The following is a 55,996-nucleotide window of genomic DNA, read 5'->3' on the forward strand; positions in this document are numbered from 1 at the left end:
ACTTGGCCTATATCGAACCAACTCCAACAAGGTGGGGTTCCGCTATGGCCAGGTTTCTAACTTACGACCTCAACCCAACGCACTACCCTGACATAATCGCGTTGCTGTTAACATGACATATTGACGTTGCCACGACATCCTATACCCTACACTGAGTCAATTATTTCCGCGGGTGCCGATGTGGGTTGAATCCACTTTGCCGCTACGGTAAGGGATGGTGATCCATCGAACAAAACTGGAGGCGCGGCCAATGGCGGAAATTATTTTAAAAGACGAACACGACATGTTACGTCCGGGACTCGGACGGCTCAAAGGCAAAGTAGCTATCGTGACCGGCGCCAACAGCGGCATCGGCCGGGCGACTTCACGTTTGTTCGCGCGCGAGGGCGCGAAAGTCGTGTGCTGCGATATTCAGGAAACCATCTCGCCGCGCATCGACCAATTGATCAAGGTAAAAGAAAACGGCGAAGCGATATTCGCCCATTGCGACGTCACCAAGCAGGAAGACTTGGACCGCGCGGTGAAGACCGCCGTCGATAGCTTCGGCAAGGTCGATATTCTTTACAACAACGCCGGCGCCGGCATCCGCAAGAAAATCCATGAACACACCGACGAGGAATGGAACTTCGTGTTGAACACCAACTTGAACGCCATGTATCGCGGCGCCAAGGCGGTGATACCGCAGTTCCTAAAACAAGGCTACGGCAACATGGTCACTACCGCGTCGACCTTCGGCCTGCTCGCTTCGGCGCAGTATCCCGGCTACTGCGCCACCAAAGCGGCGATCGTAAATTTAACCCGCGAGATGGCGATCGATTACGGTCCGCTGGGAATTCGTATCAACTGTGTATGTCCCGGCGCCATCGAGACACCGCGCTTCCGGGGCTTTCCGCCGCAGCCAACGCTCGGCGAGGGCATGACCGACGAGCAAAGAAAAAAAATGGGCGCGAGCAACAAAGCACTGCTAAGAATGGGCCGGCCGGAAGAGATCGCCTATGGTGTGCTCTTCTTAGTTTCCGACGAAGCAACCTTTGTCACCGGCCATGCACTGGTGGTCGACGGCGGACAAACCATCGCGGTGTGAAGAAGATTGGGGTGATGGAGTATTGGAGTGATGGAGTGTTACAAGAATCCGAACCCAATACTCCACTACTCCATCACTCCATTCCCCACTACTCCATCACTCCGTTTTCTTCTTGATGCACTCGCAGCCCAGTAAGGAACAACTTTCGCGATACTGCTGAAACGCCAGATAGGCATCCATCACGCCTTCGCTATGAATCACTTTCTCGGCCTCGACATCGTAGATCAAATCCGTCGCCGCGATCCGGCCCCACCAAGGGCGCATGAATAGCAGCTTCTCGTTGATCCATTTCACCTCGGCCAAGCCAAACAACTCGGAAAATTCGATGCGCATCAGATGATCCTTCTCGGCAAAGATCGTCACCGCGCCCTTGGGCCGGCCATCCTCGGCGACGAAGTAGTAGGCTTTATTGCTGGAATAGACGCCGAGCTTGAGTTTTTCGCCCGGCAATTTCTTGAACGTGGTGTTGGCCTGCCACAATTCGTTGAAATCGGCGCTGTGGACGATGCGTTCTTCCTGCCAGCAGTCGGGCTGTGCACCGGGCCAATCGCGCTGCGCCGCCATGGCCGGCATCGAAGTTGATGAGATCAACAAGCAGAAGAGCAACACTTGTCCGACCATGTTTCCTCCTGTGTCGACACAATCACTTTAAGGCGTGGTGTTTACGCTTGGCTTTGGGTTGGGCAGATACTCTTTGGCAAACACGACAATCGAATCGGCCAAATCCCGCGCCGTCCGTTCGAGATTGGCGCGCGACCGTAACGTGCTGCCGAATTCCAATTGCATCGCATCGATACCCGCCGCTTGATGGCTGCCGTAACGTTGCACGATGTAACCGCCGGTATAGCGTGTCTCTTTGGCGCGCTCGTCAGTGGACGGCAATACTTTATAGCCTTTGCTGGCCATTTGCCCGAGTAAACTATTCTTGCCGCTGAGCACCGGCGCGCCGAACTGCTCGATCAACGCTTTTACGGTCTTGCCGTTTTGCGTGCCGCGATAAATCGCCGTCGCGTCGCTTCCTTCGCCGTGGATATCCAACAGCAATCCGCCGCCCCATTGGCTCTTTACCAGGCCGGAGAATTGCCGCAGCGCGCCGTGATACGCATCGTAGTGTTCCTTCACAGTGCCATTTTCGAAAGCCGCATCGCTCGCGCGGTTAACGTCCAAGTATTTTCGTTCGAAACGGGCGATCACACTGAAAGGCTTTGCGCTCAACCGCCGCTCTAATTCCACGGCGACCAGCTGCGCCAATAGGTCAGTGCGGGTATCGCTGCCGGTTACGAATCCGGCCACGCCCGATCCCTGCCGTTGGCTGACGCCGGGAATCGCTTGCTGGCCGCCATGGGGCGCGGAGAGAATGATCGGCAACTGTCCGCTGGTGATCACGACGAAGTTGGAATTTTCCGCAGACGCCGCCGTGTTAGCGCTAAAAAACATGGCAAGCACCACCAGAGAGATAATCGTCAAACCCATGCTTCGATGCCTCACCTAAAATCATCGAGCTATTTGGGCTCGGCCATCTTGGCGGAAAGTTTTTTCAAGAACTCCGGCGGCAACGGTTCGCCGCGCAATTCCCGCGCGCGCTTGACTCGAATCCACGCTTCCGAATAGCGCTCCTGTTCATAGAGCGACATCGCCCATTCACGCCAGCCATTGGCGAAGTTGGGGTCGTTCTCCAACGCTTCGGTGAAACGGTTGTTGGCGCTGACAAAGCGTTGGGCCCGTTCCAGCTGGCGCTCGGCCGGCAACTTCGCGGCGTACTCTGAATGCAAGGTCGCCAAATCGGTGAGCAATGCCGGACGCTGAGCCGGTTCGTCGATCAGCTCCCGGGCGGTTTCGAGCTGTTCGATCGCTTCGAGCAAATTGCCGCGCGCGCTCAGCGCCGCGCCAAAACCCCAAAAGGCAGAATAATTCTTGGTGTTGAGCAGCCAAGCTTGGTTGAAACGCTGCATCGCCGCGTCCAATTGCTGCGCCTTTAACGCGCTCCATCCTTGGGCGGAAAATACCGCGCTGGCGGCTTGGCGCGTCTTGTAGCGCAGCGTGCTGTCGCGGATGAACGTTTCATCGGCGCTTTTCAAGTGATCCGGACGGACGATCTTCGGTTGGCCGAACATGGGCAGCGTGTCGGGATTGGTCGAAGACGCCGCGAAGCTCAATGACGGACTTAGCAAGCCGGCGACGGCGGCGAGCAACAAGAATATTCCCATCGATAAACGAGTAAATATCATATTTTAAAAATCACCTTGGGCCGCGTCATAATCGGTGTTTTTTTTATTAGACGCAAATGGTCTCCTTGACAGTCAAAAACTTATAAGGCTAATTTGGCGCAAATCCAAATCACGGGGGCACTACATGATCCAAGGACTCAAAGATAAAGTCGTCATCGTTACCGGCGGCGGCCATGGCATCGGCCGCGCCTACTGCCACGGTTTCGCCGAAGCGGGCGCTAAAGTTATCGTCGCCGACATCGACGCGCCGGCGGCGGAGAAAGTCGCCGGTGAAGTGGTCAAACAGTTCGACGGTAAAGCGTTGGCGGCCAAAGTCGATGTCGCCAACGAACAGTCGACCAAGGACATGGCCAAACTAACGTTGGATAAGTTCAGCCGCATCGACGTGCTGGTCAACAACGCGGCGATCTTCTCGACCGTCCCGATGAACCGCGGCGGTATCGACACCATCGATCCGGCGGAATGGGACCGCATGATGACGGTCAATCTCAAAGGTTTGTTCTTTTGCACCCGCGCCGTGCTGCCGACCATGCGCCAGCAAAAAGCCGGCAAGATCATCAATATCTCATCGGGCACGGCCCTCAACGGCAGCGCCGGCCGGATTCATTACGTCACGTCGAAAGCCGGCGTCATCGGCTTCACCCGCACTCTGGCGCGAGAGGTCGGTGCGGACAATATCAATGTCAACGCCATCGCTCCAGGCTCAACGCTCTCTGAAGAAAACCCGACTGAAGAAGTGCTTAAAATGCGCGGCGCGCGTTTGTCCGACCGTGCCTTAAAGCGCGTGCAGTTGCCGAAAGATTTGGTCGGCATCATGCTGTTTCTCGCCTCACCGCTGAGCGACTTCATGACCGGGCAGACCGTCGCCGTCGACGGCGGCGTCTGTTTCTTATAGAGACCGCCGATGGCTGGTTACCACCATCGCACGATTGTCGTCGGCGACATCAAGACGCACTTTCTCGAAGCCGGCAACGGACCCGATCTTGTGTTGCTGCACGGCGGTGAATTTGGCGCCTCGGCGGAAATCACCTGGCGCTACAACATCGAAGCGTTGTCAAAGTCGTTTCACGTAGTCGCTCCCGACAGCCTGGGCTGGGGACAGACCGACAAGCTCTACAGCTTCACCGATCCGGCCGGCCTGCGCATCAAACATCTGCAGCGCTTCCTCGAAGCCTTGGGCATCGGCGAAGCCTTCTTCGTCGGTAACTCCGCTGGCGGCGGCTTGGTCTTGCGCGCCTCGGTACGCCGGCCGGCGCCGCTGCAGATTCGCAAGATAGTGACGATTTGCGGCAACGCCAGCGTGTTCAAGACCAACTCGCAAGCCGACTTGGAAAACTACACGCCGTCACTGGAGAACATGCGCAAGATCGTCGCCCTGCTCTATCATGACCGGAAATGGCAGAGCGAAGATAATATTCGCGAGCGCTTTGAGAGTTCGATCATTCCCGGCGCATGGGAAACGCTGTCCGCCGCTCGGTTGAGAAGTCCCATGCATCAAGTGCGCTCGACCGCGGAAGAGTTCGTCAAGCAACTCGCGCAGCTAAAGATTCCCCTGATGTTGATGTCCTGCGCCCATGACCCGCTTAACCAGAGCGACTGGGATGTCAACTTTCAGAAGATCGTGCCCGGTTCCAAGACTTATCGTTTCAAAAACTCCTCCCACGAACCGCAGATCGAAGAGACTGAAGAGTTTAACCGAGTGCTGACTGAGTTTTTGCAGGGTGAGGGGGGAGCGTCATGAAAATCGGACGGATCCGTCGGATTGGACCGATCGGTCTGATCTTTACAGTGAGCATGCTGGTGACAATCAGCGCTCACGCGCAACTCACGCGCCTGCGGACTTCCTACAGCGCGTTGACCGCGAACATGGGCGCTTATTGGTTGGCCAAAGACACCAAGCTATTTGAGAAACATGGCCTGGAGGTCGATGTCGTGCTGATCGAAAATGGCACGATTACGATTCAGGCGCTGATCGCCGGCGAAACCGACCTCGCCATGGGCGGCGGCACCGTGGCGGTGAGCAGCGCGCTCAGCGGCAGCGATCTAGTTTCGATCTCGAGCATGGAAAGCCGCTTGCCCTACGGCCTGCTCGCCCAGAGAGAAATAAAATCGATAGACCAACTCAAAGGCAAGAAACATGCGATCTCACGATTCGGCAGCGTCGCCGATTTGGGTTCCCGGCTGATCCTGCAAAAGTTCGGCTTGGTGCCCGACAAAGATGTCACGTTGCTACAGATCGGCGGCACCAGCACGCGCTTGGCGGCCTTGAGCAAACGCACCGTCGACTCGACGATTCTCACGCCCGAGTTTTTTCTAGTGGCGAAGAAAGCCGGCTTCACGATTCTCGTCGATCCGACCCAATACAAGATCGATTTTCCCCAGCTCGAAGTGATCACCACGCGAACGTTTCTCAAAACCCGACCCGATGTCGCCACGCGCTACATGCGCGCCATCGTCGAAGGCATTCACAATTATAAAAACGACCGCGAAGGCAGCATCCGGGCCTTGAGCAAATATTTGCGCATCAACGACCGCGAAGCCTTGGAAGAAGTCTATCGCATCTATTTCGAAATCTATCAGCCCATCCCCCACCCTTCGCCGGCGGCGATCCAAACCCAACTCACATGGATGGCCGAAAAAGATCCCCGCGCTAAAGCCGCCAAGGCGGAACAGTTCATCGACGGCACGATCTTACGGGAAATCGAGAAGAGCGGCTTCGCCGCAAAACTTTACCAGCAGAAATAGCGCGCTTAAGCGATCGCCGGTCGGCGCAGACCAAAGTGCGTCACTACTTCAAAGGCGTGAGCGAGTTGCAGCACACCGAGATCGTCGCGATAGCGACCGACGATTTGAATGCCAACCGGTAACCCGTCTTCGGTAAATCCAGCCGGCACGGAAATCGCCGGACAAAAAATCGAAGTGATCAGGTAAGCGGACTTCATCCAGTCAAGATAATTTTCCATCTTCACGCCTTCAATTTCGCGGGGCCAATCGATGGCCGCATCGAAGGGCGGTACTTGATTGACCGCGCAAATCACAAATTCATATTTTTCTTGAAAGCGTCGCATGCGCTGCATCAACTCGCCGTGCAACTGCATCGCGCGGGCAATGTCGGCGCCGCTAAGATCGCGCCCCTGTTCTATCTGCCATACCGCTTCGGGTTTCATCGCGCGGCGATGTTCTTTCAACAACGGCCCCAGCGTGTGCCAATAATTCCAGGCCCGCAGCGTTAGAAAAACTTCTTCCGCGCCGCTGAGATCGGGAACGGCATCTTCAACGATGCAACCGAGATCAGCGAAGCTTTTACGTTGTCTATCCAAAACTGCGCGAACCCGGCGGTCGAGCGGCAAACCACCCAAGTCGGGACACCACGCGACTCGTGCATTTTTGAAATTGCGATCCAAAGGCCGTGCGAACAGCGAAGGATCGGAAGGATAAACCGCGGGATCGCGCGCATCGGCGCCAGCCATGGCGCTCAGCAGAAACGCCGCGTCGCCAACTGAACGAGCCATCGGCCCTTTGACGGTGAAGCCAAGAAACGGCAGGGCCACGGGAGCCGACGGTACAAGCCCAACGGATGGACGCAAAGCAACGACGTTGTTGAAGTTAGCCGGATTGCGCAGCGAGCCGCCGAGATCGCTGCCGCTCGCCAGCGGCAATAAACCGGCGGCAAGCGCAGCGCCGGCGCCACCGCTCGAACCGCCGGTACTTTTTTTCAGATCGTAGGGATTGAGCGTCGTGCCGTAGACTTCGTTGTAGGTGTGCGAGCCCATGCCGAACTCGGAGACATTAGTCTTCCCGATCGGGATCACTCCCGCGCGGCGCAAGCGTTCCACCAGCACGGAATCTTCGCTCGGCATGAAATCTTTGAAGATCGCCGAACCGCGAGTCATCGGAAAACCGACAGCCGGGTCGATATCTTTGAAAGCGAACGGCAGACCGTGCAGCGGGCCGACATCGTCGCCGCGCGACAAACGCCGGTCAGCTTCATCCGCGAGCGCAAGACACTTCTCATCGTCGAGCTTGGCGACGATGGCGTTAATCTTCGGATTGACCCGCGCAATCTGATCGAGAAACGCGGCCATGACTTCGCGCGCTGAAACCGCGCGAGCGCGGATTGAAGCCGCTAGCTCGCGAGCGCTAGTGAAGCAGAGGCCGATGCCAACCAAGTTGAACACCTCCGGTTGTTAATCGAAAGAACCCCAGCCGGTTAACTTGAATGTTTTTTCTGGCAACATGATCATTCGGTATTATCATCACCCCGGTGAAGACCGGGGTCCATCCCCGCCCCACACCCTGGATACCGTTTTCCAACGGTATGACGGATCGTAGGCTCAACGAGTTGCTCAACCAATCTAACTTTGAGCCTAATGGGTCATCTGACACCTAAATTCCTGGCTCTTTCGGCGGTAACGGCGGCGCGACGATATGCTTGGCGATCTGCTCGGTATCCCAAAGCTTGGAGAACTTCAGCGCGCGCGGGCAATGGCTGTAGGATTCATCGACGTCGATGAGCAAACCTTGCAAAACCTCGGCACGTTCATCGGCATTGAAGACTTCGAGCTGCACGTCCTTCAATTCGGCGCGGTCGACGACTTTCACCCGGCCGTTGATACGCACCGTGTTGTCATGGCCGGGAAGCAGAAATATCAAGCCGACCTTCGGATTGGCTTTCAGATTGCCGTAACCATGGAAGAGTTTGTTACCCGCAACATCGGGGAGAAATAGTTGGCGGTCGTTCAACACTTTGACAAAGCCCGGCCGGCCGCCCTTCGGCGAGGCATCGCAATCTCCCGCACTACTGCTCGTGGCCATGACACAAAACGGCGAATGGCGAATGAAGTCCTGAATCCACGGCATCATCGCCGGCCGCACTTTGCCCTTGGTGCGCTCCGCCGGAAAGCCGAACTTTTCTTGATATGTATTATCCATGTCGCGCTCCTCGATTTCGAATTGGCTACTTCTTCGGGTCAAGAAACGTCAGCCGCTCCGCCATCGGAGTTTCGGGAAAAACATAGCCGCAAGATTTACAGGTGCGAAGTTTCACATCGCCATTGAACTCGTTGTAGACCGCCGAGACCTGCGACGGAATATCGCCCTGGTTCACTAATCGCGAAAGCACCAAGTCGTCGCACTGCTCACAGAACCAGGCGAACTCTTCTTTTTCTTCCTGGCGGCGCTTGCGCTCGATCACCAAGCCCCAAGTGTTTTCAAAGCGCCGCGGCGAATGCGGCGTGCCGCCGGGCAAAACGAAGATCTCGCCTTCCTGGATGCGAAAGGATTGCCGCCGCTCGCCTTCCGGCTTGACCACCAACTCCATCTCGCCTTCGACCTGATAAAAAAACTCGTCACCCGGCTGAATATGAAAATCGAGCCGAGTATTCGGCCCGCGCAGTATCATCACGAGAAAGTCTTTGTAATGCACCAGCAGGTGATTGGTTCGGATCGGTGGATTGAACAACTGCGCGTTGTCTTTAACCCACTTCTTTAAATGGTATGTCGAAAGTAATTCCATAAGCTAGCTCGTTGGAGTATTGGAGTACTGGAGTGATGGGTATCGGATGGCGCCACGACTACGTGTCAGTCTTCATTAACTTCCCGTAGTTTTCATTGCTTTCCTTTACGATAAGTGTGTCAACCCAATCTCCATTAAGTTTTTTCCTCTCGAGTGTTTCAACAAGCTTCAGTAACCCGTTCTCGATCTTGAAGGCGAGTTTATTCAAAGTAACGAACTCCTCCTCGGTAATCTGTTCGGCCTCTCGATACGCGTGAAATCCAGATACGTTCTCTCCAAGAGAGGCCAAAGCAATGGTTAGAAAGTTGAGGTATTCCCGAATCGACTTTCGACAATACCCCTCTGCAATGTTGCGATGGACGGAATCGCTCGCCGCTATCGATTGTGAGCCGACTCGTTTCAATTCGTAAGGCAATTTACGAAACACTTGGCTAGTGAGCCGATACAATTCGATTGAGTCTTGCCACACTCGCAGCTGTTGATAGCCGCGGTTTTTGTTCTTAAACACCCATCACTCCAGTATTCCAGAACTCCATCACTCCATTTTTTTCAGCTTCTCGCACTCGCGGGCGACGCCGTCGGTGAGCGCCCACCAGATCGCCAGCCCTTTGCGCAGCGCTTTTATCACTCGCACTTGCAGCTCGTTGGTGGTGGCGAACTGTTCGATTAATTCATAGCCGATATTGCTGTGTTCGGTGTCGGCCTCGCCGTGCTCGGCGAAGAATTCAATATCATTCGGTTTCAAACCGTAATGATCTCGAAAGCTTTTAAAAAAGCGCCCGCCGGTCAATTGGTTCGAATATTCGTTGCAGCAATTGGTCGAGGCCACCTGTTCGAGAATGTGATTACTGCGCAGCGCGATATCCAACCAACCGACCCGCGCCAGCACCGTGGTCGGGAGAAAGTCCTCTTCTATCTCGCAGCGTTCCAATTCCTTGGCCGGTATGCCGATCGCCTCGCCGTAGCGCAAGAACAAGGCGCGATGGCCGAGCACCGCGCGCGGCGAACCTTCGAAATAACTGTAGCCCACCTCGGAATGAATAACATCGACAAATTTTTTGTGAATCTCGGGATCGTGAATACCCGACAGTTGGCAACGCACGAGCTTGGCCGTGTTAATGGCGACGTTGTAAGCGAAAATACCCCAGGCCTCTTTGGCCCACACCCGCACCGCTTCGATGGCCAGCTTGCCTTCATAGAGGTCGAGATAAAACGGATGATAGAGCCGCGCGTGGCGCTGCTTGACCTCGTTCATGAGGGCCTGACAAAACTCTTTCGTGGGCAGCGTCTTTCCACTTAGGACTGCTTCAACTGACATGTTTCACCTCTACATGAATCTTGGAAGGGCGGGTTTTAAACCCGCCCCTACGAATCTCATTTCTTTTTTGCGTACTTTGCGTTCTTTGCGGTTAATTGTCCGAATTCCGCTTACGCCATCCGCTGCTTTCGATTGTCGAATTTAAATTTGTTGGCGTTGCAAGCGACCTCGACGCGGTTGCCGTCGGGATCGAGAAAACTCACCGAACGATTGCCCGCCACCACCAAAGTTTCCGGCCCGCTGACGACGGGAACCTTGCGCCGCTTTAGAAGCGGACACAGCTCATCGATAATTTCGTTGCGGTCGACGTAGATGCAGAAGTGATGCAGCTTCGCCATCCCCTTGCCGCCGACGTGCTTGGCGCCTTTGGGTAATGCTTGCAGCGCGATATCGTGATGCTCACGGCCGTAACTCAAAAACGTCATCTTGGTTTGCAAGTTGCGCGCCGAGACTTTCAAGCCGAGCACCGCGGTATAAAATCGCACCGACTTCTTGAGATCCGCGACATTGAGCACGATATGACCGAGGGCGCCATTTTTCACCAACATGCTAGCAGCATTAATGACCGGAGGCAGAACTGTCAAGCGCCGCTCGGCGACGACAACAACGATTTTCCATGTTACAACATCAGCAGTAATCACCAAGGAATGATTAAATGATCAAGACTCTGTTGTATCTTCTCGCCAGCGGCAAGTTGGGGACAGTGCTGCTCACGGGCGGTACAATGCTGTTGTCGGTGTTCGTCTACGCATGGATATTCGGCCTGCCCTACGCCGTCGGCTTTGTCCTGTTGATCTTCCTCCACGAGATGGGTCATTACGCCGCCGCTCGCCAGTGCGGCCTCAAGGTCGGCGCGCCGACGTTCATCCCATTCGTCGGCGCCTGGATCGCGCTCAAAGACTTGCCACACAATGCCGAAACCGAAGCCTACATCGGCATCGCCGGTCCCGTGGCCGGCAGCGTCGCCGCTGTCGCTTGTTATTTTCTCGCCTTGAGCTACGACAGCCGCTTGCTGCTGGCATTGTCCTACTCCGGTTTTTTTATCAATCTGTTTAACCTGATTCCGCTGTCACCCTTCGACGGCGGCCGCATCACCGCGATCATCAGCCCGCGCCTCTGGCTCCTCGGCGTGCCGATATTGATGGCGGTATTTTTCTACACGCCCAGCCCGCTGCTAATCTACATGGCGTTACTCGCCTGGCCGCAGATCAAGCGCGCCTGGCACTACGACCCGGCGGCGCCGGAGAACGCCTTCTACTATTCGGTCAGCCCAAGAAAACGAATTCAGTACTCCGTCTGTTACCTTGGCTTGGCGGCATTTCTCGCCGTCATGAGTCACGACGTTCACGAGATGTTGGAATTGTCCCGCAGCGCTCGATGAAAATGTCGCATCGAACTGTGTCCTGTACGGGCGGGGCGCGACCCGCCCTTCCCATCCACCCCTGGATACCGGCCTACGCCGGTATGACGGATATAAAAAGTGCGTAAACCTGTCGAACCGAAACCAAGATCGCCATTGACAGCAGTTTAATCCATGGGCCATATATCGATTGCCATTCTTGTAACGAGGTAGAAGATGAAAATCATGGTCGTCATGGGCGAGTATCCGTCCGAGGAAACCGAGCGGCGCCGCCAAGCGGTGCTGAAGTGCGCCACGCCGGGCACCGAGATCGGCTTCGGCGTCATCGGCGCGACCTTCTTTCGCCATTCCAATTCACAGGTCAATTCGCTTTCCGCCGGACCGCTGGTCGCCCAAGTAGCAATCAAAGCCGAAGCGGATGGCTATGACGCCGTCGTCCCCTTCGGCACGCTCGACGCCGGTGTCGAGCTGGCGCGCAATCTAGTGAAAATCCCCGTCGTCGGCGCCGGCCAATCCGTGCTTCACCTCGGCGCGCAACTGAGTAATCGTTTGGGCGTGATCGCCTACGAAGACAAAAGCATTCCGTTCATGCGCAAACAGATGCACGCCTGGCGCGTCGCCGATTCGGTGGTCGGCATCCGCGGCATCGGCATTCCGCTGCCGGAGAGCACCAAGAATCGCGAAGCGATGCGTGGAAAGTTCCTCGAAGTCGCCCGCAGTCTGATCGCCGACTGCGACGCCGAAGTTATCGTGCCCATGGGCGTCACCATGGTGCCGGTGCAATACTCGCCCGAGGAAATGGCCAAAGAGCTCGGCGTGCCGGTCATGGACGCCCTCAAGACCAGCATCCAAACCGCCGAGATGATGGTACGCATGGGGCTGACGCATAGCGTTAGAACTTATCCGCGGCCGCTGGAGAAATAGCGTTGAGCCTCGAGGTTTGAGGGCCGAGCAGCTGGGAATCGTAATGAGAAACTTTGAATTAGTCGAACCGCGATCGCTAAACGAAGCCTGCGCGCTCCTCGCCAACGAGAGCGATGCCAAAGCAGTCGCCGGCGGCACGGCGCTCTTGACGATCATCAAGCAAGGCCTGCTTCTGCCGAAGTCATTGGTCAACTTGAAGAAGATCGGCGATGGATCGGCGATCGCGTTCGATCCAATCCACGGCATGCGCATCGGCGCTTTGGCGACGATCAACGAGATCGAAACCTGCGAAATTGTAAAGCAGCACTATCCTATTCTCGCCCAAGCCTGTCACGTCGTCGCCAACATTCGCATTCGTAACATGGCGACCATCGGCGGCAACCTCGCCCATGGCGATTATCAATCCGATCCGCCGACCGTGCTCGCTGCTTTGAATGCGCGCGTTGAAATCATGAGCGCGACAGGGATTCGTGAATTACCGCTCGGCGAATTCCAACGCGGCAGCTACGAAACGGCCCTCGAAGCCGGCGAGTTGATCTCCGCGGTGATCATGCCACCGCTGCCAAGCGGAATGCTGGGCCACTATGTAAAATTCACGACCGGCTCTTCGGAAGAGCGCCCCTGCGCCGGTGTCGCGGCGTTGGCGCGGTTTGAAAACGGGTTGTGCAAGGAACTGCGCCTCGCTGTCGGTGCCGTGTCGGCGAAGCCGTCGCGCATTGGCGCGGAAGCCCTCGCCAACGGCAAAGCGCTGACACCTGATTTGATCGCCACCATCGCCGCCGAGGCGGCGCGCGCCGTCGACCCGATCGACGATGTGCGCGGACCGGCCGATTACAAGCGCCATCTGGTCGGCGTGTTAACCCGCCGCGCGATTCAAGCGCTCGCCAATGGCAAGACGGAGGCGACAACATGACCCTAGTCGGGACCAATGTCGAAATGGTCGGCGGCCGCGCCAAGGTTAGCGGCGCGGTGAGCTATGTCGCCGATATGGAATTCCCAGGCCAGCTTTACGCCAAGGCGCTGCGCAGCCCCTATCCGCACGCGAAATTGCTGCGCGTCACCGCCAGTAAAGCGGCGGCGCTGCCAGGAGTCCGCGCAGTGGTGACACGCGACGATTTAGCGGGGCTTAATCCTTACTTCGGCACCGGCGTCGAAGATCAGCCGGTGGTCGTCATCGACAAAGTTCGCTGCGTCGGCGACATCGTCGCCGCGGTGGCCGCGGACTCAAAAGAAATCGCCGAAGAAGCGATCACGCTGATCGAAGCCGACTATGAAGAGCTGCCCGCCGCCACCGACATTCTCGCAGCCGCCAAGCCGGGCGCGCCGCTGGTGCAGGAGCAGCATGTCGACAAAAACGCCGGCGGCAACATTCACGGCGTCTATCGCGCCGCCAGCGGTGACATCGAGCAGGGTTTCAAAGAATCCGATGAGATCATCGAAAACATTTATCACATTCCGCCCGTGCAGCATGGCCATATCGAACCTCACGTCGTGACGGCGCTGTGGGAGCCCAGCGGCAAGCTGATCGTGCATACGCCGAGCCAGACGCCGTCGCCGCTGCAAGAGCAGATCGCCAAGGTTTTTAAAATGCCCTTGAACCGCGTGCGCGTCATCGTGCCCTTCATCGGCGGTGGCTACGGCGGCAAGAACCACGCGCGCATCGAGCCGGTGGTGGCGTTGCTGGCGCGCAAAGCGCGCCGCCCGGTGCAGTGGATTCTCAGTCGCGAGGAAGTTTTTCTCACCGGCCGGCGCTTCGGCGCGGTGGTGAAAATAAAAACCGGCTTCAAGCGCGACGGCCGGCTATGGGCGCGCAAGGTCGAAGCCTGGTACGACATGGGCGCCTACGCGCTGTCGGGTCCGGCGAACACGAAGAACGCGGCCATCATCGCGGGCGGCCCCTACAACATTCCCCATCGCGACTACACCACTTACGCGGTTTACACCAACCTGCCGCCCGCCGGTCCCTACCGCGGCGTCGGCGCGTCCCATGTTTGCTGGGCCTATGAATCGGACCTCGACGACATCGCCCGGCGCTGCAACCTCGATCCGTTGGCAGTACGGCTGAAAAATCTAATTCAAGAGAACGACCGCTTCATCACCGGTGAAGCGATGATTTCCGTCGGGGTTTCGCAATGCGTCAAGCAGGTCGCGGAATCCATCGGCTGGCAAACGGGAGCGGAGCAGTCCTCGCGAAGCGATACGATTGTCCGAGGCAAAGGCCTCGCCGTCGCGATCAAGAGCACTTCGACACCGAGCACCTCTGCCGCCAGCGTGCGGCTTAACGCCGACGGCTCGGCGGTCTTGCTCACCAGCACCTCCGACATGGGCCAGGGCGCGCAGACCGCGTTGGCACAGATCGTCGCCGATGAATTGGCGCTACCCTTCGAGCGCGTCACCGTGACTTTCCCCGATAGCGATATTACGCCCTACGACAAATCCACCAGCTCCAGCCGAGCGACCTTTCACATGGGCAAAGCGGCGCAGCTCGCCGTCGGCCAGATTCGCGATCAATTGTTTCAAGCGGGAGCCAAAGCCCTCGAAGCCCGGGTCGAAGACTTGGAGTTGCGCGATAGCCGATTGCAAGTAAAAGGCGTACCGGAAAGAAGTCTCACCTACCCGCAGCTCTTCAAAGCGATCTACGGAGAGGCCAGCGGCAGCCTATTTGGCAGCCATACATTGCGCACCGAAGGCGGCATCGATGCCCAGGGGCATGGCAAAGGTTCGTCGTTTTGGTTTTACTCCGCCGCCAGCGCCGAAGTCGAAGTAGACACCGAGACCGGCAAAGTCCGCGTCCTCCAAGTCGCCAGCGCCGTCGATGTCGGCAAAGCGGTGCATCCGATTCAATGCGGCCTGCAAAACGAAGGCTCGGCGCTGGCCGGATTGGGCTCGGCGTTATTTGAAGAGATGCGCTACGACAACGGCCAGCCGATCAACAGCAGTTTTCTCGATTATCTCTTGCCGTCGATGCTCGATCATCCCGGTGAATTTAACTCGCTGCTCGTGGAAACGCCCCATCCCGACGGTCCCTACGGCGCCAAGGGCATGGGCGAAGCGGCGCTACCACCGATGGCGCCGGCAATCGGTAACGCCATCGCGAACGCATTGAACGGCGTACGCGTGCGCGATCTGCCGGTGAAGCCAGACAAGATCGTCGCCGCTTTGAGCGCGAGTAAAAAGAGAAGCTGAAATGAAACTCTCTATCGCCACGACTATCAATGGCCACAGCCAAGAGTTTCAGGTCAACGCAAACCAAACGCTCTTGGAGCTGCTGCGCGACAAACTGAAACTCAAAGGCGCCGTCGAAGGTTGCAGCGTCGGCGTCTGCGGTTCATGCACGGTGTTGATCGACGGCAAACCGGTCAGCTCGTGTCTTACCCTGGCGAGCAATATCGAAGACAAACAGGTCATTACTATCGAAGGCCTGTCGCAAAACGGTGAACTCGATCCCGTGCAGCAAGCGTTCCTGAAACACCAAGCCTTTCAATGCGGCTTCTGCACCACCGGCATGATCATGGCGGTGAAAGGTTTACTGAACTCCAATGCCCATCCGAATGAAGAACAAGCGCGAGATTATCTGTCGGGCAACCTTTGCCGCTGCGGCACTTACAAAGAAGTGTTGGCGGCGGTCAAAGAGTTGGCAAATAGTTGATAGAAACGGTCACTGGCAGGTTTGCATCTCGCTTGCCAACTTAACTCACCGAGTTTAAACTGCCAAAAGTTCGAGGAAGCTATTATGAAAGCGCGCATCATTCAAATCGGCAAAGCAAAAGGCGTTCGACTTCCAAATAAATTGGTCAAAGTGGCCCATCTCAGGGAAGAGGTCGAACTCGCAGCGGCACCTGGGCATATCACTATTCACAGCGCCGCTCGGCCGCGCGCCGGATGGTCGGCCTCAGCCAAGCGCATGCGCGAGCGCGGCGAGGATCGGCTAGTCGCGCCGGTACCAGCGACAAAATTCGACGAGGAAGAATGGCGGTGGCGCTAGCTCAAACACCCGCACGCGGCGAAGTCTATTTAGTTCAGCTCGATCCAACGCGTGGAGTAGAGATCCGGAAAACCAGACCCTGCATCGTCATCTCACCCAATGAACTAAATCAACACCTGCGCACAGTAATTGTCGCGCCTTTGACCACGCAGAGTCACGCCTATCCGTGGCGCCCACGCTGCCGATTTCAGGGCAAAGCCGGTTATGTTGTCATCGATCAGCTTCGTACCGTCGACGTCCAACGCTTGACCAAACGACTGGGACAAATTCCGCAAAACACGCTTACTACGATACTGAACGTACTCCACGAGATGTTTGCATTTTAAGTCAGGCCCAAACCTGTCGTAACTTGGCCGTCGCAAAATTTTCTACAATTCAGTGAATCGCGAATAACTCCATGCCCACCGACACCTGCTACTGGAAACACGAAATCCCCGCCGACCAAGCTTTTCCCTGCTACGACGGCAAAAGCACAGTCTGTAGCCATTGCTGCGTCGAGCAGTGTCCCAAGGAAACGCCGCAATGGTTCGCCGCCTGCGCCCGCGCCGGCCATCCGACCTGGCCTAGCGTCGATCAAGGCCAGCGCGTGTCGCGCAAACTGGTCGTGCTCGAATCTTACTGGGACAACCGTCTGTTTCAGACCATGTCGGTCAAAGGCTTCTTCGAATCCATGGGGCCGTTGCACGATCCGCCGTTGCAACTAGCGCACCGCTTCGTCGAATCCCAACGCGGCCTAGCACACTACACGCGATCGCCCGAAGGCCTTCTCTGGCGCGATCCCGCCGCCGCCGATGCGCCGATTTTCTACTTGGCATTTCACGGCGCGCCGAGCGAAGTCAAATCGGTCCTCGAATCCATCGGCGCCCAAGAGCTGTGCGATGCCTTCCAAAACTTCGGCGTCAAACCCAACCTGGTTTACTTCGCCGCGTGCAGCGTGCTCAAAGGCCGCGCCGGCCGACAGTTCGCCAAGAAATTTCTCGAAGCCTCCCGCTGCCGCGCGCTGCTCGGCTACACCACCAACGTCAACTGGATGCTCAGCCTGCTGACCGATATGCTTTTCCTACACCGCTTCTATCGCGACGACGATCCATGGAAAAACTTGCGCAAGATTTACCGCTCGGTGCTGAACGACTTCAAACCCGCCGAAGAAATTGGTTGGACATTAATCGAGAATCCGCGCAGCTTTAAGAAGCGCCGATAACTTGCTAAAACTGACGACAGCTAGAAGCACACGAGGTCACGATATAATTTTCTGTAGGGGCAGACCTGCGTGTCTGCCCTTCTCCATTCGAAGGACTGAATCATCATGCTGAGAGCTGGAATCGTCGGTCTGCCCAACGTCGGCAAGTCGACACTGTTTAACGCCATCACGCGCACGCGCAAAGCCGAGGCGGCCAATTATCCCTTTTGCACCATCGATCCCAACGTCGGCATGGTCACCGTGCCGGACGCGCGGCTCTATGTCTTGCAGCAGATGGTCAAAACCAACGTGGTCATCCCGGCGGTGATCGAGTTCGTTGACATCGCTGGCCTGGTCAAAGGCGCCAGCCAAGGCGAAGGGCTCGGCAATAAATTTCTCACCCATATCCGCGAAGTCGACGCCATCGTCCAAGTTGTGCGCTGCTTCGAAGACGCCGACGTGCACCATGTCTCCGGCAACATCGATCCGGTGCGCGACATCGAAGTCATCAACACCGAACTCATGCTCGCCGATCTCGAAACCGTGAAGAAGCGGCGCGAGCGCATCGCCAAGGAGATCAAGCGCGGCGACAAAGCCGCCGCCGCCGAGGACGCCCTGCTGGTGAAAATCGAAACCGCCCTCGACGCTGGCAAGCCAGCTCTCACTGTCGAACTGACGCCGGAAGAACACGCCATGTCCGCGCAGTTTTTCCTGCTCTCCGACAAGCGCACGATCTTCGCCTGCAACGTCAAAGAGTCCGACTTGGCCACCGCCGATCAGAACAGCTACGTGCAAAAAGTGCGCGACTACGTGAAAACCCATCTCGCTTGCGAAGCGGTGGTGATCAGCGCGCAGATCGAGAGCGACCTCGTCGATCTCGAACCCGCCGACGCTGAAGCCTTTCTCAAAGAACTCGGCGTACAAGAAAGCGGCATCGGCGCGCTCATCCGCGCAACTTATCATCTGCTCGGGTTGCGGACTTATCTCACCGCCGGCGAAAAAGAAGTGCGTGCCTGGACCATTCACGCCGGCGACACCGCCCCCAAAGCCGCCGGCGTCATCCACTCCGACTTCGAACGCGGCTTCATCAAAGCCGAAACCGTTTCTTACGAGGACTTAGTTCAATGCGGCTCCGTCGCCGCGGCCCGTACGAAGGGCTTATATCGCATGGAAGGGAAAGAATACGTCGTGCAGGATGGGGATGTGATGTTGTTTAAGTTCAATGTTTAGTGAACAAGCTGAAAATGCGCAGCCGAAAGTAAATCCTGTTACGTTAACCAGGGAGACCCATTAAGAATAGTCGCGTAAAGAAAGCAACAGAGCCAAATTCAATCCATGAAGATTGCGCCTCAGAGTTTCTATGCAGCTATCGCTGCTGGCTGCGCCACGGTTTTGCCCTTGGTCGGGGTGCAATTAGTCGTTGATTATTTCGATTCACCCGCTAAAGGTCCGGATCGGGCAACAATGGCAGTGATCTTCCTAACGCCCATTATCATCTTGGGATTTGCAGCCTACTTTGTTGGAGTCAGGATATTACTTTCATTGCTTCGGCTCGATTCGCTTCGTACGGCATTGATCGTAAGCGCGCTCACTGTCGGCGTTCTAATAAGCTGGATGATTTTCAACGACCCGTCATCAAGCCCGAATACGTTCTGGGGATTTGTCGGACCTTCTTGCATAGTTCTTACATCCCTCGTCGCGGGAACTTTTGTGTACGAGTGGGCGCGTCAACGTATTCATCCGAACTGGTGAAATAGACCACAATACACATGACCGCTCACGTAGCGATGAATGCGACTCCGTCACCGCCGCGCGCACCAAGGGCTTGTGCCGCATGGAAGGGAAAGAATATGTCGTGCAGGATGGGGATGTGATGTTGTTTAAGTTCAATGGGTAGTGCGCGCCTCGGTCGCGAACGGAAACGAAGATGAAACAACGAAAACTCAAACTATTGGAAACCATCGCACTGCTTCAAGACATACCATCCCGCAAGCTGAAACGCGGCGAAGTTGGCACGGTAGAAGAAATCCTTGCGCCCAATTTTTACGAAGTTGAATTCTGTGATGACGAAGGGCAAACCTACGCCGAACTGGCGTTACGCGGCATACAGATCATCCCGTTACATAACCAGAGCCCATTAAGAATTGTCGCGTGAGCAAAGAGGCCCACGACAGCTCCAATCTATAGAATTGGTATTATGCCCCCGGACCTTTGTCTCTTTCATTTTCCAAAACTGTGGCTACAATAGGTCCGTGGCTCGAGCACTCTCCCCGGATGATGTTCTCTTTGAAGTTTTGAGTCCGCTTGGATTTCGTGTACGCGTCACACGCGGCTACTGGGAAGTCATCGTTTCGATCAAGCATCCGGTCATGGCGGGACATGAACAGGATGTCAAAGAAACGCTTGAAACTCCCAGCGAGATTCGATTGAGCAAGAACGATTCGACAGTTCACCTGTTTTACCGGCAGAAAGAGATCGGACGATGGGTATGTGCTGTGGCCAAGCGTCTCGATGGTGAAGGCTTTCTGATTACAGCTTACCCAACCGACGCGATCAAAGAAGGAGAACAGATATGGCCCAAGTGAAAGTTTTTTACGATGAAACCGGCAATACGCTCACCGTCTGGTTTGGCGATCCTGAGAGCGAGTACATCAGCGAGGAAACCGGTGAGGAAGTCATCCTCATGAAGGACAAGGCTGGTCATGTCATCGGTTTTGAAAAGCTCAATTTCACGGTCGCCAAACCCAAGCATCTACAAGTGGCGTTCGAAACGGTAGGCGGCTAACGGAATTTTCACCCCGATGTGGTTCGCTACTGTCTCGTCTGTCAAGCCTGACACGGAATCAGTGGATGGCCGTATATCACTGCATGATCTTGCTTTAAGAATCACTAGAAACTTGTAGGTGCAAAAAATATAGACACGTCCGAACAGATACTCCGACAACTTCGTTGGATCAAGTGGTTAAACGCATTCATCGCGATCAGTTTCGCAGTAACTGCCGGCTCGTTTGTGTGGGTAAGCCTTGAGATGCCTCGCACCACATCCAACGCTGCTTATTCTGCCTCCTTTACGAACCAGGGCACAAACCTCTTAAACAAAGGCAAGGCAAAAGAAGTCATCCTGTTGGCAGAAGAACGCGAAAAGAAGTCTCCTATGGATCCGTACGTGTATTGGTTTCGGGGCAAAGCCTACTACCAATTAGGAGAGTATGATGCTGCGTTAAAAGATATACTTGTTGCGGACGAGATCTGCCCAGTGTGGCACGAAGAATATACCGGGCCTTTCATCAAGAGAATCAAAGAAAAACTTACTGAGAAGGGCTAGGAACGACGTCGTTGCACGTAACATTTGCGTGGGGCGGATGCCACGCAAACTCGGGCTGTTTTTCGATACATCTGTAACGACTCCGCTCACGCTAACGTTAGTTTTGCTAACCTTTCAATTCAAACTTCCCATCCTTATCCTGACCGATTTTCTCTTCTTCATACAACCGCGCCAGCGCACTCGCGACGGTCTTGTAATCCGCCTTGGGAAACTTATCCAAGAGATCGGCGAAGAAACAGTGCGACTTGCCGAGAGCCGCGACGATCTTCTCAACCAGTAATTCCACTGTTTCTGCTGACGTTGCATTGGCTTTTGCCTTTACCGTGACATCGGAAACGCCGACGTAATCGCTCAACTTAACCTTGCCCTGATTGAAATAAATGATCCGCTGGTACCGCTCGGCCGGAATATTTTCCGGGATCGTCGCGTCGATGCCCATCTTCGCTGTCGTCGGAACTTTGCCGTACAATGGCAGCGGCAAAGATGGATCGAGCGGCTTAGAGCGCGCGTTGGAGACGATGACGACATCGCGGTCGGCTTGCACGCGGGTCGCGACGGCCCACTCCACGTCGATGGGATCAAACACGTCGATATCGTCGTCGACGATGGTCACGTGTTTGATATCGGCGATGGACAAGAGCGCCATGATCGCGTTCTTGCCGTCGCCGGGAACTTTTTTGATCGACGCAATGATATGCCAGTGGCAACAGCCGCCGGGCGTGACGTTGATCCCAACCGTCTGCACGCCCGCTTCAGCCAATACGCGGCGCGCCGCGGCTTCGTAGATCGGCGCCGACATCCAGATATTTTCCCAAGGCATCTGCAGCGCGTAGTACATAGCGTCCTTGCGGTGCATGATCGACTTGATGCGCACTCTTGGATTCATGTGCATGCCGCCCATCAGGCGATTGAATTCGCTGAACGGCCCTTCGCTGTGCACCCAGCCTTCGGGGAGAATTTCTCCCTCTAAAACAATTTCGGCGTCGGCGATGCACGGCACCGGCACGGTTTCGCCGTCGGCGAGACGCAGCGGTTCGTTACGCAAGCCACCGGCGAAGGTCAGTTCGTTGACGCCGAGGTTGGCTTTGAATGTCGACGCGACCAATTCATACGGATGAGTGCCGATGGAGATGGAGATCGGCAGCGGTTTCTTTTTTGCCAAGGCGCGTTCGGCGAACTTGCGCATGTTGTTGGGCGTGACGATGTCGATGCCGGTGATGTTGCGCTCCTTGAGCATCAAGCGGTAGATGCCGGCGTTGATGCCGAAATCCGGGTCCTCGGCGATCACCACGCCGGCGGTGATCATCGGCCCGCCATCCATGATCGAAAACACCGGCACCGGCAGGTCGTAGAGATTTACTTTCTTGCCGGTATGAATGACTTCCTTCACCGGCGCGTTGGCGACGCGCTTCGGTTGGATCGGTTTGTCCATCGCTTTGCCGAGCTTGGCGCCGATGTTTTCATAGTCGACGCCCATGCCGAGCGCGATGCGCTTGCGCGATTGCAGCAGACCGGAAACCACCGGCATCGAATAGCCGGGCAAATTCCTAAACAGCAGCGCCTTCTCCGACTGCGCCACCAATGCCGCCACGTCGCGCAGATCAACAGGTTTGGAAATCTCCAACAGCTCGTCGTTTTTTCTTAGCGTGTCGATGTAATCGCGAAAGCTCGCTTTCATTATTTTTCTCCAGCGATAATTTCGACGAAACTTAACATGGCGACTAGGCTAATGCCATCGGTGACAGTGGGTCGGCAGGGGCGAAAACTCTTTCGCCCCTGCCCATGAATATGCGCCGAGATGTTTCGCCGTAATTCCCCTTATGTTATAATCGCTACGATCTGGTCATTGTGAAAGGCTTTATCCATGGCTTCATTCGGCCTCACACTAGCGAATCGCGGCGTCATCATCGGCGCCGTGACGATTCAGCAATTATTCGATATGGCCAAGCGTGGCGAAGACTCGGGCGCGTTCAACGCGGTTTGGGTCGGCGACAGTTTGCTGGCGAAACCGCGCTTGGAATCCATCGCGCTCTTGTCCGCATTGGCGGTGGTCACTAAGAAAGTAAAACTCGCCGTCGGCTGCATGGCGACCTTTCCCCATCGCCATCCGGCGCTGCTCGCGCAGCAATGGGCGAGCTTGGATGTGATCTCCGGCGGCCGCTCGTGGTTGGCGGTCTGTCTCGGCGGACCCAACGAACAAAGCCCGGCGCAAGCGTTGGAACATAAAGTCATGGGCATCAAGGACACCGAACGGGTCGGCCGGCTTGAAGAGGGCATCACCATCCTGCGCAAATTTTTCCACGAGGAAAAGGCGTCATTCAAAGGACGCTTCTACGAATTCGAAGGCGTGACCATCCAACCTCGCCCGATACAAAATCCCCTGCCAATTTGGATCGCCAGCAATCCCACCGGCCTCACTTGGAAAGACGGCGCCAGCGCGCCTTCGCCCGCAGTCGAAAAAGGCTTACGCCGTGTCGCTAAATACGCCGACGGCTGGATGACCAACAAAGTCACGCCGGAGGAATTCAAATCCCAATGGAAGCACATCCTCGAGATGGCCAAGGAAGAAGGCCGCGATCCAACGAAGATCGGCAGCTCGCTTTACCACAACATCAACATCAACGAGAACCGCCAAGCGGCGTTGGACGAGAGCAAAGCGTTTCTCGACAAGTATTACACGTCCAACTTCAGCATGAAGTTCGTCGAAGGCTTCACCACCGCGGGCAGTCCGGCGCAGTGCATCGAAGAACTGAAAGCCTACTTCGCCGCCGGTATCGAACATATCACGCTGCGCATGACTTCCTGGGATCAAACCGGCCAGCTCAAACGATTTCTCGATGAAGTTGCGCCGGCGTTTAATTAAAATTGATGAACACGTGTAGGGGCGACCGGCGGTCGCCCTTGCCCTTACCCTCACCCCTGCCCTCTCCCATCGGAATGGGCGAGGGTGAAGAAAAGAAGAACAGGCCGAGTAACTCCGTTGAGACCAACAAGAAGCGAAATTTATTTTTCTACCTTGTCGCCGCCACTTCGTTACTTTTCGGCACCGCGTCGCCGCAAGCGCAAACCGAGCGCGTCACGCTCGGTTACCCGGCGACCGCGATGAGCCACTTTCCCGCTTTCGTCGGCCGCGAGTTTGGGCAATTCAAAGATGAAGGACTCGACGTCCAGCTCGTGCGGGTGTCGGGCAACGTCGTCGTCGCGGCGCTGCTCTCTGGCGAGCTCGGTTACACCACCTCCGGCGACGGCACCATTCGCTCGGCGGTCTTGGGATTGCCGATCAAAATGCTCGCCGCCATCGGCGTCAAACCGTCCTTGTCATTGATCGTGCGACCGGAAATCAAAACCGTCGCCGACTTGAAAGGCAAAGCCATCGCGATTTCCACGCCGGGAACGACGACGGACTTCACCGCCCGCGAGATCGTCAAACATTACGGCTTGAATCCCGATCGCGACATCACGACCATTGGCATGGGCGATCAACCCCAACGCATGGCCGCCATGCAGAGCTGCACCGCCGCCGGCGCCATCGTCACGCCGCCCAACGATCTCAAGGCCGAAGCTCAAGGATTTCGATTATTAGTATTTTCCGGCGATATCATGGAGGACAGCATTCTCGGCGTGCTCGGCACCAGCGAGCGGCGCATCAAAGAACGGCCCGACCAAGTCAAAAAAATGGTCCGCGCCATCGTCAGATCGCTGATCTTCATCCGCCAACAGCCCGAGAAGGTGATCAACTTCGCCCAACGCTTTTGGAAACTCGACCGCAAGCAGGCGGAAAAAAGCTACGAGCTGATCGTCAAAACCATGAGCCGCGACGGCAGCGCCACCGACGCGGCGATGCAGGCGGCGATCTATCAAGCCAAGGTAACGAGCAAGATTCAGAAAGATATTTCGCCGGCCCAAGCGGTCGATTTCAGCTTCCTTCAGCAAGTTCAACAAGAACTCAAGCTTCGCTAATCAGAAATTTACTTAACTACTATAAAGTCAGAAAGTTATTCCAAATGATTCAAGGTATCGATCACCTGGTCATCGTGGTCAAAGATCTCGACCAAGCTGCGAGGGACTACCAGCAACTCGGCTTCACCGTGGTGCCCGGCGGGCAGCACCCGGTGGGCAGCCATAACGTCTTGATCTCCTTCGCCGATGGTTCCTATCTGGAAATCATCGCCTTCTATCGCGAGGCGATCGATCATCGTTGGTGGGATCCGCTGGCGAAGGGCGAACGGCTGGTCGACTTTTGTTTTCAAACCGACGACCTCGGCGGCGACACCAAGAAACTCCAAGACGCCGGCGCAGCGATCAACAACCCCGTGCCCTGGTCGCGCAAGCGGCCGGATGGTTTTGAATTGAAATGGCTCTTGTCGCTGGCCACTGGCAGCCATCGCGGTGTCGCGCCATTTTTGATCGAAGATGTCACCGCGCGCAGCGAACGGGTGCCCCAAGAGTTCCAACATCAAAATGGCATCACCGGCATCGAAAAACTGATCGTCTCGGTGGGCGAACTCGGCCCGATCGAAAAGTGGTACGGCGCGCTGCTCGGCGCCAAGGGCCAAGCCGTGCGCAACGATGAGCTAAAAGCCGATGGCCTCGGCTTTCAAACCGGCGCGCAACGCATCGACTTTCTAACCCCAAATGACGTCTCCAGCCCGCTGGTAAATTGGCTGCGCGAGTTCGGTCCCTCGCCCTACGCTGCGCAATTGAAAACCAGCAACCCATCGGAGCAATCCTTCGACCTAGGTTTGACCCACGGCGCCAACTTGGTGGTTACCTAAAGCCAGCCGATCGATTACAATCGTAGTTAAGATTCTTTACCGAACGGCGTCTAACTGGCAAGGAGGCAGGCAAATGGCTAACAGAAATTACCGACAGTTCACCGGCAGTGCGCTGCTGATCGTTTCGCTCATGGTCGCGCTCGTCGGTTCCGTCGGTCCGGCATGGAGCAGTCACGAGCATATCCGCAATGAAATAAATCTATTTCACGACTTCTTGCTCAACCACCCAAAGGTTTCGGCCGAATTGCGCCACAACCCCAATCTCGCCAATAACAAGAAATATTTGGCCAAGCACGAAGATTTGGCGAAGTTCTTGAAACGTCACCCCGATGTCAAACGTGAGTTAATCAATCATCCGAGCCGGGTCTTCAGCCGCCATCATAACGAAGAGTACGCCCGTTTGCGCCACCGTTAGAAAGCGACAAGCTTAACTCGACTGCACGAATCGTCGCGGCGTTTTTTCTCGTTCATCTCGCCGCGATTTGACAGCCTGTCAGCCTACCGTTACTGTGCCCCAATGCTTCGCCTCGTTGCGGACTGAGACAATCACTGGAGGACACCTATGACGCTACCGGAAAAACTCGCGCTCGCCTGCCGCATACTCGCCATGCAGGGGCACAACGATATGATCTACGGCCACGTCTCAGCACTCACCGACAAGCCCAACGAATATTGGATCAAGGGCTCGGGCATCGGCTTGGAAGAAGCCGTCGGCGACGACATGGTGCTGATCGATTTCGACGGCAACACGCTGGCCGGCAAGCGCAAACGCCACAATGAGTTTCCCATCCACAGCGAAGTCTATCGGACCAACCCGGCGATCAAATGCGTCATCCACACCCATCCGACCTATTCGACGATCATCGCGTCGTCGGAACATCGGCTGTTGCCGATCACCAATTTGAGCTGCGCCTTTTATCCGCCGGCGATCAATAAATTCGAAGAGTCTTCCGACTTGATTGTCACCGCCGAGCAAGGCGCTTCGGTGGCGAAACTCTTGGGCGAACATAAAATTGTTCTCCTACGTAACCACGGCATCGTCGTCGCCGGCACATCCATCGAAGAAGCCTGCATCCGCGGCGTCCTGCTCGAATACAGCGCCAAAACCCAAGTCACCGCCGCCTCCATGGGCGCCTTCTCCTGGGCCACCGACACCGACGCATTATTGAAGAGAAAAAGAATCTATCGGCCCGATGCGATGTTGAATCTGTGGGATTATTACGTGCGCATGCTCGAGAAACATGAAAGCAAGTAAGCCTTCAACGGTGAATCGCCAAGAACGCAAAAACCTTGGCCGCGTCGAGCACGCTATTCAGCGGAACCAGATCATGATCGGTGTGCTGAAACTTAATATGCCGTGAGCCGTAGTTGATCGCCTGAATGCCGCGGTGATTGAACAAACCGGTGTCGTTGGCGGCGGTGGAATATGAAAACTTCGGCTCATGGTTGAGCATCGTGCGAATCCCCTGCTCCAAGACCTGCACCACTTCGGCATCGCGCTTCACTTCACTGGGATACATAAAATCGCGCGGCGACACTTCGATCTCGTAGGGTTCGATGGTGCCGATGGCGTCGCGCATCTGCTGCACCGCTTTGGCCGGATCGTCGCCGGGCAGTAAGCGGCGGTCGAACATGATGCGGCATTCGCTCTGAATCGTGTGCGTCGCCTTGGGAAAACTCTCGATCGCATTGGTGGTCAAACTGACGTCGCCGAGATCGGCGTGGGATCGTTCTTCGGGAAACGGCATCAAGGGTTTCAACCGCTCCAACACAAGCATGGCGCCCTCGATGGCGTTGACGCCCTCCCACGGCCGGCTGCTGTGCGCCTGCTTGCCTTTGACGGTCACCAGCACGTCGACTCTACCTTTGTTGCCCAGTTGAATTTCCGGCGGCCCGTCGATGATGCACCAGTCGGCCTCGACGCTGCCATGATCGAGCACGTAAGCGAGAGAATCATGCTTGCCGGTCTCGCCCGCGGTGCTGACGACGAAATAAAGATCGCTCGGCAGCTCGACTTTGTTGACGCCGAGAAAACGCACCGCCGCCATCATCGCCGCCAAACTACCCTTCTGCTCGCAGGCGCCGCGGCCCCAGACGCATTGGCCGGAAAGTTTGTAGGGCGTGCCGTCGATGACTTCACCCGAATAGGGATTCTCCATCGTACTCGGCGCCGCGCACATGGCATAGCCCACCAGCATCAAGCGGTCCTGGGAAGAGCGGCCGCGCAGCCGTAGTATCAGATTGCCCATCTTGTCGATGGCGGGATGAAGACCGGCCTGCTCAAGCTCCGGTTTGACCACATCGGTGATCAGCGCCAACACCTGCGGCTCGGCTTCGAGCAGCCGGGTCTGCGGACTGGCATGCTGGACGAGTTTAACCGTGAGCCGTTTGACCTCATCGTAACTCAGATGCTTTTCGATTAATTTTTTCGCCGTGCCGTCATCCATCCTACTCGTGCCTCACGCCTCAAGCCTAATTTTAATGCCCCTCGAAGGTGCCGGCGGCCTTGCCAACTTTTCGCGCGATCACCACCAGCACGATGCACACTACACTGACAATCAGCGCCAAGGAACACATGGGGCCGAGATTGCCATCGACGTAGAAATGGTAGAGCAGCGGTCCCAACGGTTCGGCGCCCGGCGAATAGAGAAAGACCGAGGTGCTGAACTCGCGCAAAAAAATCGTCGCCAGGATAATCCATCCGGCGATGAACCCCGGCCGTAGCAGCGGCAAGAGAATACGCCGAAAGGTCGTCAAAAAGCTCGCGCCGCAAGCCATCGACGCCTGCTGCAAGTCGTCGTGCAATTGCACGATCGTACTGGTCATGGTGCGCAAACCGTAGGGCAAGAACCGGGTAATGTAACCGATCAGCAAGATCCACAAAGTGCCGTAAATCGGTAGCGGTATGTAAACGTAAGTCCAAAGCAGACCGATGCCCAATGCCGTGCCGGGAAACGCCCATGGAATAAACGTCATCGCTTCGATCAAACCGCGGCCTCTAGCTTTGCTCTTAGTCGTGACCCACGCCGTCAGAGCGGCGAGCAGCATGCACAAGGTCGCGCCACCGACCGAAAGCATCAAGCTATTTTGCAAGGCCCGATAGGTGCGCGAGTCGGTGAAGTTGGCGCGATAGTTGTCGAGCGTCAAAAGCTCCCAGGTCTTGGCGCTCGGCACGTGGATGTAAGAGATAAACGAAACATAGATCATCACCATGAACGGCAGCGCGACGATCAGCAGCAGGATCAAGCTCGCCACCAGCGATGCCGCCCAGCGCCACTTACCCAGATCGATGATCATCGGCCGATAGCCGCGGCCGGTCACCGTGACGTAGCGCTCAGAGCGCGCGGTCAAGCGGCGATAGAAATACACGAACAGCATGGTGATGAACAGCAGCGACACGCCATAAGCGGCGGCGAGATTTTGATTGGGCGGAAAGGCGCCCACCGCTTCGCGATAAATTTTTGTCGTAAACACTTCGATCCGCGCCGGTAACGCAATAATCGCCGGCGTGTCGAAGCTTTCGATAGCGCGGACGAAGTTGAGCATCGCCGAAGCCAACAACGCCGGCCGGACGATGGGAATCGTAATGCGCCAAGCGATCTGCAAATTGCTCGATCCAGCCACCCGCGCGGACTCTTCTAGCGAAGGGTCCATGGAGTATAGCGCCGCCGAAATCATCAAAAACGCCAGCGGCACGGTGATCAAAGCTTCGACATACATCATGCCCCAAAGGGAATAGAGATTGAGCGGCGCTTGCGCGAGATCGAAGAGCTGCATTAGCAAACGGTTGATCAAGCCGGTGCGCGGGCTCAGCAACACGGTCCAGGAGACGGCCAACATCACCGGTGGAAAAATATTCGGTACGATGGCGGTCAACTCGAACAGTTTGCGAAACGGCGCATTGGTGCGGATCGAGATCCACGCCAGGATCGCCGCCAACGCTGTCGCCAATAGCGCCGAGCCGCCGGCGAAGATGAAGGAATTGAACAGCAACTGATAGGTTAACGGATCGGAATAAGCGCTAACGTAATGGGCCAGGGTAAAGCCGCCGGGCACACCCAACGGTTTATCGCGGAAGCTGCCATAGAATAGCATCAAGGTTGGCGACAGACTTAGATAAGCGATCACCAGACCGATGCCCCAAACCACGCCGAGCTGGGGATCGCGGCGAAACGCGCCAAGGAACCGGGAAATCATCGCCTGCCCTCGAGTTGCGCATGAATGTAGAGTTGCATAACCAAAACTAAGAAGGGCCAGCGCTATGGCCGGCCCTTCTTTATTCACTAATCAATGGCGCTTTTCAACGATTACTTTGCTGCGGCGAAGATGTCGCGAAAGGTGCCGCTCATGAGCTTCTTGAACTCGTCCTCTGAGGGATTGTCCATGAACACCATGCGCGGCGCGACCTTTTCGGCGTCTTTAATCGGCGGATAAACGCCCGGCGCCAAGACAAATTCGCCATCCTCGGCGATTTCCTTTTGCCCTTCGACGGAGCAGGCAAAATCGATGTAGAGCTTAGCGGCATTAGCTCGTGTCGACTTGGCGCTAAGACTCAAGTAATTGGGATCGGTCAGATACCTATCCATCGGGATGAAGTCCACCGGCCCTTTGTATTGCTTGATGTACTTGATGTAAGTGATGCCCAACGCGGCTTCGCCTTTGATCACGGTGGTGGTCACTGGAGCCAGAGATTCGACTAGGATGGGATTCTGCTTGGCCAGCGCTTTCACATAATCCAACCACTTGTCGCCCTTGAATTCTTTGCGCCGCAGGTTCCAGAGAAATTGCGCCGTGGTGGTGTGGCGCGTCGGATCGGGAATGGAAATTTTGCCGCTCCATTTAGGATTTAACAAATCGTCGAACGTCTTGGGCAAGTCCGCCGCTTTAACCAACTCGGTGTTGAAGAGAATGCTGATCGGCAGCACCCGCCAGGGCGTGATCAAACCGTCTTTCTCTTTGTACTGAGCGGGAAATTTCTCCGACGACGGCGGCACGAACTTCTGAAAGAGACCCTCGCCTTTCATGATCAACTGCACGCCGCGGTTGCCCTCGGCGATATCGAAACCGGGCCGGCCGGCGCGCCACTCGGTCAGCGCGCGCTCGGACACTTGAGTCGATGAACCGCGCCAGTATTCAACGTCGATGCCGTATTTCTTTTTGAACGCTTGATGCAGCCCCTCCATCGCTTGTGGCACGACGGAGCCATAGACCACCACCTTGCCTTCCTTCTTGGCGGCGTCGAGGTTGGCGGGCTGCGCCGAAGCAGTTGCGATGCGCAACAGCAGGAAAACCGAAAGTAATAATAGTTTAGTAAATTTCATCGCATCCTCCGACTCAATCAACTCGGCATTTCGCGATCGGGGTATGAACCCCGCTCGCGACCAAAGGGGATGCTCGCCCCCTTTGGAAACCCCATTTAGTTGTGCCCGCCGCAAGCAGCGGGCAATATTAGATTTAAACAAAAAACTACCGACGCGCTCTGGCTAAGTCAAGCCGTCGGCTGAAAAGCTACTTGGCGATGAACAACTGGCGAAACTCGGCCTGGAGCTTTTGCAATTGTTCGGCGCTCGGATCTTCTAACAGTTGCAGATTAGCCATGATCCGCTCGGCGCCTTTGATCGCCGGAAAGACTCCCGGCGCTAAAACGAATTCGTAGGTCTCGGAAACTTTTTTCTGCCCCTCGGGCGAGCAGAGATAATCGATCAAGAAGCGCGCGGCATTAGGATTGACCGCCTTCGCGCTAATCGCCGCATCGCTCGGATCGGCGAACACTTGCTCGATGGGCGCGAAACCGATGGGCCCTTTGGTCTGCGGCACATATTGAATGTAAGAAATGCCGAGAGCGGCTTCGCCGCGGACGATGGCGTTGGGCACGGACGAATAGGACTCAACCAGCAACGGCTTTTGTTTGGCGAGTGCGCGCACGAAGTCGAGCCACTTGTCGCCTTTGATTTTCTGCAGGTTCCATAAGAATGTCGCCGTGCTGGCGTGGCGCGAAGGATCGGGCAGAGAAATTTTTCCCAGCCACTTGGGATCTAGCAGGTCGTCCAAACTTTTCGGCACGTCGTTACCTTTCACTAAATCGGTGTTGGTAAGAATGCCCACGGGTGTAACCCGCCAAGCGGTCAACTGACCGTCTTTATCCTTGAACTTGGCGGGAAAATTTGCCGCGCTCGCCGGCGTGAACTTCGCGTAAACGCCATCGGCCTTACCCAACGCCAACGGACCGCGGGCACCGATCACCATGTCGAAACCAGGTTTACCGGCGCGCCATTCGGTCAGCACGCGGTCGATGAGTTTGGTCGCGTCGCCGCGCCAGTACTCGATATTGACGCCGTACTTGGCTTCAAAGCCCTTCTCGATGAGCGACATCACCTGGGGAATGATGGTGCCGTAAACGTTGACCTTGCCTTCCTTCTTAGCCGCTTCATGGCTCACACCCTGAGCTGAAACCTGTGCCGTCGGACCAAGAAGAATGCAAAGCAAAAATAAAAATGCATAACGCCCAACTGGTTGTCGGAGCCAAGTTACCTTCCCCCTTTGAAAAAGGGGGATTGAGGAGAATTTTCCTTGCACGATAACGAAATTTTTCATAAACACCTCTTGGACTATCCAGTTAAAATTGACAATCTAATTCTCAGCCGACAATCTCACGCACCATGCGAACAACTTTCTTGCGCGCCTCTTGCGTCCCCGTCGGCAACACGATCGGCAGGTCGAGCCCGCCCTTGGTGAACGCTTCGAGCTGTTTGGCGCATTCATTCGGCGTCCCAGCCACCGAGTGGGCGAAGACCACTTCATCGCTGATAAATTTCTTCGCCGTGTCCCAATCGCGCTTGCCCACCGCGGCGGCCAAACCTTCTTGATCGACCTTGCCGCCGCCCAAGCGGATATTCTCGGCGTGGTGCACGTTGCGAAAAATATATGCAAGAAAATGTTTATTCGCTTCGATGGCTTCCTTGGCGCTGTCCGAAACTGCAGCAGTGACGAAGCCGGCGACATCGACATTAGTCGCCGCCTTACCGCCCTTGCCTGCGCCAACAGCGATATCATCGGCGCATTTACGAATATAGCCCGGCGCGCAGCCCGCCGACAACAACACGCCGTCGCCGATCTCGCCGCCCAGTCGCAACATCAGCGAACGCACTGCGGTGATATACATCTTGATCGGCGCCGAGGGCACGAAGCCCATCTTTGCGCCGTTGACCTGAAACATCTTGCCTTGAAAATTCACCGTCTCGCCTTTGAGATAGCGGCGCAGGATGTCGACATACTCGCGCATGGTCTGCAACGGATGGGGCGACTCCATGCCGGCTTCTTTCAAAGCTGCGGCGTTGCCAGTACCCGGACTCGCGATCACCCGGCCGGGAGCAAACTCGTCCATGGTGGCGATCGACATGGCGGTGATGATCGGATTGCGCGAATACGGACTCATCGGCGCCGCCGCGACTTTGATTTTACTGGTTCGCGCCAACAGCGCCATCGAAGTGGTGAAGGAATCGCGAAAACAGAGATGATCCGACATCCAGATCGAGTCCATGCCGATTTCATCCGCCAGCTGAGCGAGTTCGATCATCTCTTGAATCGAATAAAAACCATCAAAGCACAGACCCACGCGCATAATCTTGCTCCTAAAATCCTTCCGCTAAAATCTTACCGAGATTTTCCGGTGCAACGTTGGCCAAGCCCATCTTTCCCAACGTCAAACCTTCCGTGCGAAAATCGATGCCCAGCGCCGTCGACGCCAGCGTGATCAGCGCATCCATCACCGGAGTCGCAACGCCGAGCAGTGTGCCGATCGCCGCCATCGGCACCAGACCATAACCTACATCCTCACGAATGTAGCGGTGATCGAGTGCCGGCGGTGACTTGATCGTGAAATTCGCTTCGCTGTTGTGAATCGCCTCATAAGCCGATCCCGAATCCCGCGCCGCGCTCGTGGTCAAGCCAGCCTGATGAAAAATATCGACGAAGCGTAACGGCGGAAGGCCGAGCAACTTGGCAATCGTCAAACGCTCCCGGTCCACAGCGTCGATCCACGCACCGATCGCCGGCGTGAGACCTTCGCGGTAATAGAGAAAATCTCCGCCAGTCTTTTCGATCCAGCCAGCGTTACCGAGAGTCCCCGCCGGATGCATGAGCGCATTGATATTCGACAACCCGGTTTCCAGCACGTTGGCGGCGGCAACGACATTAGGAAACACTTGCTGGATCTCGCTGACAAGCTCAGCCGAATGCTTCCCAGGAAACGCCGCGCAGCGCAAATTCGTCGTGCGCCGATAAACTTCCACGCGGCCGAATTGCGGCATGCGGCAGATATAAGTGAGCGTCACGGTCTCGCACAGCCGCACCGACGCTTTGCAGCCAAGCATACGCAAGAGATTGGCAAAATGCAGCGCGCCGCCGGTGTGGCCGGGGTTGAGCAGAATCCGCTGGCCGTCGGTGAGGTAATTGGCCAGGCCTTTCGCCAAATACTCATGCCCCACTGCCGGCGTCGCGATGACGATCAGATCGACACCCTGCACCACCGGCGGCAAATGCGGACTCATGAAAAACGGCGCGGCCTTTTTGCTGACGCCGTTTTCAATCAGCTCGATTTCGCCAAGCTTGGCGAGTTTCGCGATCGTACTTTCCGAGCGCGCGAACAGCCGCACTTCGAAACCACGCAGCGTCAGGTCGGCAGCCGCGGCACAACCGCCGTTGCCTGCGCCCAGAATCGCGATTTTCTTGATGGTCATGGCGATGTCTAAACCGGCGACAACTTGGAATTGTCCGCTGCGCTGGTTTTTCTTCGCGTCATAGCGGCGCAGGTCGGTATCCATCTTCCTTCGTTGCCAACGCACCACCACCCCTGGATGCCGGCCTGCGCCGGCATGACCAATACGCGGATAACCACGCGACGTGTGCAATCCTTCATAATTTGAGACCGCGACAAGAACTACGAAATCCGATAATGCTTGATCTTGTCTTCGTCCAACTCGATGCCGAGCCCCGGCTTTGACGAAACGATCACCTCGCCGTCGGCGTATTCGAACGCTTCGGTGATGACATCGTCCGAATAATAAATCCCCGCGATGCCGCCATGGCCTTTGCCCTTGGGCGTCGACACCGGCACGACGCAGCCGTACGTTACGACGCCGGTCGACGCCGCGAGGTGAATATTCGCCGCGTTGCCGACGCCGGTTTCCACAGAACCGTTGACATTGCACTTGAGCCCCGCCGCTTCCGCCACCGCGGCAACTTTTTTGCCTTTGAACATGCCGCCGGGTTTAGTCGTGTAGAGGGAAATCACATCGGCGGCTTTTTTCTGGATGATCTCGATCACGTCCTGCGCCGTCCAAGCGCTTTCATCCGCCATGATCGGCGTGTCGACTCGGCGCACTACTTCAGCCATCTGATCGATGCCCTCCACCGGCTGTTCCATGTAAAGCAGATTATATCTTTCCATCTCGCGAATGATTTTCACCGCGGCCTTCGCCGTCGGATAGCCTTGATTGGCGTCGACGCAAATACTTAGGTCGGGACCGATCGCCGTGCGAATCTGTCTGACTAACTCGACATCGCGTTTTTGCTCGACGCCGCCCTTGAGCTTGATCGTCTTCACGCCCTCAGCTTTAGCTTGCAACGCTTCCTCGACCGCCTTGTCAATTTCCATCAAGCCAAGACTATGAGCGATGGGAATCCGCTCGCGAAACAATCCGCCGAGCAATTGATACGCGGGGACGTTCAAGGCTTTGCCGACGACATCGTAAAGCGCCGCGTCGATGGCCGCTTTGCAATAGGGATAGCCTTTCACCGCCTTATCCATCAGGCCGTGAATCGATTCGAATCGGCTCGGATCCTGGCCGCTCAGTGCCGGTGCGAGAATGTCGTTGATGATATGCGCCGTGGTCTGCGGCGTCTCGCCGAAATATTTCCCATGATCGCCGCCCCAGTCTTTCAGCACCGGCGCTTCGCCGAGACCGATCAAGCCTTGGTCGGTGTAAAGTTTGATGATGACATAGACACCGATGGGCGTCGTCAAACTCGCCCACTGATGCACGCGTCGCGTCGGCAGGCGAATCGGAATAGTTTCAATCTTGGTGATTTTCATTTAAAGCGACAACCTCGGTAACGCATAGACATCTACTTCTGGATATCAGCACCAACAACCCACAGCGCTCTCCGAATCTTACCTCCTCTCCCTTGACGGGAGAGGACAGAGGTGAGGGTGCCAGAATCTTTCAATACCCCTCACTCTAACTCTCTCCCGCAAGGGGAGAGAGAACCGGAATCGATGCGCGAGCCACGGCCCGAAAACTAACCCACTCTCAACAAACTATCCGTCGGCGTCACATCGGACAACAACTCGCAGCCCTTATCCGTCACGCAAAACATATCCTTGTTCTGCATACCGAAGCGGCCGGGAATATAAACCAACGGCTCGAAGGCGCCGACCATGCCCGCTTCGACGATTTCATCGCCATATCGTCCCATGTACGGCTCTTCATGCAAATGCAAGCCGATGCCGTGGGCGACGAAGCTGATCGGCTCAAATCCGAGCTCGCTGAACTTTGCCAAAAATTTACGGTAAACCTCCGGACAACAGGCGCCCGGCTTGATCAAATCCATGACTAAATATTTACACTCGATCAGGTTCGACCAAATCTTATACTGCTCCTCTGTCGCGTCGCCGACTACCGCCGTACGGCACACGCCGGTCAAATAGCCGCTCTTCTGGCCGAAGATTTCCATGCGAATGATGTCGCCGTGCTTTAGCTTACGATCCGTCGGCCCGACGTTGGGAAACTGGCTGCGCTCACCCGAGGCGATGATCATGAGTTTATAGCTCTCCGCGCCACCGCCAAACAAAGAAGTCAGCAAGGTCCCGGCCAGCTCCATCTCGCTCATGCCGACTTTCGCCGAGCGTAGCGCCGTACCCAACGCGTGATCGGTAAGTTTGCTCAGCGAGCGAAGCAGAGCCAGCTCCCCCGCCGTCTTGATCTGCCGCGCCTTATTGAAAATCCCATCGGCCGCTGACCAGTTGGTATGCGGCAAGCGTTTTTGCAGCGTCGTAAAATCCTTCGCCGGCAGAAACTCCAACTCGATGGCAACCTTGCCGCGATCTAATTTTAGATCAACCAACGCATCGGCCAGCTTATCCATCGGATCGTCGGAGAACTCCCGATAGATGCGCAAATCGTCGATGCCGGCATGAGCCTTGACCGTGGTCGCCTCCATATCGATAGCAACCATAGAAATTTTTCCGTCCGCTGTCACAATACAAGCCGCATGGCGCCAGCGCATGAGCGACTGCGACGGCACCACGAAACCGGAAACGTAGGTTACGTTTTCTGGCGAAATCGCGACGATGGCGTCTAAACCTCCGGCGACGATTCGTTTCCTTAAGCGCGCGACAATTTCTTGATCCATATTGAATGGAAGCGAGAATATCGGCTGCTGCTCGGGGGGTCAAGCGAAACCGACTTGATAGCAATTGGAGCTTCGATTAATGCGACTGCTCGCCCGCGGTATTTTTCTTCAAACTAAACTCTATCGGCTGCGTGCCACGATCATCCTGCACACGCATGTGAACTTGGCTATCTGCCAACTTACCCCAGGGATAGGTTTTATGTTCGCGATTAACATTTTCCGCGACTTCGACGTAGCGGATAAAAAGAGAAACAGCTGCGCCATTTATCCGCCCTTCCTCCATGCCGTGCTTCAGGCCTAAATAACTCGCCGTGCCGAGGAGTGTTTCCCCTTCGGGTTGAAACATAAACCGCTCGGCATGTTTGCCGCGACCAGGATAATTCACCTCGCCTTGCCAAGATCCCGTGAGTTTCTGAGTCATCTGTGCGCTTACGACTACCGATTTGGCTAGACTGTCATTCTTTACTTCCTGCCGCGACTGCCACCATGCGGCGAACGTCACCAACGCGATGATCAACGGCGCTTTCCAGATCAACCGCCGCATCAGTTTTTTGCGTAATTCTATTTGCTCGTTGCTAAGCATGATGGGTCAACAATGTTCACGCCCAATACGTCGTCCGGTCAACGGGAATATGCTGCAACACTTCGCCCGGCACGAAATCTTCCAAGCGAATGCGCGTCAGCGCTTCGTCGGGACATTTTGACACCGGCGATAACGGTCGATCTAATGGCTTCGTCGCATCGACGATCATCGCCGAAGTTTTGCGCGGGTCGACCATCGATGGATCGATCAAGCTACCGCGCATGATTTGCTTGATGATCGACACTTGCAGATGCGGTTGGACGCGAGTCGCCAGAGCCCAAAGAATTTCCGTCGGATTGTAAACGTCGATGTCTTCGTCGAAGACAAAAACACTCTTGCACCAATCCCAGGTCAGCACCGCGGCCGCGGCCCGGCCTGGATCGCCTTCGGAAAGTTTTTTCATCGAGATGAAAACGTTCAACAGCGCGTGGCGGCCGCTGGTGCAGACGGTTTCGACATTGGGCACAGCCTCCCGGGCGCGGCGCAAGTAGGCGCCTTCGGGCGCCAGGTCCATCCACGGTTTGTCACCTTCCGGTGTGAGTATCGAAGTGTGCTGCGCGTCGCACGCAGCCGCTTGGCGCAAATGGATAGCGAAGGTCGCGGCGATGGGACACCGGACAAAGCGCTTGCACTTCAACGGGACCTTGCCGACCAAAGTGACGTAAGAGGCCGACAGCCACTGGCTAATCGTCTTTATGCAGGCACCGGAGTCGAAAAGAATCCTGCCGAAGCGGTTCGTTGGTATCGCGCCGCGGCTGAACAAGGAAATGCAAACGCGCACTTGACTGTAGGTCTAAGATTGGTCGACGGTATCGGCGCACCGAAAGACGAGAAGCAGGGAGTTGGCTGGTATCGCCGTGCAGCGGAACAGGAACATCCGCAAGCTCGATTCAGTATGGCGTGGCCCCTCGGAGCTGGGCAAGGCGCACTTAAAGTATAGACTTATACAAATAACCTAGAAGTCGAGATCTTTCGACTAAAGCCTGAGGATGACATCAACTACAGTCCCTACTGAGCGATGAGAAATTTTCCGCTATTCAATTCTCGCCAAGATTCGGTATCATTACCAGTCAAGATGATCAGCACAGTTATTTTCGATCTCGATGGGCTCCTTGCCGACACCGAACCGCTCCATTGCCGAGCTTACCAGTTGGCGATGGTTGAGCACGGCGTCACGGTTAGCGACGATGACTACGCCGACCATTGGGTCAAGCATGGCTACGGTATCGTCGACTGGGTCAACTGGCACAAACTCGAACTCGATCCCCACGCTCTGCGTCAACGCAAGTCGGAGCATTATCTAAAGCTGCTCGAAACCTCATTGCAGCCCATGGACGGCGCGCTTGAATTACTCGCCGGCTTAACCGGCAAAATCCGCATCGCCCTCGCTTCCTCATCCTATCGCGACGCCATCGACGGCGTCCTCGCCGGTCTGAAGATCGCGCACTACTTCGAGGCCGTCGTCAGCGGCCAAGATGTCGCCAAGGTCAAACCGGCGCCGGATATTTTTTTACAAACGGCCGAGCGCTTGGCCGTCACGCCGTCAGAATGCGTGGTGCTCGAAGACGCCGAGAAAGGCGTCGTCGCCGCGCGGCTCGCCGGCATGGCTTGCGTCGCGGTGCCAAATCCATGGACGCGCCACCACGACTTTTCCCAAGCTACACGAGTTTGCGGCTCCCTGAGAGAAATCGATTTGACTTTCTTGCGCGGCTTAGCGCCAGCGATAAACGAGAGACATTTGCCATGACCGCATGGCTCGATCGGTATTACGGCTTCATTCTAGTCTTGGCGGTGCCCGCGCCATTGTGGTTCAGCGTCGCCCAAAACCCCGCGGACCTGCGTCTCGCCGCGCTCCACGATGCACTCATCTGGTGCGCTATTTTACTGATCGGTTGGTTGATCGTCAGAAAACTACCGCGCTACCAAGTCCGCGGCGCATGGCGCCAACCGACGACGCAGGAATCCCGCCGTTATCTAAGATGGCTACTCGCCGTCTTGGTGATCGACTTCAGCTCCAAAGCGCTATTTTTCCGCTGGGACAACGCGCAGCGAATCGAGATCTTCAAAGACTTCGGCATCTACTCGATGTTTCACGTCACGCCGTTTGAATCCTTTCACGTCTACCTACTGCTCTATTTCGCTTATCTGTTTTTACTCGGACCCTGGTATTTTCGTTTCACCAAACCGGTCCATGACCGCATCTGGGTGGCATCCAGCGCCACCGCCATGGGCGGCGTCATCGCCCTCACCGGCGAGCGCTGGCTCTTCGGCGGCGTCCACGACTCGTTTTATTTCGCCGGACGATCCTTACTTTATGTCTGGACGCCGGCGGATTTTTTCGTTCATGCCAGGGTCTTACCGTTCATCGTTTTGCTCGCCTCATACGCCGGCCGGCACAGCGCTGAAACCAACCGTCTCTTGCAGGACCCTGCGCCGTGACGTAACTTGGCAAGTGAAAATTCATTAGTCCAAGGAGCATTTCATCATGGCCTCAGCTGAATTGATCGTCGATGTGCACCACCACTACATGCCGGCGCAATTGTTCGATCGCCTGGCCGCCCAAGCCGGCGGTAAACGCATCGTCACCAAAGAAATTAGTCTAACCCTGCACCCGTCGCGCAAAGATCTCGACGCTCATATCAAAGCGATGGACGAAGCGGGCGTCACGGTCTCGATCCTCACGGACCAGGTCCAAGTCATGGGCGCGGATGTGGCTCGGGCGCTCAACGACGGTGTCGCCGAGGTGGAGAAGAAACATCCAAGCCGTTTTCGCAGCGCCATCCACATGGCGATCCACGAGCCGGAAAGCGCCAAGCGCGAGCTCGAACGGGGTATCCACGAGCTCGGCTTGCGCTCCGTCGCCCTGCTCGCCTGCCACCTCGACGTCCAGCTCGACAACCCGATCATGTTCCCGCTTTACGAGATCATTCAAAAAAACAATTTGCCGATCATCATCCATCCGCAGTCGAAACCCACGGGTTCGGAAACCACCTACAGTCTCGACCGCTGCGTGTTTCGCCCGCTGGAAACCACTCAAGCGATCGTGCGCATCATGAACGCCGTGCTGCCGCGCTTCCCCGAGCTGCGTTTCATCATTCCCCATCTCGGCGGCGCCGCGTCGTCGCTCAAAGGGCGCATGATGGCGTTTTTCGAAACCGACGACGCGCCGATTCCGGCGGAGATGCGCGGCTATTTGAAAACTCAAAACGAACAGATAAAATTCGGCGTCACCGAACGGTTTGAAAATCTATTTCAACGGCTCTACTTCGACACCGCCGGCACCGGCGCCTGGGCGCCGTCCATGGCCGCGGCATTGAATATCACGACAGCCGACCGCATCATGTTCGGCAGCGACTATCCGTTGGAATGTAAAAGCGCCGCGAACATCATCGAGTCCATCGACATGGTGCGCCAAGCGCCCTGCTCCACAGCCAACAAGTCGAACATCCTCGGCAACACCGCGGCGGGAGTTTTCAACTTACAATAAGCCAATGAAGAAGCTGCCTTCACTGCCGACCGCAGTATTGCTGCTGTCCGTCCTATTCCCCGCGACGGCATTGGCGGCGGAAGCGCCGGTGACGAAGCGCGCCGAGTTGGAACGCATTGAGCGCGCCCTCGGCGCCGATGTGCCGAAAGTGCTTTGCTTGGACGACAGTTTCACCACCGGCGCTCAGCCCACCGCCGAAGCCTATGGCAAGGCCGCCGCCAACGGCTTTCGCGCCGTGCTGAGCCTGCGCACCAATAGTGAAGGCATCGATCTCGTGCTCGAACGCGCCAGAGTCGAGAGCCAGCGCCTGCGCTATTTCAATATTCCGGTAAACGGCTCAGCGCCGCGGCCCGAACAGGCCGACGAATTTCTACGCATCGCGCGGGACAAAAGCAATCATCCGATGCTGGTCAATTGCGCCAGCGCCAATCGCGTCGGCGCCTTCATGATGATCCTGCGAGTGGTCGATCAAAAATGGAGCGAGGGGAAAGCTCTGGAGGAAGCGATCAAAATCGGTCTCGCTAGCGAGGTTTTGCAGAAATTCGCCAAGGACTACATCGCGCTCCACAAAGCTCAGTGAATTGCGTGGTCTTTAGCATGACGAAACGAAAAACACGGAACACGATCAAAGCTCTGCTCGCCTGGAGCGTGATTCTCTCGTGGCAAAGCGCAATCGCAGCCGAAACGCCGCGCCAAAGCCAGCGCCCCGCGACCGATGAATTTGACTCTCTGATCAAAGCCGCGGCGCCGATCGTGTTATGTATCGACGACAAGCCCTCAAGCGGCGGGCAGCCATCCGGCGACGCCTATGCCAACGCTGCGGCCAACGGCTTTCGCGCGGTGCTGACGCTGCGCGCGCGCCAGGATGGTGTCGATACCTTGCGCGAGCGTTTCATGGTCGAGCAAAATCAGCTGCGCTACTTCAATCTGCCGTTTCTGGATCATCTCCCAACCCACGAGCAAATCGATGAGTTCCTACGACTGGTGCGCGATAAACGCAACCAACCGATGTTGGTCAACTGCGCGTTCGCCGAACGGGTCGCGCCCTACATGATGATCTTCCACGTCGTCGAGCAAGGCTGGAGCGAGACCAAAGCTGCCGATGAAGCGAGCCATGCCGGTCAGCGCCGGGCCGAACTGCAAAAATTCCTGCGCGCTTACCTCAAACCGCGCGGCACGAAATAGAGGCGGGACCGGCTGTGGCAGCGCGTCGATCTGCCGCCACCGTCATCAAAACCGCTAAAGAACAGATTACAACCAGAGATCATCGGCGCTGCATCAAATTTCTTTAATCCACCTAGCGCGGCACAAAACCCGCGCAACAATTCGCGCTACGGTGTGACAATTCCCGTTATTCACAGCCACGCCGCTGACATCGCCTTCTTACCTCAACTGTGCTCCGACGTAATCGATTTCCCGCGGCGGAAGTGGCATCTGCTTTGCTCAAAGCAGGAGTAGAATAACAAACCCCCAAGGAGGCAAAATGATCAAAAACAACCTCAAACCCTTAGCCTTGTCAGCCATGATGGCGCTGTCTGTGACGGTCGGCGCCGGCCACGCTAAAGCTAACGAAAGCGGCGTCATTTCCAAGCAGGCGAACGCCGATGGCACCTACTGCCACATCAAATATATGGCGTTCACCGCTGAATCCCTGCGCAACGGTTCGTTGGAATTCGAACCGTCCGACGTCATCGACAGCTACGGCCCCTGCGATTTCGATCCCAAGAGCCAGCAGGAAGTGCGCAAACAATTGGCCGCCTCCAGTCGCGGTATTCACGGCGACGGCAGCAGCAGCGGCGACAGCGGCGACTAATCCCGATCGATCCTTATCCAATCGAACCGATCAGACTGGGAGAGTCACTCGCTCTCCCAGTCTTTTTTTTTAGCCTCGGCGTAAAGCCGGGTCGTGCATTTCCACGCACTCTCGCACCAATACGTCGGGATCGTGGTTGAAGATGACAACCGCCGAAGTTATTTTATTGCAAAAGCTAATTATCTCTCGAAGATGATCGGCGACTCCGCCGCTACCGTCGAGGACACCGATGATCTTTCCTTCGTCGTAGGCGATGGTAAATTCGTTAAGCGTGCCGGTGGCGCCGCCAAAGATAATGACGATATCGGCCGAGCGGATATTGATGACATTGCGTCCCTTGTATCCGAAGCCGGTGTAGACGATGAGATCGGCGCCATCATCCGGCAACCCGAAGCGACTTACGTGTTCACGACGATTCTCCGCCGGTGAGATCCCCAACGCAAAACCGCCCCGTTTGCGAAACGCCTGGGCAACTTGATTCGGCATTCCGGTGGTAGCGCCGGTTAATAGAAAACAATCCGCGGCAGCGATCGCCGAGCCTAATTTTTCCGCCAGCTGTTGCAGGCGATTTTCTTCTGTTGCCGTGAGCCCATCGTTGGCCGACGCGCCCATCACGCCAATGACCGGTTTCGCCATCCCCGCCTCCTATTATTGTAATTGACTGACCCCAGCCTTTTTTTACTTTGCCCACATGGGAAGACACCTTTTCCCAATCATCCTAACAGCCGTTCTGCCATTCTCAACGAGTTTTGGCGCCGAACGCTCGCAATTGGATCGTGCCAAGCGTGAAGGAAAGCTGGTTGCCTATTTGGCGATGAACGCCGCCGACGCGGTCACCGTGCAAACCAGCTTCGAGAAAAAATATCCCCAGATCAAAGTCGAACTGGTGCGCATGGGCGCGCCGGCGATCTTGCAGCGCATTCTCACCGAGCATCGCGGCGGCAAAGTATTTACCGACGTCGTGCTCGGCTTTGGCTTTGTCCACTACGAGCTGGCGCAGCAAAAGCTCTTGGCCAAATACGAATCGCCGGAGCGAAACAACTATGTCGCGCAGTTCAAAGACACTGAAGGTTATTGGACCAACGTCATGCCGATCGTCCACACCGTCGCCTACAACAGCAAAATGTTGTCGCCGGCGGAACTGCCGGCGCGCTACATCGACCCGCTGCAAGCCAAATGGAAAGGCCGGCTCGGTTTGAACAGCAACAATCTAATGTTCCTGGCCGCCATGACGACCCATTTCGGCAAGGAAGCCGGCAGGGACTTTTTGCAGAAACTCGCCGCCCAGTCGCCACAAGTTCGCGGCGGCGGCAGTTTACTCTTAACCCTCGTCGCCGCCGGGGAGTTTCCCTTGGGATTTTCGATCAACGAAAACAACGTCGAAAATCTAAAACTCAAAGGCGCGCCGGTGGATTGGTTAAAGCCGATCGATCCGCTCTACGGCGAGTTGGTGTCCATCGGCGTCACGGCGGGCGCGGCCCATCCAAATGCCGCGAGGTTATTTATCGATTACGTCTTATCGAAGGACGGCCAAGAGCTGTTTCGCAATCTGGGAAAAATTCCCGCGCGCAGCGATGTCACGCCCAAGATCAGCATTGATCGCGACAAGATCCGCATGATCCCGCCCGAAGAAGCGGCGCGCACCCAATACTACGCCAAACTGTTCGACTATCTATTCGTGAAACGGGCGGCTAAATAACTTTTTCGCGCTTGAGCGCTTCGATAGCGGCGCCGTCGTAGCCAAGCTCGGCGAGAATCGCCTCATTGTTTTCACCGAGCCCAGGAATCCGATCGTAGCGCGCCTCGCTTTTCGACATCTTGAGCGCGTTGGCGATCACTGGAACTTTGCCTACCGGCGATTCGGCTTCACGGATGAGTTTGCGCGCGATCACTTGGGGATGGGCTAACACTTGGGCAATGCCACGCACGATACCGTGCGGCAACTCGGCTTTCTTCAGTTGCTCAAGCCAAAATTTGTGGTCGCGGGCGGAAAAAATATCCTCGATCGTCTCTTCCAGCAGACCCCGGTTTGTCCGCCGATCTTGAACCGTGGCAAAACGCGCGTCGGTAAGCATCTCGGGTTTTTCAATGACGACTTTGCAGAAGACATTCCAATCCGCCGGACTTGCCACCGCCAGGTTGACGTATTCGCCGTCCCCCGCCAGATACGGCCCGTAGGGACAAACATAATGATGACGCATGCCGACGCGCCCAGGCTCTTCGCCGGCGTGCCAGTAGTGATGGGGAAAATATCCGAGCCACGAGACAATGGAATCGAGCATGGACACGTCGACCCATTGTCCCTCGCCGGTCTTCTCGCGCTGGTACAAAGCGAGCAGTAGACCGATCGCCGCATACATGCCGGAAGCGATGTCGGCGATGGCGATGCCCGCTTTCGCCGGCTTGTCGGGATAGCCGGTGGTGGCAATGATCCCGCCCTCGCCTTGAATCAAAAGATCGTAAGCCTTCACATCGCGATACGGCCCGTCTTGGCCATAACCGGACAGCGAACAATAGATCAGCCGCGGATTGAGTTCTGAAAGCTTTTCATAGCCGAGTCCAAGCCGGCCGGCGACGCCAGGCGCATAATTCTCGAAGAAAATATCCGAGCGCTTGGCTAACTCTTGCAGAATCTCGCGCCCCTTTTCTTTTTTAACATTGACCGTCAAACTGCGCTTGTTGCGATTCAACCAAACGTAACCGGAAGACAATCCTTTCACGACCGAATCCCAGGAACGAATCACATCGCCGACACCGGGCCGCTCGACTTTGATCACTTCCGCGCCCATATCGGCGAGCAAGCAAGTTGCAAACGGGCCGGAGAGCACCTGCTCGAATGCGAGTATCTTCACGCCATCTAATGCCCGCGTAGGTTTCGAATTACTTGCCACAGCCACCCCTTAAGTATTGAACAGAATTACTTCTTGTCTTCTTTGATTTCCGGAAACAAATCGTTCTTCGGCGCGAACGCTTTCTTCCACACCATCACGCTACGCGCGTAGTCGATGACGACTTTGCCTTCTTGCTGAATGCCGCGGGTGCGCACTTTGATAATGCCCCACTGCGGCTTGGAACTGGACTCGCGCTTTTCAAGCACTTCCGATTCGGAATAAAGGGTATCGCCGGCGAACAGCGGATTGGGTAGTTTGATGCCGTCCCAGCCCAGCGCGAAGCCATTCTCGCTCACATCCGCCACGCCCATGCCGGCGACGATGGCAAGAGTCAAAGCGCTGTTGATCAGACATTTACCGAACTCGGTGCGCTTGCCGTACTCGTTGTTGAAATGAATCTGATTGGTGTTGTTGGTGAGCAATGTGAACCAAATGTTATCCGCTTCGGTGACCGTCCGTCCCAAGCGGCAGCGATAGACGTCGCCGATTTCAAAGTCCTCAAAAAAACGCCCTTCCCAACCCGGCTTAATCGCCATGACGCGCCTCCTGTTTAAGCAAAAACAACATTACGCTATAGTCTAGGTAATTATAGGGGGAAGTAATGGATTTCAACCTGACCACCGAGCAGCAGCAGATTCGCGACGAGATTAAAAAAGTCTGCAAAGAATTTCCCGACGCCTACTGGCGCAAGATCGACAGCGAAAAAGCCTATCCTGATACATTCGTGAAAAAACTTAGCGATCTCGGCTGGCTGGCGGCGCTGATCCCCGAAGAATTTGGCGGCACCGGACTGGGCATCACCGAAGCGAGCATCATCTTGGAAGAGATCAACCACTCCGGCGGCGTCGCCACCGCATGTCATGCGCAGATGTATACGATGGGCACACTGCTGCGCCACGGCAACGACGAACAGAAGAAACGCTACCTACCGAAAATCGCCACCGGCGAGCTACGCCTGCAAGCCTTCGGCGTCACCGAGCCCAACGCCGGCTCGGAGTCGACGCGCATTCAAACCATGGCGGTGAAAAAAGGCGACCGCTACTTGATCAACGGCGAGAAAATTTTTATCTCACGCGTGCTGCAATCCGACTTGATGCTGCTGCTTGCCCGCACCACGCCGTATAACGAACTGAAGGACAAAACCCGCGGCCTGTCGGTCTTCATCGTCGATTTGAAAGCCAATCGAGAAAAACTCGACGTAAAACCACTCGACCTGATGATCAACCATCACACCAACGCGCTGTTCTTCGATAATGTCGAAGTGCCGGTGGAGAATTTAATCGGCGAAGAAGGCATGGGTTTTCGCTACATCATCGACGGCTGGAACGCGGAAAGAATTCTCGTCGCCGCCGAAGCGGTTGGCGACGGCCGCTGGTTCGTTGAGCGCGCCGCCAAGTACGCTAGCGAGAGAAATGTCTTCGGCAAAGCCATCGGCTCGAATCAGGGCATCCAATTTCCCATCGCCAAAGCTTACGCCAATATCGAGGCAGCTGACTTAGTACGCTACCAAGCCGCGACCAAATTCGATCGCAAGGAAAAATGCGGCGCCGAAGCGAACCTGGCCAAGTATCTAGCGAGCGAAGCGGCTTGGGAAGCGGCGAATGCCTGTCTGACCACCCATGGCGGCTACGGCTTCGCGGCGGAATACGATGTCGAAAGAAAATTTCGCGAGACGCGTTTGCTAACCATCGCGCCGGTGAGCAACAATCTTGTGCTGGCTTATCTCGGACAACATGTGCTCGGCATGCCTAAGTCGTACTAAAAAAATGGAGCGCGGACATTGGAGCTCGGACACTCCTGTCCGCGTATTTTCCTGAGCGGGTTAGAAAACCCGCGCTCCTTTAACTCAAGATGCAAGACTCTTGGAATTTTCCCTCTTGCTCATCCTTCGCAACCACACCACACCGATAAGAAACAGCACTGTTGACCCCAACGAGCCAACCACGAACACGCTGGCGATGCCGGTGGCGTGAGCGATGAAGCCGCCGATGGATGGACCGAGAATATTGCCCAGATCGCCGGCGGCGTTGTAAACACCCGAAGCCAAACCGCGGCGGACTTTCGATTCCGGTACGTCTTGGACTAAACCGACCGCGTTCGCGACAAACACGATAGCGCGCATGAAACCCGACGCGACGTAGACGACGATGATCGTGCCGAAAGTAGAAAACAGCGGCACCAGCATCAAGATCAACGCTTGCAGCGGCAAACCGAGATAGGACAAGCCTTTGTGGCCGACTTTGTTGACCACATGGCCGCTGATTGGCCGGGTCACCGCATTGCAGCCGGCGTAGGCGGCGCGGATGATGCCGATTTGGGTCAGACTCATGCCGACCCCCAAGCCGTAGAGCGAAATGAACACGCCGCCCATTTGATGCAATAAATTTAAAAACAACGCGACCAACACGACGAATGCCAACTCGGGTTCGAGCAAAGCTTTGAGTGAATCTTTAGAAGTCAGCTTCGCCGTTTCCTTAGCTTTCGCCACGCTCTCGCCGATCGCCTCAGGGCCATGGAGCAGCCACAAAAGCGCCACCGCCACCAACGACAAGAACGCCCCCAATTGAAACGTCCAGCCATAACCCCAATGATCGGCGATCAAGCCGCCGAAAAAATTTCCCGTCGAGTAACCCAACGCCAGGGTGCCGACGTAGTAGCCCATGGCGTGGTTGCGGTTTTCATCGGGGGATAAAGAATCGACGTAGAACGCCATGTAAAGCGTAGTCACCGCACTGTAGGCAAAACCGTTGAGGCAATGGACGATGGCGAAGGTCCAGCTGCTGAGCGCGAAGCTATAGCAATAATTGGTCACGCCCATCGCCAGCACCGCCAGGGAAACCAGCAGCCGTGCTCTGTTCCGAACGTAGAGCATGCCCACCGGCAGGCGCGCCATCAACGCGAAGATCGGCCCGAGGGAGATCAACGTGCCGATCAACGCCACTGGAATATGCATATGATCGAGATAAGGCGGGATCACCGTCGATGCCGAATTGCTTTGAATCGTCACCGCGACGATCGGCACCAGAAGTTTGACCGTGCTGAGCTTCATATCCCAACAGTTATTCTCTAAAACTTTCCCGTCTTCAAGCGAACGGCGGGAAAGATTTCTCCCAGGGGTCGAAATGACAGATGAGTCTTATTCAACTTCTGTCATCTCGAACGAAGTGAGAGATCTCGTCCTCAAAGGCAAAACGGTCACTCAGCCAACCGACGACGTTAGACATTCGCCGCCCCTTCAGGTAAAAATTTCCGCCAAGGAGATTTTTCCCATGGATTTGATCCGCTCGTGGATGTTCGTGCCGGGACACCGGCAAAAGATGATCGACAAAGCGTTCGGCTTGAACGCCGACGCGATCATGCTCGATATCGAAGACGGCGTCGCGCCCAATGAAAAAGACGCCGCGCGCAAAAATATCGGCGAATCCTTGGGCCGCGCCAAAGTTCCCGTCTCCCCCGCCCGCTACGTGCGCATCAACTCCATCGGCCACCAGTGGATGGACGCCGACTTGGCCGCGGTTGTTCGTCCCGGTCTCGAAGGATTAGTCTGTCCGAAAGTCGACACCGTCGACGATGTGCGCAAAGTCGATGCGCTTTTGAACGAAATGGAACCGAAGAACCAAATCGCCAAGGGCAGCGTACGATTATTGATCGCCATCGAGAGCCCAAAGGGGCTATTCAATGCGCCGGCCATCGCCGCCGCGTCATCGCGCATCGTCGGGATCATTTTTGGCGCCGAGGACTTCGGCCGCGAGATCGGCCTACCCGCCGTACGGGAAGGCGAAGCACGAGATCTAATCTACGCCCGCTCAGCCATCGTCGTCGCCGCTGCAGCGGCTCACGTCCAAGCGGTGGACGGCGTCTGGGTCGATTTGAACGACACAGCAGGCCTGCACGGCTTCGCCAAGCAGTCGCGCCAACTCGGCTTCTCAGCCATGTCGTGCATTCATCCCTCGCAAGTCGACGCGATCAATACGGTCTTCAGTCCGACCGCGACGGAAATCGACTACTGTCAAAAAGTCCTGCAAGCGTTTGGAGAAGCGAACGCGCGCGGCGACGGCTCCATCGCTTTTGGCGGCCAACTCATCGACCGCCCCATCGTCGAGCGCGCCCGGCGCACCATCGACATGGCGAAGTCGTTGGGCATGATCCAATAAACTGATGCAACATCAAAGGAAGTAGGCCAATGAAATTCAAATTGCCATTGTTGCTCGCCGCCGTCAGTCTCTTCACCATGGGCGCTGCCGCGCCGGTGCGCCTGACGCCGGTGAAAATCGCCGACAACGTTTATCTGATGCAGCATTCCGGCGGGTCGGGCAATTCTACCGTAGTGTTCACCAACGACGGCGTGGTCGTGCTCGACTTCGCCATCGACAGCGCCGACCAAACCCTGGCGTTCATCCGGAAAACCACCGACAAAAAAATAAGATTTCTCATCACCTCTCACAGCGCCGGCGACCATGCGACTGGCTCCATGCACTTCCGTGAAGACAAACCGATCTGGATCGGCAGCAAAAATCAGATCCACGATTTTCAAATGCAGGAGCTGAAAGATTTCAACGAGCGAAAAAATTCCGCCGACCCGCGCTTCGCGGCTTACAAAAAAGGCGACCTGGGCCAGCCCGATATCGGCATCGAAGCGCCGACGACGATTTACTTGGGGGGCCTGACGTTTCAGATCACTCCCGAGGGTCGCGGCCACAGCACCGGGGATTTGACCGTCTACATTCCGCAGAAACGCGTCATGCTCATGGGCGATCTGCTCGACACCGAGATTCATCCCGGCCAAGGCGAGTCGGGAGAAATTTTTTATTCCAACGTCAAAGGCTGGATTCAGATTCTCGACAACATCATGGCGCGCAATCTGCCGGTGGAGACGTTTGTTCCGGGCCACGGCCCCGCTCACTTGGGCAGAGGCGTAAAGGATTTAGAAGAGCAGAAACGCTATTTCGTCGTCATGCGCGACGAGGTGGCCAAGATGATCGCCGCGGGCAAGAGCCTGGAGCAAATCGAAAAAGAATTCAAAATTCCCCAAGAGTTCGCACACTATACTCGGCCCGAACGGCTGCGTTCGTTCTACAAACTTTTTTACAATCAGTTGATGGAAACCGGTTATTAGGGAGAGGGAATCAATGAAACCCATCGTCGCAACAGTTCTCGTCACGTTAAGCATCGCCGGTTCGGCTTGGGCCCAGGGCAAGATGACCACCGAACAACTGGCCGCCTACGACAAACCCGACCGCGAGAAAGTGCTCTACGCCGGCGCTAAAGCCGAAGGCAAAGTCACTTGGTACACCTCCCTGGCTGGCGATTCCTATAAAAAACTCGCCGCCGCGTACGAAGCGCGCTATCCCGGCGTGGCGGTGGAATCCTACCGCGCCACGCGCCAGGAGATGAGCGCGCGCATCCTGGCCGAGTCCCAGGCCAAGCGCTACATCGCCGACACCATGGAGACGACGATTCCACTGTTAAAACTATTGAAGGACAACAACTGGCTGGTGCCTTATTATTTCTCGACCATCGCCAAGTATCCCGATAATGTCAAAGAAAAGGCGCCCAAGGGTTTGGTCTACTGGGCCATCGATCGCGAATCCCACATCGGCCTCGCCTACAATAAAAATATCATCCCGCAGAAAATCGCGCCGCGAAACTACGAAGGACTGTTGCGCCCGGAATTCAAGGACAAGATCTCCTTCGCCGGTAGCGACACCGGCGTCACCGTCACCGGCGCCATGCTCAAGTTCAAAGGCGAGGAGTATGTCAGAAAGCTCAGAGCCTTAAATCCTTCGGTGCACAACGTCTCCGGCCGCGCCTTGCTCGACATGGTGATCTCCGGCGAAGTTGGCGTCTCGCCGACGACGTTTCGCAATCACGTCGAAGTCTCGCTCAAAGCCGGCGCGCCCATCGAATGGATTCCCATGGACGTGGTGCCGTCCAACTCCGGCTCCACCGCGGTCCTCGCCAAGTCGCCTCATCCCAATGCCGCGTTGCTGTTGGCCGACTTCATCCTCGGACCGGGCGGGCAGAAAGTTCTCGAAGAGTACGAATACGGCAACCCGACCAAGGACTACGGCTTCAAGCGCTGGTATCCAGAAACAGGCATGAGCGCCGAACAGATCGACAACCTCGAGAGCAAGTGGCGCACGATCATGCGCGACCTAACGCGACGGTCTTTCTAGTTTCTCCGGGAATTTGAATCCACGATAACGAAACTCCTTAGACTTCAAGCCGAAGGGTTTTGAGTGTGTCAACTGGAAGTCGCCTTGTTCCCATCCGTCATTCCCGTGACAACGGGAATCCAGGGAGGGCGGGTTTTAAACCCGCCCCTACGGCGAATCACCTGGATTTCCGCGTGCGCGGGAATGACGGACTTTCGCCGCGATTGGCGCATGTCCTGTCAGCCGTGGAAAAGGCAAGTGACGCCTATCATCGCCGCTCTGGTTTTTATTTGCCCTGCCGGATATATCATTGAACCAAAATCACCAGCGAGAGCGAGGTCATCATGAACACCGGTTCATTTGTCGACGGCAAATGGTTTCACCCGAAGTCGAATCGATTGGTGCGTAATATTAACCCGGCGGATACCGATGAAGTAATCGCCGAGTTTCCCGCCGCAACCGCCGAGGATGTCGCGCGCGCGATCGACGCGGCGCAAGCGGCATTTCGCGGTTGGAAGAAAACTCCCGGCCCCGAGCGCGGTCGGGTGCTGTGGCGCGCCGCTGACATCGCGCGCCAACGCGCTGACGAAATCGCCCGCACGCTCACCCGCGAAGAAGGAAAAATTCTCAAAGAAGCCAAAGGCGAAGTGATGAAAGGCATCTCGCTGTTGGAATTCTACGCCGGCGAGGGTTTTCGCATGCACGGCATGACGCTGCCGTCCGAAGCGCGCGATACGTTTACTTACACGATTCGCCGTCCGCTCGGCGTCGTCGGCCTGATAGCACCGTGGAATTTTCCCTGGGCGATTCCGGTGTGGAAATCCGCTCCTGCGCTGGCCGCGGGCAACTGTGTGATTTTCAAACCCGCTGAACTGACGCCCGCCACCGCCGCTCTGCTTACCGAGATTTACACAGAAGCCGGATTGCCTCCCGGAGTATTCAACATGCTGGTCGGCGCCGGCTCGGTGGTTGGCGAAGCGATGGTTCACTCGCCGGTGCTGCGCGCGATCTCATTCACCGGATCGAACGAAGTCGGTGGCGCGCTCTACGCCAAGGCGGCCCAGCGCGGCGCTAAAGTAACCTGTGAAATGGGCGGCAAGAACGCGGTCATCGTCATGGCCGACGCCGATCTCGACAAGGCGGCCATCGCCATCCACGGCGGCGCCTTCGGCTCCACCGGCCAACGCTGCACGGCGACTTCGCGCGTGATCGCGGCGCCCGCCGTCAAAGACGCGCTGGTCGAACGACTGGTGGCGGCGGCGAAAAACATCACAGTGGGTCCCGGTCTCGACGAGTCGGTCGATATGGGTCCGGCGGTCGACAACAAACAATGGAAAACCGATCTCGATTACATCGCCATCGGCCAGCAAGAAGGCGCGCGTCTGCTGCTCGGCGGCAAAGCGCCGCAAGAGCTTGGCAAAGGTTATTTCGTCGAGCCGACGATATTCGACAACGTCACGCCGGCCATGCGCATCTTCAAAGAAGAAATCTTCGGCCCGGTGCTCGCAGTCACCACGGCGAACAATCTCGACGAAGCGCTCAGCTACGCCAACGGCGTCGAGTATGGCCTGACGACGTCGATCTTCACGGAAAATATCGACACGATCATGAACTTCGTCGAGGAAGTGGAAACCGGCATGGTGCACGTCAACGAACCGACGATTGGCGGCGAAGCTCAACTACCCTTCGGCGGCACTAAGGCCACCGGCGTCGGCGAGCGCGAGATGGCGGTCGAGGGACTGAACTTTTTCACTGAGTTGAAAACCGTGTTTATCAACTACTCCGGCAAGGCGGAGAGGTTGATGATTCGGTGAAGTAAACAAGCAGAGATATCACCGCCGAGACGCGGAGCATCCAGAGATAAGAGATTTGTATTAACTCTCTGCGAACTCAGCGCCTCTGCGATGAAAGTCCCGTAGGTCGGGTACGCTGCGCTAACCCGACCTACGGGCTTCTGCTGGTAGAAATTGTCAGTAGCGCTGCCGAAGTGGCTTTGATACAATACAACCACGATGAGCAAGGCTACAGAGACATCTTCGAAAATCATCGAATCGCTTCCGCAAGCCACACAAAACGAGTTGTCGAAGAACTACGGGCTTTAACTCTATCGAGTCTTTAGGACACCTACCCAAACTAACGATGGAAAAAATCGTCCGCAAGTTCCGATCTTTTGACGCGCAAGAAGAGGCCGAATACGAAGAATACCGGCATCTTTCGGGCGATGAAAAACTTCAACGCCTCCTCGACTTGATTATGCCGGAGAATCCCGATGCAGCAACTATCGACCGATCTGCGCGAGTTCATCCGCTTGCTGACCACGAAGAATGTTAGGTACGTTATCGTCGGCGCCTGGGCCCTCGCCTTTCACGGTCGGCCGCGCTACACGGGCGATCTTGATGTCTTTGTCGCGCGGGATGAGCAAAATGCTGACAATTTAATCCAGGTTATCGATGCATTTGGATTTGCCCAACTCGGCATCAAACGTGAAGATTTTTTACAAGTGGATTACGTCATTCAACTCGGGCGAGAACCTAACCGTATAGATATTTTAACTGGAATCAGTGGTGTGACCTTCGAAGAAGCGTGGGCGAACCGAAATCAAGGCAACCTATCCGGGCTCCCAGCATTTTTCCTGAGTCGAGATCTCTTAATCAAGAATAAACGCGCAGCCAACCGGGACAAAGACCTCGGTGATATTAAACTCCTAGAAAAAACCCGACCCACCCGATCCTAAGCATTCAAAACATTAGGTCGGGTTAGCAAGCGTAACCCGACATCCGCTCTACTCACTGACCAACCGAGCCAGGTCACATCCTCAGTGGCGATGTCGAGCAAGACGTTCGTATCGAAAAGGATTCCGCTCATTCCTCACCACGAGTGAGGGCCATCACGTCCGGCAGAGCGTCGCCCCGCGCCCGCTTGAGTCAGGCTTCGGCAGCCAGCGACGCGGCGAGTTCGTCCACTTGCGGTGTCGGTAAATGCTCAATAGCGGTTTCAATTTCAGCGATAGTGCTCATAGGCAAAAGTCTAGCATCGCATCGGAGAAACCGTCAACAAGCCCGGCCTCTGCGCCGCGATGTTGCATCGCGGTTAGCGCAGGCGTCGGCTTACGCTGCGCTAACCCGACCTACCGGCTTTACTCTTCTACCAGCGTGATATTTACCAACCACTGATGCGCATCGCTGGCTTCTCCACGAGAGGTGGTGACAGCTAAACCGACAGCGGTGGCCGGCCCTTGCTCAAATGTCTCGTTGCCGTGGTTCGATGCATGGACTTTCCATTGTTGGGTGTGTATGCCCGTGCAGTTGAACAGCGTGCGGCCCTCTGCCACGGCCCCAGTTGAACGCTGAGTTACCGCCACTCGTAGAGACGCCCTCTCCCCCTTAGTGCACTCAATTGGCCCGGTCACAATGATATGGCGACCGTTGTCAGTCATAATGGCGACCGGGTCGATGGTGTTATATGTAACCCTTGCGAAGACTAGAGATGCGCCCCCCCCGCAAAGGTCAGGACGATGGCAGCCGACATGAGACGGTTCATGCGCTTTTGGGTTGGTTGAGCAAACATGGTTAGTGTTCCATTCTGTCGATGTTGAAGTCGAACGTGTAGCGCCTTTATCGCCAACGGCTAGCGGTAGTCAAGAGCCGTACCGTAGGTCGGTTATGCTGAACGCTAACCCGACCCACGACGGTGGGAGAGCAAGGCTGGTGTGCTCATCGACGAAAAAAAAGGGCGCAGCATGCTGCGCCCTTACAACCCTGATATTTGTTCCGACCCTTTGCGTACTTTGCGCCCCGATCGCCCTGAGCATCGTCGAAGGATGCGGCTAATTTTTCTTCTCTTCCACCGGCGCCGCGCCCTGCCAGTGGCCGACATCGACGATAATGCCCTCCGGCCCTTTATATTTATCTTCGTAGTAGGCTGTGCCGAGATTCACCGCGCCAGCTTTTTCCGCGCCCGC

At 56.2% G+C, this 55,996-nt stretch carries 60 protein-coding genes and 1 pseudogene; 37 read left to right on the top strand and 24 right to left on the bottom strand.

All coding sequences use genetic code 11. From position 1 onward, the window contains the following. The first annotated feature begins 214 nt into the window (after positions 1 to 214). On the top strand, positions 215 to 1,084 hold the full coding sequence (locus EXR70_01330; GenBank protein ID MSP37118.1) for an SDR family oxidoreductase: 870 nt from the start codon (positions 215 to 217) through the stop codon (positions 1,082 to 1,084). Between the two features lie 96 nt (positions 1,085 to 1,180). Here EXR70_01330 and EXR70_01335 read toward each other — a convergent pair whose 3' ends face one another. From EXR70_01335 to EXR70_01345, 3 genes are read right to left on the bottom strand one after another with little or no spacing between them, the layout of a single operon-like run. Then, positions 1,181 to 1,705, bottom strand: a complete 525-nt coding sequence (locus tag EXR70_01335; GenBank protein ID MSP37119.1) for a hypothetical protein — start codon at positions 1,703 to 1,705, stop codon at positions 1,181 to 1,183. Between the two features lie 27 nt (positions 1,706 to 1,732). After that, a complete protein-coding gene (locus EXR70_01340) occupies positions 1,733 to 2,557 on the bottom strand; it encodes a hypothetical protein (GenBank protein ID MSP37120.1) in 825 nt (274 codons plus the stop codon). A gap of 29 nt (positions 2,558 to 2,586) precedes the next feature. Beyond that, positions 2,587 to 3,312 carry a hypothetical protein gene (locus EXR70_01345; protein ID MSP37121.1) on the bottom strand — a complete coding sequence of 242 codons (726 nt, stop codon included), beginning with the start codon at positions 3,310 to 3,312 and terminating at the stop codon, positions 2,587 to 2,589. 124 nt (positions 3,313 to 3,436) lie between these two features. Between EXR70_01345 and EXR70_01350 the strand changes: the two genes are divergently transcribed. Genes EXR70_01350 through EXR70_01360 form a run of 3 tightly spaced genes read left to right on the top strand, consistent with a single transcriptional unit; the run spans position 3,437 to position 6,057 of the window. Beyond that, the gene (locus tag EXR70_01350) at positions 3,437 to 4,207 is read left to right on the top strand and encodes a 3-oxoacyl-ACP reductase FabG (GenBank protein ID MSP37122.1); all 771 of its coding nucleotides are present in this window, start codon (positions 3,437 to 3,439) and stop codon (positions 4,205 to 4,207) included. A 9-nt stretch (positions 4,208 to 4,216) separates the two neighbouring features. Beyond that, positions 4,217 to 5,053: an alpha/beta hydrolase gene (locus EXR70_01355; protein ID MSP37123.1), complete on the top strand. Its 837-nt coding sequence runs from the start codon at positions 4,217 to 4,219 to the stop codon at positions 5,051 to 5,053. Then, positions 5,050 to 6,057, top strand: coding sequence for an ABC transporter substrate-binding protein (locus EXR70_01360; protein MSP37124.1), 1,008 nt, complete (start codon positions 5,050 to 5,052; stop codon positions 6,055 to 6,057). The genes EXR70_01355 and EXR70_01360 overlap by 4 nt, the downstream gene beginning before the upstream one ends. A gap of 5 nt (positions 6,058 to 6,062) precedes the next feature. On the opposite strand, the gene EXR70_01365 is transcribed toward EXR70_01360, so the two are convergent. From EXR70_01365 to EXR70_01390, 6 genes are all read right to left on the bottom strand, one after another. Then, positions 6,063 to 7,481 (bottom strand): amidase, encoded by a 1,419-nt coding sequence (locus EXR70_01365; protein ID MSP37125.1) that lies wholly within the window; start codon positions 7,479 to 7,481, stop codon positions 6,063 to 6,065. A gap of 217 nt (positions 7,482 to 7,698) precedes the next feature. Continuing rightward, the gene (locus tag EXR70_01370; GenBank protein MSP37126.1) at positions 7,699 to 8,244 is read right to left on the bottom strand and encodes a pyridoxamine 5'-phosphate oxidase family protein; all 546 of its coding nucleotides are present in this window, start codon (positions 8,242 to 8,244) and stop codon (positions 7,699 to 7,701) included. Positions 8,245 to 8,269: 25 nt separating this feature from the next. After that, complete coding sequence (gene nbaC, locus EXR70_01375; GenBank protein ID MSP37127.1) at positions 8,270 to 8,827, bottom strand: 3-hydroxyanthranilate 3,4-dioxygenase; 558 nt, start codon at positions 8,825 to 8,827, stop codon at positions 8,270 to 8,272. 58 nt (positions 8,828 to 8,885) lie between these two features. After that, the gene (locus EXR70_01380) at positions 8,886 to 9,335 is read right to left on the bottom strand and encodes a four helix bundle protein (GenBank protein MSP37128.1); all 450 of its coding nucleotides are present in this window, start codon (positions 9,333 to 9,335) and stop codon (positions 8,886 to 8,888) included. A 27-nt stretch (positions 9,336 to 9,362) separates the two neighbouring features. Further along, positions 9,363 to 10,145 carry a hypothetical protein gene (locus EXR70_01385; protein ID MSP37129.1) on the bottom strand — a complete coding sequence of 261 codons (783 nt, stop codon included), beginning with the start codon at positions 10,143 to 10,145 and terminating at the stop codon, positions 9,363 to 9,365. 110 nt (positions 10,146 to 10,255) lie between these two features. Continuing rightward, positions 10,256 to 10,693 carry a VOC family protein gene (locus EXR70_01390; protein MSP37130.1) on the bottom strand — a complete coding sequence of 146 codons (438 nt, stop codon included), beginning with the start codon at positions 10,691 to 10,693 and terminating at the stop codon, positions 10,256 to 10,258. Between the two features lie 107 nt (positions 10,694 to 10,800). Here EXR70_01390 and EXR70_01395 point away from each other — a divergent pair, with 107 nt between their 5' ends. From EXR70_01395 to EXR70_01460, 14 genes and pseudogenes are all read left to right on the top strand, one after another. Then, positions 10,801 to 11,526, top strand: a complete 726-nt coding sequence (locus EXR70_01395; protein MSP37131.1) for a site-2 protease family protein — start codon at positions 10,801 to 10,803, stop codon at positions 11,524 to 11,526. A gap of 195 nt (positions 11,527 to 11,721) precedes the next feature. Further along, positions 11,722 to 12,429, top strand: a complete 708-nt coding sequence (locus EXR70_01400) for a hypothetical protein (protein MSP37132.1) — start codon at positions 11,722 to 11,724, stop codon at positions 12,427 to 12,429. Positions 12,430 to 12,472: 43 nt separating this feature from the next. Further along, complete coding sequence (locus EXR70_01405) at positions 12,473 to 13,342, top strand: xanthine dehydrogenase family protein subunit M (protein MSP37133.1); 870 nt, start codon at positions 12,473 to 12,475, stop codon at positions 13,340 to 13,342. Further along, positions 13,339 to 15,615: a xanthine dehydrogenase family protein molybdopterin-binding subunit gene (locus EXR70_01410; protein ID MSP37134.1), complete on the top strand. Its 2,277-nt coding sequence runs from the start codon at positions 13,339 to 13,341 to the stop codon at positions 15,613 to 15,615. The genes EXR70_01405 and EXR70_01410 overlap by 4 nt, the downstream gene beginning before the upstream one ends. Before the next feature lies 1 nt (position 15,616). After that, a complete protein-coding gene (locus EXR70_01415; protein MSP37135.1) occupies positions 15,617 to 16,078 on the top strand; it encodes a (2Fe-2S)-binding protein in 462 nt (153 codons plus the stop codon). An 84-nt stretch (positions 16,079 to 16,162) separates the two neighbouring features. Further along, positions 16,163 to 16,414 (top strand): AbrB/MazE/SpoVT family DNA-binding domain-containing protein, encoded by a 252-nt coding sequence (locus EXR70_01420; GenBank protein ID MSP37136.1) that lies wholly within the window; start codon positions 16,163 to 16,165, stop codon positions 16,412 to 16,414. Continuing rightward, the gene (locus tag EXR70_01425; protein ID MSP37137.1) at positions 16,399 to 16,740 is read left to right on the top strand and encodes a type II toxin-antitoxin system PemK/MazF family toxin; all 342 of its coding nucleotides are present in this window, start codon (positions 16,399 to 16,401) and stop codon (positions 16,738 to 16,740) included. Before EXR70_01420 ends, EXR70_01425 begins: the two co-directional genes overlap by 16 nt. A 71-nt stretch (positions 16,741 to 16,811) precedes the next feature. Beyond that, positions 16,812 to 17,615, top strand: a complete 804-nt coding sequence (locus EXR70_01430) for a hypothetical protein (GenBank protein MSP37138.1) — start codon at positions 16,812 to 16,814, stop codon at positions 17,613 to 17,615. Positions 17,616 to 17,720: 105 nt separating this feature from the next. Further along, positions 17,721 to 18,824 (top strand): redox-regulated ATPase YchF, encoded by a 1,104-nt coding sequence (ychF, locus tag EXR70_01435; GenBank protein MSP37139.1) that lies wholly within the window; start codon positions 17,721 to 17,723, stop codon positions 18,822 to 18,824. A gap of 559 nt (positions 18,825 to 19,383) precedes the next feature. Beyond that, positions 19,384 to 19,491, top strand: a pseudogene (locus EXR70_01440) (DUF933 domain-containing protein). A gap of 30 nt (positions 19,492 to 19,521) precedes the next feature. Next, positions 19,522 to 19,749: a DUF4926 domain-containing protein gene (locus EXR70_01445; GenBank protein ID MSP37140.1), complete on the top strand. Its 228-nt coding sequence runs from the start codon at positions 19,522 to 19,524 to the stop codon at positions 19,747 to 19,749. A gap of 97 nt (positions 19,750 to 19,846) precedes the next feature. Continuing rightward, positions 19,847 to 20,179: a DUF4258 domain-containing protein gene (locus EXR70_01450; GenBank protein MSP37141.1), complete on the top strand. Its 333-nt coding sequence runs from the start codon at positions 19,847 to 19,849 to the stop codon at positions 20,177 to 20,179. Continuing rightward, positions 20,167 to 20,379, top strand: a complete 213-nt coding sequence (locus EXR70_01455) for a DUF2283 domain-containing protein (protein MSP37142.1) — start codon at positions 20,167 to 20,169, stop codon at positions 20,377 to 20,379. Before EXR70_01450 ends, EXR70_01455 begins: the two co-directional genes overlap by 13 nt. 243 nt (positions 20,380 to 20,622) lie before the next feature. Further along, entirely contained in the window at positions 20,623 to 20,919 is a 297-nt protein-coding gene (locus EXR70_01460) for a tetratricopeptide repeat protein (GenBank protein MSP37143.1), read from the top strand. 106 nt (positions 20,920 to 21,025) lie between these two features. On the opposite strand, the gene EXR70_01465 is transcribed toward EXR70_01460, so the two are convergent. Continuing rightward, positions 21,026 to 22,597: a UbiD family decarboxylase gene (locus EXR70_01465; protein ID MSP37144.1), complete on the bottom strand. Its 1,572-nt coding sequence runs from the start codon at positions 22,595 to 22,597 to the stop codon at positions 21,026 to 21,028. A 186-nt stretch (positions 22,598 to 22,783) separates the two neighbouring features. On the opposite strand from EXR70_01465, the gene EXR70_01470 reads away from it, so the two are divergent. From EXR70_01470 to EXR70_01490, 5 genes are all read left to right on the top strand, one after another. Further along, a complete protein-coding gene (locus EXR70_01470; protein ID MSP37145.1) occupies positions 22,784 to 23,782 on the top strand; it encodes an LLM class flavin-dependent oxidoreductase in 999 nt (332 codons plus the stop codon). 5 nt (positions 23,783 to 23,787) lie between these two features. Beyond that, entirely contained in the window at positions 23,788 to 24,879 is a 1,092-nt protein-coding gene (locus EXR70_01475) for an ABC transporter substrate-binding protein (GenBank protein ID MSP37146.1), read from the top strand. Positions 24,880 to 24,923: 44 nt separating this feature from the next. Then, positions 24,924 to 25,694: a VOC family protein gene (locus EXR70_01480; protein ID MSP37147.1), complete on the top strand. Its 771-nt coding sequence runs from the start codon at positions 24,924 to 24,926 to the stop codon at positions 25,692 to 25,694. A gap of 73 nt (positions 25,695 to 25,767) precedes the next feature. Continuing rightward, on the top strand, positions 25,768 to 26,109 hold the full coding sequence (locus EXR70_01485) for a hypothetical protein (GenBank protein MSP37148.1): 342 nt from the start codon (positions 25,768 to 25,770) through the stop codon (positions 26,107 to 26,109). 147 nt (positions 26,110 to 26,256) lie between these two features. Further along, on the top strand, positions 26,257 to 26,949 hold the full coding sequence (locus tag EXR70_01490) for a class II aldolase/adducin family protein (protein ID MSP37149.1): 693 nt from the start codon (positions 26,257 to 26,259) through the stop codon (positions 26,947 to 26,949). Between the two features lie 4 nt (positions 26,950 to 26,953). Here EXR70_01490 and EXR70_01495 read toward each other — a convergent pair whose 3' ends face one another. The 10 genes from EXR70_01495 to EXR70_01540 form a co-directional block, all read right to left on the bottom strand. Further along, positions 26,954 to 28,141, bottom strand: coding sequence for a M20 family peptidase (locus tag EXR70_01495; protein MSP37150.1), 1,188 nt, complete (start codon positions 28,139 to 28,141; stop codon positions 26,954 to 26,956). 31 nt (positions 28,142 to 28,172) lie between these two features. Continuing rightward, positions 28,173 to 29,891 carry an iron ABC transporter permease gene (locus EXR70_01500; protein ID MSP37151.1) on the bottom strand — a complete coding sequence of 573 codons (1,719 nt, stop codon included), beginning with the start codon at positions 29,889 to 29,891 and terminating at the stop codon, positions 28,173 to 28,175. Positions 29,892 to 30,001: 110 nt separating this feature from the next. Next, positions 30,002 to 31,015, bottom strand: coding sequence for an extracellular solute-binding protein (locus EXR70_01505; protein MSP37152.1), 1,014 nt, complete (start codon positions 31,013 to 31,015; stop codon positions 30,002 to 30,004). 187 nt (positions 31,016 to 31,202) lie between these two features. Then, complete coding sequence (locus EXR70_01510) at positions 31,203 to 32,288, bottom strand: extracellular solute-binding protein (GenBank protein MSP37153.1); 1,086 nt, start codon at positions 32,286 to 32,288, stop codon at positions 31,203 to 31,205. Positions 32,289 to 32,331: 43 nt separating this feature from the next. Further along, the gene (locus EXR70_01515) at positions 32,332 to 33,315 is read right to left on the bottom strand and encodes an LLM class flavin-dependent oxidoreductase (GenBank protein MSP37154.1); all 984 of its coding nucleotides are present in this window, start codon (positions 33,313 to 33,315) and stop codon (positions 32,332 to 32,334) included. 10 nt (positions 33,316 to 33,325) lie between these two features. Further along, positions 33,326 to 34,516, bottom strand: a complete 1,191-nt coding sequence (locus EXR70_01520) for a hypothetical protein (protein ID MSP37155.1) — start codon at positions 34,514 to 34,516, stop codon at positions 33,326 to 33,328. A 116-nt stretch (positions 34,517 to 34,632) separates the two neighbouring features. Further along, positions 34,633 to 35,787, bottom strand: coding sequence for a mandelate racemase (locus EXR70_01525; protein MSP37156.1), 1,155 nt, complete (start codon positions 35,785 to 35,787; stop codon positions 34,633 to 34,635). Between the two features lie 206 nt (positions 35,788 to 35,993). Next, positions 35,994 to 37,106 (bottom strand): aminopeptidase P family protein, encoded by a 1,113-nt coding sequence (locus tag EXR70_01530; GenBank protein ID MSP37157.1) that lies wholly within the window; start codon positions 37,104 to 37,106, stop codon positions 35,994 to 35,996. A gap of 76 nt (positions 37,107 to 37,182) precedes the next feature. Beyond that, positions 37,183 to 37,689 carry a hypothetical protein gene (locus EXR70_01535; protein MSP37158.1) on the bottom strand — a complete coding sequence of 169 codons (507 nt, stop codon included), beginning with the start codon at positions 37,687 to 37,689 and terminating at the stop codon, positions 37,183 to 37,185. Between the two features lie 16 nt (positions 37,690 to 37,705). Continuing rightward, positions 37,706 to 38,203 carry a hypothetical protein gene (locus tag EXR70_01540; protein ID MSP37159.1) on the bottom strand — a complete coding sequence of 166 codons (498 nt, stop codon included), beginning with the start codon at positions 38,201 to 38,203 and terminating at the stop codon, positions 37,706 to 37,708. Between the two features lie 60 nt (positions 38,204 to 38,263). Here EXR70_01540 and EXR70_01545 point away from each other — a divergent pair, with 60 nt between their 5' ends. The 7 genes from EXR70_01545 to EXR70_01575 all read left to right on the top strand — a co-directional run bounded on the left by EXR70_01545 (position 38,264) and on the right by EXR70_01575 (position 42,989). After that, positions 38,264 to 38,629: a sel1 repeat family protein gene (locus EXR70_01545; protein MSP37160.1), complete on the top strand. Its 366-nt coding sequence runs from the start codon at positions 38,264 to 38,266 to the stop codon at positions 38,627 to 38,629. Between the two features lie 78 nt (positions 38,630 to 38,707). Beyond that, positions 38,708 to 39,436 (top strand): HAD family phosphatase, encoded by a 729-nt coding sequence (locus tag EXR70_01550; GenBank protein MSP37161.1) that lies wholly within the window; start codon positions 38,708 to 38,710, stop codon positions 39,434 to 39,436. Then, on the top strand, positions 39,433 to 40,128 hold the full coding sequence (locus tag EXR70_01555) for a hypothetical protein (GenBank protein MSP37162.1): 696 nt from the start codon (positions 39,433 to 39,435) through the stop codon (positions 40,126 to 40,128). Before EXR70_01550 ends, EXR70_01555 begins: the two co-directional genes overlap by 4 nt. A gap of 46 nt (positions 40,129 to 40,174) precedes the next feature. Continuing rightward, on the top strand, positions 40,175 to 41,176 hold the full coding sequence (locus EXR70_01560) for an amidohydrolase (GenBank protein MSP37163.1): 1,002 nt from the start codon (positions 40,175 to 40,177) through the stop codon (positions 41,174 to 41,176). 4 nt (positions 41,177 to 41,180) lie between these two features. Then, complete coding sequence (locus EXR70_01565; GenBank protein MSP37164.1) at positions 41,181 to 41,756, top strand: hypothetical protein; 576 nt, start codon at positions 41,181 to 41,183, stop codon at positions 41,754 to 41,756. 17 nt (positions 41,757 to 41,773) lie between these two features. Next, a complete protein-coding gene (locus EXR70_01570) occupies positions 41,774 to 42,361 on the top strand; it encodes a hypothetical protein (GenBank protein ID MSP37165.1) in 588 nt (195 codons plus the stop codon). 298 nt (positions 42,362 to 42,659) lie between these two features. Continuing rightward, on the top strand, positions 42,660 to 42,989 hold the full coding sequence (locus EXR70_01575; protein ID MSP37166.1) for a hypothetical protein: 330 nt from the start codon (positions 42,660 to 42,662) through the stop codon (positions 42,987 to 42,989). Positions 42,990 to 43,058: 69 nt separating this feature from the next. Here the strand turns inward: EXR70_01575 and EXR70_01580 are convergent, their stop codons facing one another. Next, on the bottom strand, positions 43,059 to 43,625 hold the full coding sequence (locus EXR70_01580) for a hypothetical protein (GenBank protein MSP37167.1): 567 nt from the start codon (positions 43,623 to 43,625) through the stop codon (positions 43,059 to 43,061). 55 nt (positions 43,626 to 43,680) lie between these two features. Here EXR70_01580 and EXR70_01585 point away from each other — a divergent pair, with 55 nt between their 5' ends. Further along, positions 43,681 to 44,688, top strand: a complete 1,008-nt coding sequence (locus tag EXR70_01585; GenBank protein ID MSP37168.1) for an extracellular solute-binding protein — start codon at positions 43,681 to 43,683, stop codon at positions 44,686 to 44,688. Here the strand turns inward: EXR70_01585 and EXR70_01590 are convergent. Together EXR70_01590 and EXR70_01595 are read right to left on the bottom strand one after the other, a co-directional pair. Then, positions 44,681 to 45,886: a CoA transferase gene (locus EXR70_01590; GenBank protein ID MSP37169.1), complete on the bottom strand. Its 1,206-nt coding sequence runs from the start codon at positions 45,884 to 45,886 to the stop codon at positions 44,681 to 44,683. The genes EXR70_01585 and EXR70_01590 overlap by 8 nt on opposite strands. Positions 45,887 to 45,906: 20 nt before the next feature. Then, positions 45,907 to 46,416 carry a MaoC family dehydratase gene (locus EXR70_01595; protein ID MSP37170.1) on the bottom strand — a complete coding sequence of 170 codons (510 nt, stop codon included), beginning with the start codon at positions 46,414 to 46,416 and terminating at the stop codon, positions 45,907 to 45,909. Positions 46,417 to 46,481: 65 nt separating this feature from the next. On the opposite strand from EXR70_01595, the gene EXR70_01600 reads away from it, so the two are divergent. Then, positions 46,482 to 47,642, top strand: a complete 1,161-nt coding sequence (locus tag EXR70_01600; protein ID MSP37171.1) for an acyl-CoA dehydrogenase — start codon at positions 46,482 to 46,484, stop codon at positions 47,640 to 47,642. An 84-nt stretch (positions 47,643 to 47,726) separates the two neighbouring features. Here EXR70_01600 and EXR70_01605 read toward each other — a convergent pair whose 3' ends face one another. After that, positions 47,727 to 48,929, bottom strand: a complete 1,203-nt coding sequence (locus EXR70_01605) for an MFS transporter (GenBank protein MSP37172.1) — start codon at positions 48,927 to 48,929, stop codon at positions 47,727 to 47,729. A 73-nt stretch (positions 48,930 to 49,002) separates the two neighbouring features. Between EXR70_01605 and EXR70_01610 the strand changes: the two genes are divergently transcribed. From EXR70_01610 to EXR70_01630, 5 genes are all read left to right on the top strand, one after another. After that, entirely contained in the window at positions 49,003 to 50,034 is a 1,032-nt protein-coding gene (locus tag EXR70_01610; protein ID MSP37173.1) for a CoA ester lyase, read from the top strand. Positions 50,035 to 50,063: 29 nt separating this feature from the next. Beyond that, complete coding sequence (locus tag EXR70_01615) at positions 50,064 to 50,996, top strand: MBL fold metallo-hydrolase (protein MSP37174.1); 933 nt, start codon at positions 50,064 to 50,066, stop codon at positions 50,994 to 50,996. A 13-nt stretch (positions 50,997 to 51,009) separates the two neighbouring features. After that, the gene (locus tag EXR70_01620) at positions 51,010 to 52,056 is read left to right on the top strand and encodes an extracellular solute-binding protein (GenBank protein ID MSP37175.1); all 1,047 of its coding nucleotides are present in this window, start codon (positions 51,010 to 51,012) and stop codon (positions 52,054 to 52,056) included. A gap of 323 nt (positions 52,057 to 52,379) precedes the next feature. Next, the gene (locus EXR70_01625) at positions 52,380 to 53,849 is read left to right on the top strand and encodes an aldehyde dehydrogenase family protein (GenBank protein MSP37176.1); all 1,470 of its coding nucleotides are present in this window, start codon (positions 52,380 to 52,382) and stop codon (positions 53,847 to 53,849) included. A 455-nt stretch (positions 53,850 to 54,304) separates the two neighbouring features. Then, positions 54,305 to 54,769, top strand: coding sequence for a hypothetical protein (locus EXR70_01630; protein MSP37177.1), 465 nt, complete (start codon positions 54,305 to 54,307; stop codon positions 54,767 to 54,769). Positions 54,770 to 55,996: the final 1,227 nt, after the last annotated feature.

This window comes from Deltaproteobacteria bacterium (assembly GCA_009692615.1).
GTDB lineage: Bacteria > Desulfobacterota > Binatia > UBA9968 > UBA9968 > DP-20.

Excerpts from the sequence above, each read along its gene's own strand:
- EXR70_01330 (MSP37118.1), top strand. The coding sequence starts at position 215 with ATGGTGATCCATCGAACAAAACTGGAGGCGCGGCCAATGGCGGAAATT.
- EXR70_01335 (MSP37119.1), bottom strand. The coding sequence starts at position 1,705 with ATGGTCGGACAAGTGTTGCTCTTCTGCTTGTTGATCTCATCAACTTCG.
- EXR70_01340 (MSP37120.1), bottom strand. The coding sequence starts at position 2,557 with ATGGGTTTGACGATTATCTCTCTGGTGGTGCTTGCCATGTTTTTTAGC.
- EXR70_01345 (MSP37121.1), bottom strand. The coding sequence starts at position 3,312 with ATGATATTTACTCGTTTATCGATGGGAATATTCTTGTTGCTCGCCGCC.
- EXR70_01350 (MSP37122.1), top strand. The coding sequence starts at position 3,437 with ATGATCCAAGGACTCAAAGATAAAGTCGTCATCGTTACCGGCGGCGGC.
- EXR70_01355 (MSP37123.1), top strand. The coding sequence starts at position 4,217 with ATGGCTGGTTACCACCATCGCACGATTGTCGTCGGCGACATCAAGACG.
- EXR70_01360 (MSP37124.1), top strand. The coding sequence starts at position 5,050 with ATGAAAATCGGACGGATCCGTCGGATTGGACCGATCGGTCTGATCTTT.
- EXR70_01370 (MSP37126.1), bottom strand. The coding sequence starts at position 8,244 with ATGGATAATACATATCAAGAAAAGTTCGGCTTTCCGGCGGAGCGCACC.
- nbaC (MSP37127.1), bottom strand. The coding sequence starts at position 8,827 with ATGGAATTACTTTCGACATACCATTTAAAGAAGTGGGTTAAAGACAAC.
- EXR70_01385 (MSP37129.1), bottom strand. The coding sequence starts at position 10,145 with ATGTCAGTTGAAGCAGTCCTAAGTGGAAAGACGCTGCCCACGAAAGAG.
- EXR70_01390 (MSP37130.1), bottom strand. The coding sequence starts at position 10,693 with ATGTTGGTGAAAAATGGCGCCCTCGGTCATATCGTGCTCAATGTCGCG.
- EXR70_01395 (MSP37131.1), top strand. The coding sequence starts at position 10,801 with ATGATCAAGACTCTGTTGTATCTTCTCGCCAGCGGCAAGTTGGGGACA.
- EXR70_01400 (MSP37132.1), top strand. The coding sequence starts at position 11,722 with ATGAAAATCATGGTCGTCATGGGCGAGTATCCGTCCGAGGAAACCGAG.
- EXR70_01405 (MSP37133.1), top strand. The coding sequence starts at position 12,473 with ATGAGAAACTTTGAATTAGTCGAACCGCGATCGCTAAACGAAGCCTGC.
- EXR70_01410 (MSP37134.1), top strand. The coding sequence starts at position 13,339 with ATGACCCTAGTCGGGACCAATGTCGAAATGGTCGGCGGCCGCGCCAAG.
- EXR70_01415 (MSP37135.1), top strand. The coding sequence starts at position 15,617 with ATGAAACTCTCTATCGCCACGACTATCAATGGCCACAGCCAAGAGTTT.
- EXR70_01420 (MSP37136.1), top strand. The coding sequence starts at position 16,163 with ATGAAAGCGCGCATCATTCAAATCGGCAAAGCAAAAGGCGTTCGACTT.
- EXR70_01425 (MSP37137.1), top strand. The coding sequence starts at position 16,399 with ATGGCGGTGGCGCTAGCTCAAACACCCGCACGCGGCGAAGTCTATTTA.
- EXR70_01430 (MSP37138.1), top strand. The coding sequence starts at position 16,812 with ATGCCCACCGACACCTGCTACTGGAAACACGAAATCCCCGCCGACCAA.
- ychF (MSP37139.1), top strand. The coding sequence starts at position 17,721 with ATGCTGAGAGCTGGAATCGTCGGTCTGCCCAACGTCGGCAAGTCGACA.
- EXR70_01445 (MSP37140.1), top strand. The coding sequence starts at position 19,522 with ATGAAACAACGAAAACTCAAACTATTGGAAACCATCGCACTGCTTCAA.
- EXR70_01455 (MSP37142.1), top strand. The coding sequence starts at position 20,167 with ATGGCCCAAGTGAAAGTTTTTTACGATGAAACCGGCAATACGCTCACC.
- EXR70_01460 (MSP37143.1), top strand. The coding sequence starts at position 20,623 with ATGCCTCGCACCACATCCAACGCTGCTTATTCTGCCTCCTTTACGAAC.
- EXR70_01465 (MSP37144.1), bottom strand. The coding sequence starts at position 22,597 with ATGAAAGCGAGCTTTCGCGATTACATCGACACGCTAAGAAAAAACGAC.
- EXR70_01470 (MSP37145.1), top strand. The coding sequence starts at position 22,784 with ATGGCTTCATTCGGCCTCACACTAGCGAATCGCGGCGTCATCATCGGC.
- EXR70_01475 (MSP37146.1), top strand. The coding sequence starts at position 23,788 with ATGAACACGTGTAGGGGCGACCGGCGGTCGCCCTTGCCCTTACCCTCA.
- EXR70_01480 (MSP37147.1), top strand. The coding sequence starts at position 24,924 with ATGATTCAAGGTATCGATCACCTGGTCATCGTGGTCAAAGATCTCGAC.
- EXR70_01485 (MSP37148.1), top strand. The coding sequence starts at position 25,768 with ATGGCTAACAGAAATTACCGACAGTTCACCGGCAGTGCGCTGCTGATC.
- EXR70_01490 (MSP37149.1), top strand. The coding sequence starts at position 26,257 with ATGACGCTACCGGAAAAACTCGCGCTCGCCTGCCGCATACTCGCCATG.
- EXR70_01495 (MSP37150.1), bottom strand. The coding sequence starts at position 28,141 with ATGGATGACGGCACGGCGAAAAAATTAATCGAAAAGCATCTGAGTTAC.
- EXR70_01500 (MSP37151.1), bottom strand. The coding sequence starts at position 29,891 with ATGATTTCCCGGTTCCTTGGCGCGTTTCGCCGCGATCCCCAGCTCGGC.
- EXR70_01505 (MSP37152.1), bottom strand. The coding sequence starts at position 31,015 with ATGAAATTTACTAAACTATTATTACTTTCGGTTTTCCTGCTGTTGCGC.
- EXR70_01510 (MSP37153.1), bottom strand. The coding sequence starts at position 32,288 with ATGAAAAATTTCGTTATCGTGCAAGGAAAATTCTCCTCAATCCCCCTT.
- EXR70_01515 (MSP37154.1), bottom strand. The coding sequence starts at position 33,315 with ATGCGCGTGGGTCTGTGCTTTGATGGTTTTTATTCGATTCAAGAGATG.
- EXR70_01520 (MSP37155.1), bottom strand. The coding sequence starts at position 34,516 with ATGGATACCGACCTGCGCCGCTATGACGCGAAGAAAAACCAGCGCAGC.
- EXR70_01525 (MSP37156.1), bottom strand. The coding sequence starts at position 35,787 with ATGAAAATCACCAAGATTGAAACTATTCCGATTCGCCTGCCGACGCGA.
- EXR70_01530 (MSP37157.1), bottom strand. The coding sequence starts at position 37,106 with ATGGATCAAGAAATTGTCGCGCGCTTAAGGAAACGAATCGTCGCCGGA.
- EXR70_01535 (MSP37158.1), bottom strand. The coding sequence starts at position 37,689 with ATGCTTAGCAACGAGCAAATAGAATTACGCAAAAAACTGATGCGGCGG.
- EXR70_01540 (MSP37159.1), bottom strand. The coding sequence starts at position 38,203 with ATGGACCTGGCGCCCGAAGGCGCCTACTTGCGCCGCGCCCGGGAGGCT.
- EXR70_01550 (MSP37161.1), top strand. The coding sequence starts at position 38,708 with ATGAGAAATTTTCCGCTATTCAATTCTCGCCAAGATTCGGTATCATTA.
- EXR70_01555 (MSP37162.1), top strand. The coding sequence starts at position 39,433 with ATGACCGCATGGCTCGATCGGTATTACGGCTTCATTCTAGTCTTGGCG.
- EXR70_01560 (MSP37163.1), top strand. The coding sequence starts at position 40,175 with ATGGCCTCAGCTGAATTGATCGTCGATGTGCACCACCACTACATGCCG.
- EXR70_01565 (MSP37164.1), top strand. The coding sequence starts at position 41,181 with ATGAAGAAGCTGCCTTCACTGCCGACCGCAGTATTGCTGCTGTCCGTC.
- EXR70_01570 (MSP37165.1), top strand. The coding sequence starts at position 41,774 with ATGACGAAACGAAAAACACGGAACACGATCAAAGCTCTGCTCGCCTGG.
- EXR70_01575 (MSP37166.1), top strand. The coding sequence starts at position 42,660 with ATGATCAAAAACAACCTCAAACCCTTAGCCTTGTCAGCCATGATGGCG.
- EXR70_01580 (MSP37167.1), bottom strand. The coding sequence starts at position 43,625 with ATGGCGAAACCGGTCATTGGCGTGATGGGCGCGTCGGCCAACGATGGG.
- EXR70_01585 (MSP37168.1), top strand. The coding sequence starts at position 43,681 with ATGGGAAGACACCTTTTCCCAATCATCCTAACAGCCGTTCTGCCATTC.
- EXR70_01595 (MSP37170.1), bottom strand. The coding sequence starts at position 46,416 with ATGGCGATTAAGCCGGGTTGGGAAGGGCGTTTTTTTGAGGACTTTGAA.
- EXR70_01600 (MSP37171.1), top strand. The coding sequence starts at position 46,482 with ATGGATTTCAACCTGACCACCGAGCAGCAGCAGATTCGCGACGAGATT.
- EXR70_01605 (MSP37172.1), bottom strand. The coding sequence starts at position 48,929 with ATGAAGCTCAGCACGGTCAAACTTCTGGTGCCGATCGTCGCGGTGACG.
- EXR70_01610 (MSP37173.1), top strand. The coding sequence starts at position 49,003 with ATGACAGATGAGTCTTATTCAACTTCTGTCATCTCGAACGAAGTGAGA.
- EXR70_01615 (MSP37174.1), top strand. The coding sequence starts at position 50,064 with ATGAAATTCAAATTGCCATTGTTGCTCGCCGCCGTCAGTCTCTTCACC.
- EXR70_01620 (MSP37175.1), top strand. The coding sequence starts at position 51,010 with ATGAAACCCATCGTCGCAACAGTTCTCGTCACGTTAAGCATCGCCGGT.
- EXR70_01625 (MSP37176.1), top strand. The coding sequence starts at position 52,380 with ATGAACACCGGTTCATTTGTCGACGGCAAATGGTTTCACCCGAAGTCG.
- EXR70_01630 (MSP37177.1), top strand. The coding sequence starts at position 54,305 with ATGCAGCAACTATCGACCGATCTGCGCGAGTTCATCCGCTTGCTGACC.